Here is a 57671-nt window from a genome sequence, read left to right on the forward strand (position 1 = left end):
CATTTCTTGTAAAATGGATAATTTATATTTATTTTAATTTTGTAAAATTTTCTGCTACTATAATTATAGGATGTAGCATATTAGTTGTCTTTTCTATTGATTTATACATTTCATATCGGTATAATAGAAAATAAATTGGATTATTTTGGTATATAATTATTTATAAAAAATGCTTATTTTTCTTTAAATTATCTGAAAATTTTTATTTTTATATTATAATTTTATTATTTTCTTTTCAAAATTATCCATTTTACAAGAAATGGAAACTTTTAAGATATACTTGTTTGCTAATAAATTATAATTAAATAGAGGTGTTTTAATGGGAGGAAACTTTTATGAGGAATTTACAAAAAAAATTAATGTTTTTTTTATTTATTTGTATAATTTTACAAATTATATATACAACACCAGTCTATTCTTTACACGAACTTTATAAAAACAACTCTATAAATAACTTTGAATCTATTATATTTAATAATCATTTTATTAGCAAATATGCGTTACAGATAATATTTACTATGACTATAGTATGTATAATACTTATCGTATATATAATATATGACAAATTAAATTTTAGAATTAAATTGCAAAAGACAGCATATACGGATAGTCTTACAGGAGCAAATAATATAGATAAATTTTTGATTGATACTAACAAAATATTATGTAAAAATACTCAAGCAAAATATGCTTTACTGTATATAGATATTGACAAATTTAAATATATAAATGACTTATTTGGATATGAAGTTGGAAATGAAATTTTACGGAATTTAACGAAGATTATTAAGAATAATACATTTGAAGAAGAAATGTTTGCGAGAATATCAGCTGATAATTTTACTGTAATTATGAAATACATAGAAGAAGAAGATATAACAAATAGGTTAGAGATTATATTTAAAGAATTAGATTTATTTAATAATAGCCAAGAGGAAAAATATAAGCTTGTTTTAAGCTGTGGAATCTATTTTATACTTCCAGAAGATAGAGATGTCAACTCGATAATAGATAGAGCTAATATAGCTCATAAAATGGCAAAAGGAGGACATAAAAGTTCCTATGCATTTTATGATAATAAGATTCATGACCAAGAGATAAAAGAAAAAGAGATGGAAAACACAATGTTTTCAAGTTTAGAAAATAAAGAATTCATTGTATACTTGCAACCTAAGATAGAACTTAATACAGGAGAGATACAAGGCTCAGAAGCACTTGTTCGATGGAAAAGTCCTGATAAAGGATTAATACCTCCAAATGAATTTATCCCATTTTTTGAAAAAAACGGTTTTGTCATAAATTTAGATTTATATGTGCTTGAAGAAGTATGTATGCAGCTTAGAAGATGGATTAATACAGGCATAAATCCAGTGACCATTTCAGTTAATGTTTCAAGAATACATTTATATTGTAATAATTTCATAGAAACATATAAAAATATAATTGATAAATATGAAATACCCGCAAAGTATATAGAGCTTGAATTAACAGAGAATATTATATTTGATAATTTTGATATTTTAATTGATATAATGAATAATTTAAAAGAAATAGGATTTTTAATATCTATGGATGATTTTGGTTCAGGATACTCATCATTAAATATGCTAAAAGAAATTCCTATGGATATTTTAAAGCTTGACCAAAAATTTATTATGGAAACTTATAATAGTAATAGAAGTAAAATAATTGTTACTAAAGTAGTAGAAATGGCAAAAGAGTTAGGTATGAAAGTAATATCAGAAGGGGTTGAGACAGAAGAACAATTTGAACTTCTAAAGGAAGTAAAATGTGATATGGCACAGGGATATTTGTTTGGAAAACCAATGCCAATTGAAGAATTTGAAAAATTGATTGTGTCCAGTTCAACAAAAGAATAGTTAATTTATCTTATAAAAAATTTAATAAATTGCATAAAAAATGAACTCTAGTATAGTGTTCATTTTTTTATGAGCTTTTTTATAAATTTGCTCAAAAGTAGTTGACATATAAACTGTATTATTATATTATTGTATTAAGTTATTAATACAATAATATAATAAGGAGGTATGAACATGGAGTGGGAACTTGATAATAATAAACCTATATATATACAATTAGTAGAACATTTAAAACTAAAAATAATTTCAGGAGAAATTAAAGTAGGTTCTAAACTAGAAACAGTGAGAGCACTTGCAGAAGATGCAGAAGTCAATCCAAATACAATGCAAAAAGCTCTAACAGAACTTGAAAGACAAGGCTTAGTTTATAGTCAGAGAACTAAAGGAAGATTTGTAACAGATGACAATGAAAAAATAAAAGCAATGAAAGAGGAAATAGCTAATGTGGAGATAAATACATTAAAGGAAACTCTAGAAAAGCTTGGATATGATAAAGATGAAATGCTAAAACTTATTACAGAAAATCTGAAAGGGGAATTATAAGATGGATAAAAATATAAATAATATTTCTCAAGATGGAATAGTTGAATTTAAAAGTGTAAATAAAGGCTATGGAACTAAGAATGTTTTGAAGAATATCGAGTTGAAGATACCAAAGGGCAAAATAGTTGGATTGTTAGGACCTAATGGAAGTGGCAAAAGTACAATGATTAAGTTAATGAATGGATTATTACAGCCTGATAATGGTGAAATTATGATAAATGGAATGAAACCATCAATAGAAACTAAAAAAATAGTTTCATATTTACCAGAAAGAACTTATTTAAATGATTGGATGAAGGTATCAGATTTACTTAAGTTTTTCTATGATTTTTATAGTGATTTTGATGTTAGAAGAGCAAATGAGATGATTAAGAGTTTAGATATTAATGTAAATGAAAGGTTAAAGACAATGTCTAAAGGAACTAAAGAAAAAGTTCAACTTATCTTAGTAATGTCAAGAAATGCAAGCATATATATATTGGATGAACCTATTGGAGGTGTTGACCCAGCTGCAAGGTCATATATACTTAAGACTATATTAAAAAATTATTCTGAAGATAGTACTTTACTGATTGCTACTCACTTAATCAGTGAAATAGAAAATATATGTGACGAGGTAATATTCATATCAAAAGGAGAGATAGTATTACAAGGAGATGTTGAAGCAATAAGAGAAGAAAAAGGGAAATCTATAGATGCATTATTTAGGGAGGAATTCAAATGTTAGGTAAATTATTAAAATATGAGTTAAAAGCAAGTGGAAGAACATTCATACCATTATATATAGCCATATTGATAGTAGCTGTATTTAATGGAATATTTATAAATACAAATATATTTCAGATACAAGGAATAGGAATACTGATATTAACAAGTCTTTTTATGGCATTAGGAGTTTTAACTGTTGTAGTTACAATTCAAAGGTTTAGAAAAAATCTTTTGGGGGATGAAGGTTATTTAATGTTCACTCTTCCTGTTAGCACTAGTTCACTTATATTGTCTAAATGCATAACAGCACTTATATATGCTGTGCTTAGTTTTATAGTTGTAGTATTCACTTTTGGAGTACTTATGCTTTCTAGTGCTTCTGGAATTCTCTTACCTGAAATTTTAGAGTTGTTTAATACTGGTTTTAAATTGATTTCTGAAAACTTTTTAGATATTTTATTATTAGTAGTAGCAATGTTTATTTCATATTTATCATTTATTTTGTTATTATATACATCACTTTCAATGGGACAATTGCCAAAATTTAATAAGCATAGAAATATAGTTGCATTTGCTTCTTTTATAGCTATAAATATAGTAATATCAACTATTAGAGATGTAGTTGCAAGAGCTTTGCCAAATGAAAATACGACATATCATATTTATCAAAGTCCTCATTTTATGCTTGCAATACTTGGTAGTATTGCAGTTGTGGTAATACTATTTTTCGCTACAAAATTTATATTAGATAAAAAATTAAATTTAGAATAAATATTTTTATAGGGAGCCATCTTTTGAGTAATATTAAAAGATGGCTCTTATTATTTATATAGTTAATTCATATATAAAATATGAATAAATCTTTATTTCTAGTTAAATATGTACATATATTGTATAATGAGATTGTATGTTAAATTTGAAGTAAATAATTGTATACTTGATGTGAGTAATATCAAAAAAATTTAAAGATATATAGATTTGAGGGAGAAAATATGAAAAGTTATACAAAGGCTAAGTGGAGTGTTTGGGGTATAGTTACATTTTCATTTGTTTTAGTCTTATTTTTAAGGATGTCAACAGCTGTTGTTTCAGATAATTTAGCAAATGAATTAGATTTTAATTCTATACAAATTTCAAATATAGCATCCTTTTGCCTATATGCATATGCATTTATGCAAATACCTGCAGGAATTTTAATTGATAAATATGGACCAAGAAAGATTAGTAGTCTTGGAATAATAATGGCAAGTTTAGGAACAATTTTATTTGGATTGATTCAAAATATAGAATTAGCATATATTTCTCGTATAATTGTAGGGGCAGGAACATCAGTAATATTACTTTGTATTTTAAAAATTCAAGGGAGATGGTTTAATAAATCAGAATTTGCTTCTGCAACAGCTAAATTTTCATTTGTAGGGAATTTAGGAGGAGTTCTTGCAACTTTTCCACTTGTGTTTCTGTCTGAACTTGTTGGTTGGAGAAATTCATTTTTATTAATAGGTATAATTGGTGTTGTAATTGGATGTTTTATGTATATTATTGTTAGAGATACACCAAGAGAGTATGGATTTAATGTAGATATAGATTCTTATAAAGAGTCAGAAAAGATTAATGTTATTGATGGAATCAAGTCTGTTATAAAGAATAAATCAACGTGGTATAACTCAATGATAATGTTCTCTTTTGTAAGTCTGACAAGTGCATTTACAAGTCTATGGGGAGTAAGATATATAATGGATGTTTATGGAGTGAGTAAGAGTTTTTCTGCATTTATAGTATCATTTTTTACATATGGATTTATATTTGGTTCAATAATTATGGATTTTGTATTTGCTAAAATAAGGTCTAGTAAGTTTAATATAATAAAATATGGAGCAATAATAGATTTGTTTATATGGCTTGTAATTGTAGTTGTATACCAAGTAAAACCACCAATTGTGGTTTTACCAATATCATTTTTTATTATGGGATGTATAGTTATGTCACATCTACAGGTTTTTAACGATGCGAAGTATAAAAATAAAGAAATTTATTCTGGACTGGCAACTAGTGTTATTAATACTTTTGAATTTATAGGAAGTGGCATTATTAATTTGATTATAGCCATCTCTTTACAAGTAAATTCATACAATATAGTTGATGGATATAAAAGAGGCTTTGTAGTATTTATAGTACTAAGTATTATAACTATAGTGTCATCCCGTATAGGAGTAAAAAATGACGATTTCAAGACTCTATAGTATTTTATTAATTAGTTTAATTTAGCATTATATTTTGCATATAACAAAGAGCGTATATTTATTTTAGATGTATAATTGGAATATAAATCTTGTTTACTATGTTTAAATGGTATTGTATTATATTAAATAGAAAATAAGAACTTTAAACTATAATATTGGTTCTAAAATATAATGTAAGGAGCTTTTTATGGACACGACAAAAATAGATGATATAAGCAAGTTAGATTTAAATAATCTAGATATTAATAAGATGGATATGGGAGGTATAATGGAAAGCCTATTAGAATGGGCCACTACAAGTGGAGTAAAGCTTATAATAGGTGTACTTATACTTTCTATTGGATTTAAAATAATAAAAAAATTTGTAAACCATGTTATGTTATTGCTTGGGAAAAAAGACATTGATTTGACTTTAAGAAAGTTTTTGAAATCTCTTCTTTTGAGTGTACTTAAAGTTGCTGTCATAATAATTGTTCTAGAATATTGGGGAATGAGTTTATCTAGTTTTGCTGCAGTGATAGCATCAGCAGGGGTAGCAGTAGGTTTAGCATTACAAGGTAGTTTATCAAATTTTGCTGGAGGATTTATTATACTTTTGATTAGACCTTTTAAAGTAGGAGATTACATAGAAGCAGCAGGCCATGGAGGAACAGTTGAACAAATAGGACTTTTTTATACACAATTGGTTACTCCAGATAATAAGCAGATACTTATACCTAATGGTTCTGTATCAAATGATAGTCTAATAAACTATTCATCAAAGAATACTAGACGAGTTGATTTAACCTTTAGTGTAGGATATGAAGATGATATATTGCATGTTAGAAGAGTTCTTAAAGAGATTGTTAATAATCATAAATTAATAATAAATGAACCAGAACCATTTATAGGGATAGTAGAACATGGAGATAATGCTATTAAATTTGCAGTTAGAGTTTGGTGTAAGACAGAAGATTATTGGACAATTTATCTTGATTTACTAGAAGAAGTTAAAGTTAGATTTGATGAAGAAGAAATTACAATTCCTTATCCTAAAATGGATTTAACATTAAAAGAATTAAAGCGAATTTAATTATTTAATTATGGTGTTTAAATTGAAGAATATCATATAGATATATTTATAGAATTTATAAAAAATTAATAAGTATTGTTATTTTATAAGTAAAAATATAAAAAAATGGGAGTGCCTCAAAATGAACTTTTTAGTTCATGAGGCACTCTTTTTGCATGAAATCAAATATATTTTTATTATTTCAACAATGAAAAAGAGGCTTATCTCTATTTTGAGACAGTAGCATTTTTTACGTAACTTTGATTTTAATAAATATAAATTTTAAAGTTTTAAAATTACTAAAATAGGAGGAATTTTTAATATAAAAGGGTAAATAAAGGGTTTAGAGGGCATAATATAGAATAAATTAATTATTTAAGGAGGATTTTTATGTGTAAAAAAACGTATTTATTAGTGGTAGGTATACTTATAGCAGGTTTATTAACTGCATGTAGTGGGAGTCCAAATACAGATTCAGGACAATCACAAGATAATACAAAGAAAGAGACAAATGCTTCAAATAGTGCTTTAAAAGATGAAAAAAATAATGAAAATTTAATGGAACAAGATTTTAAAGTACCGTACACAGATGCAATAAACATATTTAAAGATAAATATAAGGATGCTGACATAGTAGATTTAAGTCTTGAAAGAGATTTAAATAAATTTGTTTATACTGTTGAAGGTGTAGACGATAATAATGAATATAAGATGAAAATAGACGCTAATACAAAAGATGTACTGCAAGATAAAACAGAAAAATTGGATTCAGAAGATTTAAATGGAGTTGCTAGAAAAGAAAAATTAGATTTAAATGACATAATAACACCTCAACAAGCTATGGAAATTGCATTAAAAGAACAAAATGGAATAGTGAAAGAATGGAGTTTAGATAAAGATTTAGATGTTACTTTTTATAAAGTAAGAATAGATAAAGATAAAAATGAATATGACATAAAGGTAGATTCTAAAAATGGAACTATATTAGAGGTAGAAAAAGAAGATTAGAAGTTTTAGATTACTTTTAAAATAATTTCTTTTTTGAATAAAATTTGTTTAAAATATAACAAGCAGGGTATAAAAAGATTAAATAACTATTTTAGGAGGAGTACGGTATGTCATTGAAATCACTAAAAATAAAAGAAAATTTATATTGGGTAGGTTCGCTTGACCCTGATTTAAGAGTATTTGACATAATTATGTATACACCTTATGGAACTACTTATAATTCATATGTATTAAAAGGGACAGAAAAAACAGTTTTATTTGAAACAGTTAAAGATAAGCATTTTGACAATTATATTGAAAGATTAAATGGTTTAAATATAGATTTTGAAAAAATAGACTATATTGTTATAAGTCATACTGAACCAGACCATGCAGGAAGTGTTGAAAAGCTTTTGGATTTAGCTAAAAATGCAAAAGTAGTAGCTTCAGAAACTGCAATTAAATATCTTAAGGAAATCGTAAACAAAGACTTTGAATATGTTGCAGTTACAGATGGAGATACATTATCACTTGGAGGTAAAACTTTAGAATTTTTCTCTGTACCTATGCTTCATTGGCCAGATACTATATACACATATATAAAAGAGGATAAAACCCTTGTAACATGTGATTCATTTGGTAGTCATTATAGTAATGATAAGATAGTAAATACACTTGATGAAAATGAAGAAAAGGATTACTTAGATGCTTTGAGATACTATTATGATTGTATAATGGGACCATTCAAACCATCTATGGTAACTGCTATAGAAAAGATAAAAGATTTAGATATAGATACTGTATGTCCAGGTCATGGTCCAGTATTAACTGAAAATCCTAAAAAAATTATAGACCTTTATTATAATTGGAGTGTAAATGAACAAATAAAGTTAGAAAAAGAAGTTACAATTTGTTATGTTTCTGCACATGGATATACAAAGATTATGGCAGAAGCTATAAAATCATATATTGAAAAAAATAGCAATTATAAAGTAAATTTATTTGATGTAATCGAGCATAAGCAAGAAGAGATTCTAGCAAAAATAGCAGTATCACAAGGTGTATTATTTGGAACACCAACAATATTAGGAGATGCATTAAAGCCTATTTGGGATATATTAGTGTCCTTAAATCCAGTTCTTCATGGTGGAAAAGTTGCTTCAGTATTTGGCTCATATGGATGGAGTGGAGAAGGTATCGAAAATGCTATGGAGAGAATAAATCAGCTTAGAATGACAGCGGTAAAACCTTTTGCTGTTAACTTTAAACCATCAAGTGAAGAGATTGATAAATTACATTCTTATACAGGTAAATTTTTAGATAAGTTAAATTCTACTTTTGGAAGTAAAAAGAAGACTAAGAAATTTAAGTGTGTAATTTGTAATGAAGTATTTGAAGGGGATAGTGCTCCTAGTGTATGCCCTGTGTGTGGAGCTAAGGAAGACCAATTTATAGAAATTGAAGAAGATGAAGTTACTTTTAGAAAAGATACTGATGAATACTTTGTGATAGTAGGAAATGGAGCAGCTGGTTTTTATGCAGCAGATGCCATAAGAAAAAGAAATAAAACTTGTAAGATAACTATGATTTCTAATGAAGAAGAGTTAACTTACTATAGACCTGCACTTTCTGATGGTATAAATGAAGAACTTGGTTCAGATTTCTATATGGAAGATAAAGCTTGGTATGACGAAAACAATATAGTAGTGATATTAGGAACAAATGTAGATAAATTAGATGAAGTAAATAAAACTATTATAGTGAATGATGGAGCTATTAAATTTGATAAGCTTGTAATAGCTACAGGAAGTAGAAACTTTATACCACCAATTAAAGGTCATGATTTAGAAAATGTGTTTACTCTTAGAAATATAAAAGATTTATATAGTGTGAAGGAAGCACTAGAAAAATCTAAGAAAGTTGTAGTAATTGGTGGAGGTTTATTAGGACTTGAAGCTGCATGGGAATTTAGATTGAAAGGTTTAGAAGTAGTAGTAGTTGAAGCAATGGATAGTATATTATCAAAACAGCTTGATAAAGAAGGCAGTAAAATATTAGAACAATGTGTAAGAGATACAGGAATAGATGTAAGACTAGGTGTAGCAGTTGATGGTATTGAAGGTGATGGAAAAGCTCAAAAAGTTATATTTAAAGACGGAGATAGTATCGATTGTGATATGGTAGTATTTTCAATTGGTGTAAGAGCAAACACTCAAATGGTTCAAGATACATCTGTAAAAGTTGACAGAGGTATTGTTGTAGATAAGACATTACAGACAACTATTAAAGATATATATGCTTGTGGAGATGTTGCACAAGTGGAAAATACTAGTTTAGCAATATGGCCATCTTCAGTAGAAATGGGAAAAATAGCAGGAGCAAATGCAAGTGGAGATAATTTGACATTTGAAAGTGATGTATATCCAGTTTCATTAGATGCAATGAATGTAAAAGTATTTAGTATTGGTAATATACAAAATTTTGATAAAGAAATTTCATCAAAAGATGAAGGAAAAAGAATATATAAAAAATTATTCATGAAAGAAGGCTCATTAGTAGGAGCTATACTTATAAATGATTTAAGTTGTACTGTTAAATTGATAAGATTAATATCTGAAAAAGGTGATTTTGAGGATATTATGAAGGCAGATATACTATAATTTAAATATACCAGAACAAAAAGTCTTAAAATATGACAATTCATATTTTAAGACTTTTTTGTTATAATATATAATAAAATAATTATACATTAACTGTAAATTTATATAGATTGTTTATTTTTTAATATTAGATTCATTTTTTTAGATTGGTATATAATAAAAACATGCAGTATATAATAATAGTTAAAGTTAAAAAAGGGGAAAAGCAGTATGCAGTATATACAAGAATTACTTGATTTGACTCAAAATTATTGGGCATTAGCCACAATAATTGGTTTGTTAAGTGCATTTATAGAAAGTTTTATACCAGCCCTACCGCTTGTGGCTATAGTTACAGCAAATGCTGCAATACAAGGATTATTGCTTGGATGTTTGTTATCTTGGATTGGCTCAGGTCTTGGGACAACTTCATTATTTTTATTAATAAGTAGGTTTAATGATAGCAAGCTTTTTAATAAGCTGAGAAATCGTAAAACTGAGAGAGCGATAAGTTGGATGGATAAACAGGGATTTAAGTTATTATTTATAGCGTATGCCTGTCCATTTATGCCTGGTTGTTTAGTTACTATCGCATCAGCTTTTGGCAAAAAAGATGTAAAAGATTTTGTACCAGCAATGTTGGCAGGGAAATTTGTAATGTTTATAGTGATAAGCTATGTAGCAAGTGATATAGAGGGCTTTATAACAAGTCCTTTAAAGATAGCATCATTTATATTATTGGTGTTTTTGTCATGGAAGATTGGAAATAGAGTAAATAAAAATCTTGAAAATCATAATTATGATTTTCATCATAAAAAACATCACAATGACAGAGATAATAAAAAGATTTAACTTGTTCAAAATAAAAAGTATCTTAGAATGATTTAGTACTCAATCATTCTAAGATACTTTTTATTTTTTTGTGTATTAAGATATAAAATTTTTTATGACTCCTGTAAGGTAAAATATACAAAACTTATTTGTACTTAGTTTGAAATATTGTTATTTGTTATTTATAGGACTATAATAAAATATAAAATTGATATCCAATCAAAAAAATAACTATGAAGTTTAATAGCTTAGATATGAATTTTTCTGTTTTTGAGTTAGTTTTTATAGGGAGTAAAGAAATGTTTATGGTAATGGGATAAAACAGTTCAATACCTTCTTTAGTAATAAGGTCAAGACACAGGTGAGATAGATATCCTATTACAAATCCACTGGACAAACATGAAAAAACTATATTGTTACTAGTGAAGATTGTCAAAGATTTAAAAAAACTATAAATAAGTAATAAGGCAATTAGACTATGAGTAAATCCTCTATGTCTAAACTTGTTTCCAAATAATTTGTAGATTAATATAAATTTTTTACTTATGTAAGAACCTCTCATATCTATATCTGGAAACAAAGAACCTAAATATGCAAAGTAAATATAAACTATAATCAATACTATTTTATATGCAATATCATATTTAACTAGATATATATTGTTTATTAAGGGGAGTATCAAAAGTGCAAATATATAGCCTCCCCTTTCATGTGTTTCTTTTATCATATAAAAATCCTCCTGAATCGTCACTATAAACATTATACTGGTAAATTTAGACTATCTTTTATTATATTATATAGCAAACATAAGTTTTTTTCAAAAGGATTTTAATATTTAATTAATCTTGAGATTTTAAATTTTTATAATTTTCTAAAGCGCCATTCCAATTTACTACATTGAACCAGTTGTCAATGTATTCATTTCTTCTATTTTGATACTTTAAATAGTAAGCATGCTCCCAAACATCAAGACCTATTATAGGAGTTAGGTTTTTACTTATAGGGCTATCTTGATTTGGAGTAGTCATAATAGATAATTTACCATCTTTAGTAGCTACAAGCCAAGCCCAACCAGAACCAAAAACATCTAAAGCAGCTTTTTGGAATTCTTTTTTAAAGTTTTCAAAAGAACCAAAATCTCTGTCAATAGCTTCTTTTAAAGATTCAGAAGGTATAGTTTTTTCAGGAGTCATTATATCAAAAAAGAATTTGTGATTATAAGCACCACCTGCATTATTTCTTACTGTTGTAGCAATATCTTTAGGCAAAGAGTCTAAATTTTGCAACAATTCACATAAAGAGTAATTATAAAGCTCAGGATATTTTTCAAGAGCAGCATTTAATTTATCAACATAAGCTTGATAGTGTTTATCATGATGCAATTTCATAGTTTCTTTATCTATATAAGGTTCAAGTGCATCATATGCATAAGGTAACGGTTTAACCTTAAATTTGTTATTTTCGGGTGTAAAAGCAAATGAAGTTATACACTGTGAAATTATAAATAAAGACATAATAACTGGTATTATCATTTTTTTCTTCATAAAAATCACCTCCTAATATAGTATTTCTAGAAATAAAAAAAATATGAAAGATTAACAGATAATTTATAAAAATTTAATAGTAATTTAGTTTTAAATTGAATAAGTTTTGAAGTCAAAGACAAAACTATGAAATATAGAATAAGACCAAAAGTCAGGAAGGAATTTTGATGATATGGATGGCAATATTTCAATTTATTATAAAGGAGATATATCTAAAAAAGAAAATATTAAATTTAAAATGAAAGAATCCGTAAATAATATAAATAATACAAGAATTTCTAGTAGGATAGAGTCTAAAGATGAGGAAAAGACTTTTAATTTTGAGAGATTTAATGTAATCAATGTTATTTATGGAAATAAACCGTTTGAAAAAGATGGAAAAGTTATTGTTTTTAATGGAAATATATATAATTGTCATGAAATAAAAGAAGAATTAATTAAAAAAGGACACAATTTTACTACAGATGATGATATTGAAATCTTATTAGCATCTTATATAGAATTTGGTAAAAATTGTGTACATAAGATTAAGGGAATGTTTAACTTTATAATCTATGATAGAGAAAATGAAAGTATATTTGGAGCAAGAGACTTATTTGGGATAAAACCACTTTATTATATAAATAAGGAAAAAGCAATAATTTTTTCTTCAGAGTATAAGTTTATACTTGAATATATGAAAAATTTAAATATAAATGAAAGAAGTTTACAAAGTTATTTTTCATTTCAGTATGTACTTCCTGAAGATACTATGATACAAGGAATAAGGCTGATACCAGCAGGTCACTATTTTAGGGTAGAAAATGGCATACTATCTTTAAAGAAATATAACAAACTTGAATTTAGAAGTAGTACTAAATTTTTTTATAATAAAAATCACTTAGGCAATAGAGATGTGAGTGAGGAAGATGTAAGAAATGTGGTAGTAGATTCAATAAGAAATCATATGGAAGATAACAAAGCAATTGGAACATTTCTGTCTGGTGGAATAGATTCATCTATTATAACCACTGTAGCTTCACAAATTAATCCAAATATAAAATCTTTTTCTGCAGGTTTTAATGTTAAGGGATATAGTGAGTTGGAAGTAGCAAAGAAAACAGCTGATAAGTTAGGTATAGAAAATATACAGATTAATATAACTCAAGATGAATATATAAAAGCATTACCAAATGTAATTTATTCCTTGGATGACCCCGTAGCAGACCCTTCAGAAGTAGGTCTTTATTTATTAATTAAAGAAGCCAGCAAACATGTTAAAGTAGCTCTGTCTGGAGAAGGTGCAGATGAATTATTTGGAGGATATAATATATATAAGGAATATAATAGTATGAAATCAGTTGTAAACTCACCCACTTATATTAAAGGTATGTTAGGAAGAGTTTCAGAATTTATGCCAAACATCAAAGGAAAAAATTATCTTTATAGAGCTACAACGCCATTAGAAAAAAGATATATAGGAAATGCAAAGATTTTTGAAAATAGCGAAGTAAAAAGATTCTTTTTTAAGTATAAAGAGAAGTATATATATGAATATTTGTTGTCTAATTTGTATAGAGAAGCACAAAAAAATAATTATGATTATATAAGTAAAATGCAACACATAGATATAAACACGTGGCTTCAGGGTGATATACTTCAAAAAGTGAGTAAACTTTCTACATCTGAGCAACTTGAAGTTAGGGTTCCATTTTTGTATAAAGATGTATTTGATGTCGCAAAAAATTTGAGAACGGAGCAAAAAACAACTAAGAATAATACAAAAATTTTACTTAGAGGGTCATTTAGGGATATAGTTCCAGAACACGTCATTCAAAGAAAAAAATTAGGGTTTCCAACACCAATAAGAGTTTGGTTAAAAGATTCTTTAGGAGATATTGTAAAGGAAACTATTTCTAATTCAAATGTAGATGAATTTATAGACAAAAAATATATAATAAAACTTTTAGATATGCATCTTAAGGGTCATAGAGATAATTCAAGAAAAATATGGACTATATTTACATTTTGTCTATGGCACCAATTATTTATTGAGCATAAAAATATCGAGTATTAATCTTGCTCTTAATATTAGATAGAGGGCGAAAACATACAGTGTTTTCGTCCTCTTGATTATTATAGAGTAGGGCAGGGAAGACTTTGCTTATTCAGTTTACTATTTCAATAAAATTATTGGCAAACATTTTGACAAGATTACTTTCTACTGCTAAATTTAAGTTTTGTCCATCATCATACCCAGCAGAAATCAATCCTAGTAAGTTTCCAAACATATCTAAAAGAGCTCCTCCAGAACTACCACTAGAGATTGGAGCTGTAAATTGTATCATTTGAACTGTTTCAAAATCACGAAAAGCTGAGATAATTCCATCTGAAACTGTATTAAAAAGACCTAAAGGGCTTCCAATTGCAACTATTTTTTGACCTCTTACAGGTTTTTTACTGACTTTAACAGGGATTGGCTTGCATTTTCTATCAACTTTTATCACAGCTAAATCATAATCTGAATGGTATTTTATGATTTGATAAGATGTATAAACTTTATCATCATTTTCAAATCTAACTAAAAATGAATAACCATCATTAACTACATGAAGATTTGTAAGTATATAACCTTCATTATTTATTACTACTCCAGAACCACTCTTAAATGGCTTATCTTCACTATTGCACACAACAATCATAACAACAGAAGCTGATAACTTTGCAAGTTCTTCATAGGAAAGTTCTGCTTCTTTACCCTGTATAGGCTTTTTAGATATCAGATTTATGTTAATAAGTGTGTTTTCGGAGTTAGGCCTATCTGTAGAGGTGTAAGTTTTATTGGTGTTTTTATCATAATTTATATTTGTAATAGGTCTTTCAAAAGGTATCTCTAACATATTTGAATTCTTCCTAGAAAGTTCAAATAGAGTAGAAAATTTTGAACATTCAGGATATAAATCAAGAATATCCTTATGTGGATTTATATATAAAATATCACACCCAAGCTGTGATAAAAAATATAAGAAAAAAAGTTCTTGTCTCTTGATATTTCCAAAGTACACTATTTTTGGTGAAATATTAGTTTTTACTTTATTATAAAATAATTTAGGTAGAAAGTATTCTATCCAGCACAAAAGTTTAACTGCAAAGTTTTTGACAATAGAAGGTGTTGAATTTGTCACACTTGTGGAAAATAAATCTAGTGTATTTTTAAATGCAATCTTTTTAGTCCAATCTAAAGTATCATTTTCTATCTTACATGGAAAGTCAATATTATATAAATCCCAACTATTAAATTTAGTTCTATCATAAATCTTAAAAATTTTAAGCATATTATCTGTTTGTGTTTTGTCAAAATTTATGTTTAAGTTGCTAAGTCTAATATAGGGAATTGTAGGATTATTAAAAAAATAAGTATCTATATTTTTAATTTTTTCTATGTACTCATCAATTGAATCGTCAACACCTATATATCGTGTAAAATAGACTTCTTTAATATATGAAGAACTTTTATTTGTATAGCTAGTATTAGACATGAATTCAATTAGAGGTTCATTTGACTTTTTTATTAAAATTTTTAATGGTTTAATAGTACAAAGCATATTTTTTCTCCTATAAAATAAGATGATATAATCTATTATAAAACAACTTAAAACAATATAGTACAATAATTTTGTAGTTTCAAAATAAAATGTGTACTTGTTCATATAAATGATATATAATTACATATTAAACATAGCTTTTACACATTTAATAAAGTATGTAAAATCTATGTAAAAAGTAAAAAATATAAACATATTTTTAATTATATTTTAAAGATATCAAGCAAGTTTTCTTCACAAATGAATAAAAAATGTTATAATATGATTAAAGAAAAAGATAAATAATTAGCAAGATTTGTTTAGCTAAAATTAACAAGGGAGCGATAAATTATGGGTATAACATTATCAAAAGGCCAAAAGGTTGATTTAACTAAAGGAAATCCAGGCCTTAAAAATATTTTAGTAGGTTTAGGATGGGACACTAACAAGTATGATGGTGGATTTGACTTTGATTTAGATACAGCAGCATTTTTAACAGGAGCAAGTGGAAGTGTCACTAATGATGGAGATTTTGTATTTTACAACAATTTAAAACATACTTCTGGAGCAGTTGAACATCTAGGTGATAACAGAACTGGTGAAGGTGATGGAGATGACGAACAAATAGTTGTTGATTTATCTAAGATTCCTGGAGAAATAAGCAAGATTTCTTTTACTGTTACAATTCATGATGCAGCAGAAAGAAGACAAAATTTTGGACAAGTAAGTAATTCCTATATAAGAATAGTAGATAAAGATACAAATGAAGAGTTAATAAAGTATGAATTAGGAGAAGATTTTAGTATAGAAACAGCTATAGTAGTAGCTGAAATATATAAGCACAATGGAGAATGGAAGTTTAATGCACTAGGTTCTGGTTTTGAAGGTGGTCTTGCTGCACTATGTGGAAATTTTGGAATAAACTTATAATTTCAAATATAATAATAAACTAGAGGGGGATATTTTCCATGGCTATAGTATTAAAAAAAGGACAAAAAATTGATTTAACTAAGGGAAATCCAGGTCTTAAAAATATAAAACTTGGACTAGGCTGGGATACAAATTCATTTGATAGTGGCTATGACTATGATTTAGATGTAAGTGTTTTCATGGTTGGAGAATCTCAAAGAGTTGAAAACGATGAAGATTTTATATTCTATAATAACTTAAAACATCCATCTGGAGCAGTTGAACATTTAGGTGATAATAGAACTGGTGAAGGTGATGGAGATGATGAGGAAATATTAGTGAATCTAGAGTCAATGCCAAAGCATATACAAAAGATAGCTGTAACAGTTACAATATATGAAGCTGCTGAAAGAAGACAAAATTTTGGACAAGTAAGCAACTCTTATGTAAGGGTTTTAAATTCTGAAAATGATGAAGAAATATTAAGATATGACTTAGGTGAAGAATTTAGTATAGAAACTGCAATTACAGTGTGTGAGATATATAAGTATAATGGTGAATGGAAGTTTAGTGCAGTTGGAGCAGGATTTGAAGGTGGTTTAGAGGCACTTTGTAGAAATTATGGCTTAAATGTTTAATTTAAGTAATATAATATATTAAATATAAATAACCTATACAAATAATGTATAGGTTATATTATATAAAATTTTGTGGAGGTTTAGTATGTCGATTAATTTATCAAAAGGTGATAAAATAGATTTAAAAAAATCTAACCCGGGACTGAGCAACATACTTGTAGGTCTAGGATGGGACCCTGTGCAACAGTCAGGTGGAGGATTTTTTAAATCGTTATTTGGTGGAGGACAAGCTGATATAGATTGTGATGCATCTGTATTTATGCTTAATCAAGAAGGTAAATTAAGTGGAATCAAAGATTTAATTTATTTTGGAAATCTAAAAAGTGCCTGTAAGTCAGTTTTGCATACAGGAGACAATCTAACTGGTGAAGGTGCAGGTGATGATGAACAAATCCTAGTTAATTTGGATAAAGTTCCATCAAATATTCATAAATTATTATTTGTAGTAAATATATACAATTGTGTGGATAGAAAACAACACTTTGGCATGATAGAAAACGCCTATATAAGAGTTGAGGACCAAAGTAATAAGAAAGAGATAGCAAAATATAATCTATCTGATAACTATTCTGAAAAAACTACTCTTATAGTAGGAGCTATATACAGAAAAGATGGAAGTTGGCAATTTAAAGCAATTGGCGAAGGAACAAAAGATGCGGGTCTTAAAGAAGTAATGCAAAATTTAGACAGGATTGAGTGTGCATATGGAATTTAACAATGATATCAAATATTATAATGTAAATAAAGAAGAAGTGACAACAGACTTATCTGTTAATCCTGAAAAAGGTTTATCAGAATCAGAAGTCAAGACTAGAAGAGAAAAGTATGGCTTAAATGAATTTACCCCAAAAGAAGAAGGAAGTTTTTGGGATGATTTAAAGGAAAGTTTAAGTGAGCCAATGATAGTTATCTTGATTATTGCGGCAGTAGTAAGTGCGGTAATTGGGGAAACTCATGATGCAATAGGGATTGTAGGTGCTATAGCAATAGGTATAGCAATAGGTATGATTACAGAAGGTCGCTCTAAGAAAGCGGCAGATGCCCTTTCTAAATTGACTGAAAACATAGAAGTTAAAGTATTGAGAGATGGGGAAGTACATCAAATTTCTAAGAGTGAATTGGTACCAGGTGATATAGTATATATTGAAACTGGTGACATGGTACCTGCTGATGGTAGACTTATAGAAACTATAAATCTTAAAGTCAGAGAAGATATGTTAACAGGAGAATCTGATGATGTATCTAAAAAGTGTGATGTAGTAGTTTCTATGGAAGAAATAGAATCTAAAGGAGCAGTAGTAGTACAAGAGCCAATACCTGCGAAACAAATAAATATGGTGTTTGGTGGTACACTTGTAGCTTATGGTAGAGGAACTCTAGTTGTAACTTCAATTGGAGATAGTAGTGAAATGGGTAAAATTGCTCAAAACTTATCAGAAACAGATGAGCAAACTCCACTTCAGATAAAACTTGGAAACTTAGGTGGTTTGATAGCCAAAGTTTCTAGTGCAGTAGCAGGATTGTTATTTATATTTATGGTTTTCCAAATGGTAAGTAAAAATGTATTAAATGTAGACATGTCTGGAATATTACCATTTTTAGAATCAATAGACCCTGTTAAAACAGCATTTACAGTATGTGTTGCATTGATAGTTGCAGCGGTACCAGAAGGTCTTCCAACTATGATAAATATGACACTTGCAATAACAATGCAAAAAATGGCTAAAATAAATGCATTGGTTACTAAAAAAGAAGCTTGTGAAACTATAGGTTCTGTTTCTGTGATATGTTCAGATAAAACTGGTACATTAACTGAAAATAGAATGACTGTAGAAGTTGCATATATTGATGGAAGATATATTGAAAATTCAGAAGAGGAAATAAATAGTTATTTTGAAGAAAACTGTATGATAAACTCTACAGCTGATGTAGAGCATAATGATGGTGATATTAAGTATTTAGGAAGTGCTACTGAATGTGCATTGCTTTTATACTACAAAAACGTAGACTATAGACAAGCTAGAAAGAATTCTAATATAGTAGCTCAAAATCCTTTTACTTCTGATTCAAAGAGAATGACTTCTGTTATAGGTCAAGATAATAATCATGTACTATTATCAAAAGGAGCACCAGAAGTCCTACTTGAGCTATGTTCACATATCCAAAGAGGAAAAGACGTAGTTCCATTAACTGAAAACATAAAACATGAGATTTTGGAAGAAATAAAGAAATTACAAATAAAATCAATGAGAACTTTAGGGTTTGCATATAAAGAAATCTCAGAAGCTGAAGAAGAAGCAGCAGTAACTGCTGAAAGTGATGCTATGAATGTAAGTGCAATGGAAAGTAATTTAGTATTCAGTGGATTTGTTGGTATAAGAGACCCGCTTAGAAAAGATGTTATAGAGTCTGTAAATACAGCAAACAAAGCGGGTGTTTCTGTAAAAATGCTTACAGGAGATAATATAAATACAGCAAGAGCTATAGGTGAAGAATTAGGTTTATTAAAAAATAATATGAGAGTAGTTGAAGCTTCATATATAGATACTTTAGATGATGAAGAGTTAAAGCAAGAGATGCAAACTATATCAATTGTTGCAAGAAGTAAGCCAGATAGTAAGATGAGAATAGTTTCAGCTCTACAAAAGAGTGGAGATGTTGTTGCAGTAACAGGTGATGGTATAAATGATGCTCCGGCGCTTTCAAAAGCAGATGTTGGTATAGCAATGGGTATATCTGGTACAGAGGTATCTAAAAACGCAGCAGATATAATTTTAACTGATGATAGTTTTAGTACTATTGTAAAAGGTATTAAATGGGGTAGAGGAATTTATGATAACTTCCAAAGATTCGTTCAGTTCCAATTAACTGTAAATGTAATTGCCTTTTTAGTGGCTATAATATCTCAGGTTATGGGACAAGAGATGCCATTTACTACAATACAATTATTATGGGTAAACATAATTATGGATGGTCCACCAGCACTAGCATTAGGTCTAGAGCCAGTTAGAGACCATGTATTAAATAGAAAACCTGTTGATAGAAAAGCCAATATAATTTCTAAATCAATGGTGTATACAATAGTATTAAATGCATTCTATATAACAGCAATACTAATGTTACAATCTACATTTAACTTCTTAGGAGTTGATGAAGCTCATAAGGGAACTGTAATGTTTGCATTATTTGCTTTTAGTGCATTATTTAATGCATTTAACTGTAGAGAATTTAATGCAGATAGTATTTTCCCTAACTTTACACACAATAAATTAGCACTACAAATAATATTATTAACAGGAATTGCACAAGTAATATTTACTCAGCTATTCCAAGATTTCTTTAACTCTGTAGCTATGGATATTATGACATGGGTAAAAGTTCTATGTGTAGCAGCAAGTGTAATTGTAGTTAATGAAGTTGTAAAATGTATAATAAGACTGGTAAAACCAAAAAAGACTGCTTAAAATAAATTTTTTAGAAGATAGAAGATAACAGACTGGCTCAAAATATGTATTTTGAGTCAGTTCTGAATAAACATTTAAATTGGGAGGATAATTATGGGTGACTCAAAGGTATTTGAAAAAATATTCTCCAGCCAATCAGATAGAGGAAATTACACTCCTTCAAAAGGATATCTAAGTTATTTTATTTCATATATTGGTTTAGAAGATGAAATTTTGTACAATCTCGAGATATTTAAGACAAAACAAAATATTGATAGTAAAAAAAATATTGCTTTATTTACTGATGCTATAGCAAATCCTAGTGATTTTGATATTATAAATTATTTTAAAAATGGACTTAAAAAATATAGAAGTAGCATGGAAGATGTAGATATAAATATTTTAGGATTTGAAGAACTTGATTATAAAATAAAGCAAGCAATAGATAGAGTGTTAAAAGATGAAGAAAAAGAATTTACTAATGATAGAGTGAAACAAAATTTTATAGTGAAAATAATGGCATGGATAAAGACATATATCGGTGCTTTAGATATAAATAAAAATGAGGCTCCAAAAATAATATTTTATGGAGATATAAAAAAGCATGAGGTTTATTTACTCTTGATATTGTACTTGGCAGGCTTTGATGTTTTATATCTTAATCCAAATTCAAAGAGTAATATAGAAATTTTAAACTTAAAAAAATACAATATAGAGTTTGAGGAAGCTAACATAATAGAAGCAAAAGTTTCTTTTGAAGAAAGGGTCATTTTAGGAGAAAAAATAGATAAAGGTTCTGTAAAAAAAGCTTTTACTGTTGGAGTAGAAGCATCAAAACGTATAAGTGAAGAATTGCTAAATGATGCAGGATTTATAAAACCTTGGCAACTTCAAGACAGAAAAATAAAAAATTTGCTTCTAAGTTCAACTGTTGATGAAATATCAATATACTGGAATCAGCCACTTAAATTAAGACCAGGATTTAAGTTTAATGATACTATCGTAGAAGCTCCCAATTTTCTTTCTAAGATTAATGGAATATATAATGATAAAAATGAATATATTAAGTTTTTAGACTTATTAAGAGATTCGGAAAGTTCAACATTTATTGAATTTAATGGAGATATAGATAGATTTTCAAAAGAGTTTACAAGAGAAGCTTTTAGTTTATCTTTTTTATTGGATTCAAAAGGTGTCATAGATAAAAGTTCTGTTTTAAATAATAAAGATTATTCCATATCGACACTAGCATTAAATCAACAAATTATGATTTTAGAAAAAGTGGAGGAATTATTAGAAGGAAGCATGTTCTTGAATGGTCTAAGTGGAGAGGACAAGATAAAAGGTCTATTTACAGTACTTCATATGGATAAGAAGTTTGTTCACATGATGAATAATTTTGATTATTCTCTTATAAATCCAAAATTGATTGTATATATGCACAAGAGTATTGTATTTGATAAAGAAATAGTTTTTCTTATGCTTTTACTTAGTAAAATTGGATTTGATATTATTATTCTATGTCCAGGAGGAGAAAATAATATAGAGAATGTTATAAATAACCAATTGATTGATATACACAGATTGGATAAAATGGTATATGACCTTAAATTAAGCTCAATTGAAAATGATATACCTTTACTTAAAAAAATTTTTGGAAAGAGGAGACGATTTTAGATGGGGATAAATATAAATAGTTTTTCAAAAGATAAGAATTCCGTAGAGGTTACTGATAATTTGCCTACAGCAGTTCAAGAAGAAAATTTCGATATAATGGAATATACAAATAATAAAAAAAATGAACTAAGAAAGTCTAAAGAAGTTGAGGCATTGACCTCTCTTATAGAAGTAGAAAATCCAGATACAATTTTACAGTTTGGTAGAAAAGCATCTGAAGGAGTAGCAAGAGTTTCTGATAGCCTTTTAAACACAATAAAATTGAATAGAAATGAAGAAAATTCTAAAATGTTGGTTCATTTAACTAAAATAATGGACAAGTTTGATTTAGACGATTTTCAAGAAACTAAGGAACCAAATTTCGTTCAAAAACTTTTCAAAAAAGCTAATAATGCAATTGAAATGATGTTTCAAAAGTATGAAACATTGGGGGGAGAAGTTGAGAAAATTCAAATTGAGCTTGAGCAATACGAAAGAGATATAGCACTTTCTAACAAGCAAATAGGAGCTATGTTAAATGAAAACTTTGAGTTTTATAATGAACTCCAAAAATATATTGTTGCTGGAGAGATGGCAATAGAAGAAATGAATAATGAAATACTACCTTTCTTTAAACAAAAATCAGAGACTAGTGGAGATCAAATGGATGTTGTTAACTATCAAGAGCTATTAAAAGTTTATGATATGTTAAATCAAAGAGTATATGATTTAAGAATAGCAGAAAATATAGCTATCCAGACAATACCTATGCTTAGAGGTATGCAACATAATAATTATGGTTTAATTAGAAAAATAAATAGTGCATTTGTTGTAACTTTACCAGTATTTAAACAATGTTTATCTCAAGCTATATTACTTAAAAAGCAAGAATTGCAAGCAAAATCTCTAAAGGCACTTGATGACAAAACTAATGAATTATTGCTTAGAAATGCACAAAATGTAAGTACTCAAAGTGCACAAATAGCTAGAATGGCTGGAACAAGTTCTGTTCAAATAGAGACATTGGAAAAAATGTATAATACTATTAAGTCTGGTATAGATGAAACTATGAGAATAGAAGAAAACAATAGAGCTTTAATTAAGGATAATACAAAGAGATTGGAAGAATTAAATACGACTATAATTTATAATAAGTAGTATTATATTAAGGGCTAATTTGTATAAAGTTGGCCCTTTCTATGTATATGAGGAGGCTATACATTGAAATATTTCGATTATATCTGCAAAGACGATTTGGAGAAAATTTTTTTGAAAGAGCCAGAAGACTTTAATGCTAAGACTGAAAAAGATGTGTTGAAATATGCACTTGGTGCTTTTTTATACGTTCCAGCTACTCAATATAATATGATTTATAAAAGTGTTATAGGGGATGTTAAGGGAGTTAGACCATTAGCTATCTGTTTAGAAGATGCTGTTGGTGCAAGTGGAGAGTTAGAGGCTATAGAAAATCTTAAATTAATTTTGAAAAATATTAATAATGAGAGTATAACAAATAAAGATGGAATACCATTAATTTTTGTAAGAATAAAAGATGTGGGGCAATTGTTGAGGATTAAAGAGATTATAATTAAAAATAGTCATACTGTAACAGGAATATTAATTCCTAAAGCAAATTCGGAGTTGATTGAAAACTGCATAGAAGTTTTGGATTCTATGAATCTTAAAGATATGTATGTTATTCCAATAATAGAGACAAGCGAATTTATATATAATGAAAAAAAAGAACTGAGTTTTACTAATTTATACAATGCTATTTTAAGACATAAGTTAAGAATACTCAGCATTAGAGTAGGTCTAACTGATATATTAGGGATGTATGGTATAAGAAGGGATAAGAACTTCTCTATATATAATAATTTGATTTGTTCTTCGTTTATACTAGACATAATTACATATCTTCAAAGACCAGAATTAGATATACCTATCAGTGGGGGAGTATCAGAGTTTTTTGATATGACAAATGAAGATATAAGAAGTAAGTATATAGAAGAAATATTACTAGATAAATATCATGGATTAATTGGAAAAACTGTAATTCATCCAATGCAAATTCAAATTGTACAAGCATTATCTACAGTATCATATGAAGATTTCACTGATGCCTTGGATATATTGGATAGTACAAATAGCAAATATGGTGTGAGTAAGGGTGTGTTAGGAGAGAGAATGAATGAAACAAATCCACATTTTTTATGGGCTAAAAAAACATTGATTCTATCTAAAATATATGGTGTATTAAATAAAGGAGTAGACTATGAAGAATTGCTTAAATTTTAATTGTGAAATTGACATTACTGATAATCCATTAAATTTAGAACTAAATGATTTTTTAGACATAGGAATAAGAAATAATAGTAAAAGACGTTTTCTGTTTATATCAAAAAAACTTGGTAAGCATTTAGCATGTAAGCCAAGTGAGATGGATAACTTAGGAAAGTTAATAGCTACAATTTATAATGAAAAAAATAAATTAACGTCAAATGGAACTGTTATAGCTTTTGCTGAGACTGGAACAGCTGTTGGGCATAGCTTTTTTGATTACTTATGTGGAGATTATGAGTTCATTCATACTACTAGAGAAAAGTTTGATGAGTTAGAAAATCTGGAATTTTTAGAGGAACATTCCCATGCAACAGACCAAAATTTATACTTTGAGATGCTTAACAACTTTAAATTTGGGGACGAGATAATATTGGTTGATGATGAGATTACCACAGCTAATACATGTATGAATATAATTAGGAAGATTCAAAGTATTTATCCTAAAAAGAAATATACTATATGCTCCATACTTAATTGGGTAAGTGATGAGAATTTAAGGAAAGTTACTTACTTAGAAAGAGAACTGGGTTGTAAGATAGAATTTGTATATTTATTTAAAGGAAATTTTAAATTTAATGTAGATGAAGATGTTATCTCAAATTACAATGATAATTATACTATTAATAAATCAGAAGCTATTTTAAGTGATAAAGTAAATTTAGTAGTAAATCATATTTATGTTGACTTAGAAGATTATATTGGAAATAAGAAATATGTAAAATATACAGGTAGATTTGGAATTAATAGAAGAGAACAATCTAGATTAAAAGAAATCGTTAAGAGAGAAAGTAAAAAAATAACTATGGTCAGTAAAGAATCTTTAAAAAATGAAAAAGAAAAGATTCTATTTTTGGGTACTGAAGAATTCATGTATATACCTATGTTGTTTGCAAAGGAAAAAGAAAATCAATGTGATGTATACTATCATTCAACAACAAGAAGTCCAATTATTAATATTGATAAAGATAATTATCCTATTAGGAGTAAGTTTATGTTAAAGAGCTTTTATAATATAGATGTTCAAAATTATATTTACAATATAGATAAACATAAATTTTCTAAGTGTTATTTATTTGTAGAGTTGAATAAAAGTGAAAATTCTTATCTAGAATTTATTGATATAATTAAAGAGACAAGTATAAAAGAATTGACTATAGTATGTTGTAGCTAAAGTATTTTGGATAATATATCACAATTTTAAGATAGGAGTTGAGTCATATGGGAGATTTTAGCACATATTCTAAAGATGATGTTATTTTTTTATTAAAAGATATATCAAATTTAATTGAGGAAGAAGGAAATAAAGAGAGAGAATTAAAAATACAAAATGGCAGACATTATTCAGAAATGATACCAATAGAGTATGAAGTTAGTGAAGATTATCTGAATTTATATCATGAGAAACTGAGAGAAAATAAAGATAAGCTTGCATTTTCTATAGGCGTTATGTGTGAAAAAATAATAAAAAAAAATGGTAATGATGTAGTGTTAGTTTCACTTGCTAGAGCAGGAACACCTATTGGTATTTTGGCAAAAAGATACTTAAGAAATAAGTATAATGTAAATTTACCTCACTATACAATCTCTATAATAAGAGATAAAGGAATAGATATGAATGCAATTGAATATATAGTAAAGAATCATCCAAGTTCAAAAATTCAATTTTTAGATGGGTGGACTGGCAAGGGAACTATATCAAAAGAACTTGAAAAAGCATGTGATGAGCTTAATGTTAAATTTAAAAAACACTTTGACTCAACTCTTGCTGTATTAGCTGACCCTGCTGGATATTCAGGACTTTATGGAATTAGAGAAGACTTCTTGATACCAAGTGCATGTTTAAACTCAACTGTTTCTGGATTAGTAAGTAGAACTGTATTAAGAGAAGATTTAATTGGTAAAGATGACTTTCATGGTGCTAAGTTCTATAGACATTTAAAAGATAAAGATGAATCTATAAATTATATAGAAACTATAGAAGAATGTTTTAAAAATCAATTTAAAAATATATCTGATGAAGTCGAAAAATGGGAAAGTGATATTATAACAAGAGATGGATATTTTGATGTTTTAAATATAAAGGAAAAGTACAGTATAACAGACATTAACCTTATCAAACCAGGTGTTGGGGAAACAACAAGAGTTTTACTTAGAAGAGTTCCATATAAGATTCTTGTTAAAGATTTGAATGACAAATCTTTAGAGCATATATTCGTATTAGCTAAAGAAAAAAATGTTGAGGTTGAACAAATGGATTTAAAAGCCTATAAATGTTGTGGAATAATAAAAAATATGAAAGATGTTTAGAAAATATATTAGACAGGAGAAGACTGAATGATTGTTTTTTCAGATTTAGACAGGAGTATTATCTACTCTGATAAATTTTTAGATACTGATAAGGAATATACTAATATAGAAATTTATAGAGAAAAAGAAATATCTTATATATCTTTAGATACTATAAATTTAATAAAGCAAATACAATATTATGGTATGTTTATACCGACAACTACTAGAACAGTAGAGCAATTTAAGCGTATAGAATTTAATAAATATGGAATTTACTTTCCTTGGAGTATAACTTCAAATGGAGGAATTATACTTAAAGATAATGAAATATTGAAATCATGGAGTGAAAAAATAGATAAATTAAAATCTGGCTATGAACCGATTGAAAGTATGATTGATAACTTTAGAGATTATTTGAATATAGATGGAATAACTAATTTTAAAGTTGCAGAAGATACATTTTTTTATATAGTTGTTGATTTCTCAAAATTTAATTTGGACTCAATCAAAGAGTACATAAATATATTGGAGTCAAAAAATTGGAGGTTCTATGTGAGTGGCAGAAAAATCTATTTTATACCAAAAGAAATTTCAAAAGAAAATGCTATAAAATACTTGACCGAAGAATTAGGAATAGAATTTTTTTATGCAATTGGAGATTCTATTATGGACCAGGGTATGCTTAATATCTCAAATAAAGCTTATGTGTTAAAACATGGTGACATAAACAAAAATGAAATAAGAAATTCATTTATATCAAGTTCTTGTAATGGAATGAGTGGAACTGAAGAGATACTATCTAGCATTTTAGATGAAAGTTGCCTGCTTAATATATAATTACTGACATATATAAATAACGAATTAGAAAAATCTGAAATAAATTATAATAAAGTTTATCATACTAATTTATTTCAGATTTTTATCAATTTATATTTAAGTAAGAATTCAATATATTAAAATGAAGGTGGAGTCATTGCCCAGACTGAGATACATACATTATCATCGTAATTTTCATATACATGTGGGATAGTACTGTTAAAATAAAAACTATCTCCTTCCTCCAATATATATTCCTTATTTCCAAGTGTTATCTTCATTTTTCCTTTTATTATATATCCACATTCTTCTCCTTCATGTGTCACAAATTCACTATTTTTTTGTGTATGACCATCTAGTGTAACAAGTATAAATTCTATTTTTTTACCAGATAAATTAGGAACAAGAAGTTCATAAAATTTTGTAGAATCATTAGTTACTATTTTTTTTCGATTGTTTTTCTTTACTACTATATCAGAGTCATCTCTTCCAATCTCATCAAAGAAATAACCTATATTTATATCAAGAGCTTTTGATATTTTCCACATTGCTACAATTGATGGAACAACCATATTGCGCTCAATTTGACTTATTAAGCCCGTACTTAAATCTGAGTTTTTTGCTAAAGTAGAGATACTGATATTTTTAGATTTTCTAAGAGCTCTAATTTTACTTCCTACGTCTATATTCATTAGATACAAACCCCCTCAGAAATGATTATAACATATAATTTCTAAAGATTAATAAAATAAAAAAAGTTTTGCAATACATGTATTTTTTCTGCTATATTGAATTTTCTGAAAAAATGCATTATAATAGTATTAATATTCAATATATTGAATATTAATATCGATATTTTAATTTAATGAAATGGAGGTAGTTAAGATGAAGAGTTTTGTAAGTCCTGATAATATTTGGGTGTTATGGGCAGTTATAACTGGCTGGGCAGCATTTAGTATTTATTTGGAACAAAAGTACAGTTGGGCATCAAAGGTGTCAGGAGCAATAATAGCTCTTGTAGGGGCAATGTTATTATCGAATCTAAATATCATACCAGTAGAGTCTGTTGTATATGACCAAGTATGGGGATATGTTGTTCCTTTAGCCATAGCTTTATTGTTATATCAATGTAACATTAAAAAGATATGGAAAGAAAGTGGAAGATTACTCGTAATATTTCTTGTAGGTTCTGTAGGAACTGTGCTTGGATCTATGATTGGATTTTTAACATTAAAAAATGTAGTACCAGATTTAAATATTGTTGCAGCTATGATGACAGGTTCTTATATAGGTGGAAATGTAAACTTTGCAGCTATGTCAGGAGCATTTGATGTACCAGGAGAATTAGTATCAGCAACAGTTGTAGCAGATAATCTTTTAATGGCATTATATTTTTTTGTTTTAATAGCTATACCATCAATTGGATTTTTTAGAAAACATTTTAAACATCCACATGTAGATGAGATGGAAAGTATAGGTGTAACTGAAGGAGAAACAATAGCAGCAAATTACTGGGGAAGAAAAGAAATATCCTTAAAAGATATAGCAATAGCTATTGGTAGTGCCTTTATAATTGTTGCAGTATCTGTAGAACTATCCACTTGGTTCAAAGCCATAATACCAACATCAAATCCTTTTTTAGCAATGTTAAATACTTTATTTGGCAATCAATATCTAATAATAACTACTTTGACTATGTTATTTGCTACATCTATGCCTAATTTCTTTAGTGATATAAAAGGAGCACAGGAGTTAGGTACATTTTTAATATACATTTTCTTTGTTGTAGTAGGTGTTCCTGCTTCAATACCATTAATAATTCAAAAATCACCATTACTACTTTTATTCTGTGGAATAATGGTACTAATAAACATGTTAGTTACATTTATAGTTGCTAAAATATTTAAGTTTAGCTTAGAAGAAGCTATTCTTGCATCTAATGCAAATATTGGTGGACCTACAACAGCAGCAGCTATGGCAATATCAAAAGGATGGTCTAAACTAGTAGGGCCAATACTTATAGTAGGGACATTTGGATACATAGTAGGAAATTATTTTGGTCTTTTAGTAGGAAATATTTTGATATAATTTTACGTGAATAAAAAAAGTTGTTTTTTTAAAAGATTTTTATATAATTGGAGGTTGTTATGATTTTCGATGGACATTCAGATACTTGGGCAGATGTAACAATAAGAAGGCTTAACGGGGAGAAAGATGTATTTAGAAGAATACATCTTGATAACTTTAAAAGAGCGAATATAGAGGGAGCTATTTTTGTAATATGGATAGACCCTCCATATGATAAAGAACCTGAAAAAAGAGTTAAACAAATTATAAGCTGTATAAAAGATGAAATTGAAGATATGAAAGATGTTGTAAATATAGTAAAAAAGTATTCAGATATAGATAAAGGTTTAACTAAGAATAAAATAAATATTTTAATAGGACTTGAAGGGTTAAGTCATATTGGAAAAAATATAGATTTAATAGATTATTTTTATAAGGAAGTTGGTGCAAGACATGCATCATTAACTTGGAATGAGCAAAATGAACTTGCTACAGGATGTTCAGGAGATGAAAATCGTGGTCTAACTGAAATAGGGAAAAAAGCAGTAAATAAGATGGAAGAATTGGGCATGATAGTAGATGTATCACACTTGAATGAAAAGTCATTTTGGGATTTAATGTCTATTGTAAGTAAGCCAGTTATAGCTTCTCATTCTAATGCTAGGAGTTTATGTGATGCTAAAAGGAACCTTACAGATAATCAATTAAAAGAAATTTCAAATACAGGTGGATTAGTAGGAATAAATAGTTTTAGAGGATTTACTAATAGTAATCCCAATAAGCAAGATTTGATACACTTAGTTGACCATATAGACTACATAGTAAATCTTATAGGTATAGAACATGTATCTTTTGGCTTTGATTTTAGTGATTACTTAGGAAAAGAGACTATAGGTTCTTTTACTGAAAATGCTAGTGTTCCAAGTGTAGATGGTCTTGAAAGTACACATACAGCACATAATATAGTAGTAGAACTTGAAAATAGAGGTTATAAAAAAAGCGATATAGATTTAATTTCTAGTGGCAATTTTTATAGACTCTTTAAAGATATACTAAAATAATATAATAAATAAATTAAATTAACAAAACATTATCTTTAAACAACAACATCTACATATTCAAATTAGTGTTTATAGTTTATTTTATAAAATTAGATTTTTAATGTTACTAGAAATTTCAATTCTAGTAACATTTTTTTGAAAAAAACAAATATATATACGTATTGACAATGATAATTATTATTGATAGACTATAAAAGTGAAAATGATAATAATTTTCATTTTAATTAAACAAAGATTTTCAAGGAGGGAGAATGAAAAAAAGGTATTTAGTCATAGGAATAATAATTTTGTCTTATTTTTCTTTATTTATAGGAGCTGAAGATATAAATATAATGCATATATTTGCAAAAAATCAGCATAAACTTATGATATTTGTCATGAGCAGAGTACCAAGGTTAATAAGTATATTGATTGCAGGTATAGGGATGAGTGTAGCAGGTCTTATAATGCAACAGATAAGTAAAAATAAATTTGTATCACCTACGACAGGAGCTACAATAGATGCAGCTCAATTTGGTATAGTAATATGTATGCTTTTAGTGCCAACTGCATCTATTTTTACAAAGACTATAATAGCGTTTATATTTTCTCTTGCAGGGACTTTTATGTTTATAAAAATAATAAGGAAGTTGCAATTTAAAAATATAATCTTTGTACCATTAGTAGGTATAATGTTTGGAAATATAATAGGGTCTATGACAGATTTTATTGCATACAAATACGATTTGAGTCAAAATGTAAGTTCTTGGATGCAAGGTGACTTTTCTATGATACTTAAAGGAAATTATGAGATATTATATATCACGATACCTCTTATAATATTAGCATATATTTATGCAAATAAATTTACTGTTGTTGGTATGGGTATGGATTTTGCAACAAACTTAGGTCTGAGTTACAAAAAAATTGTTAATATAGGTCTGATAATAGTAGCACTTGTTACAGTATGTGTAGTCGTTACAGCTGGCAATATCCCTTTTATAGGTTTAATAGTTCCAAATATTGTATCCTTATATATGGGCGATAATATAAGAGCAAGTATATGGTATACTGGTCTATTTGGAGCGATATTTGTACTTATATGTGATATTTTTGGAAGGATTATCATTTATCCATATGAAATATCTATAGGGCTTACAGTTGGTGTTATAGGAAGTATACTATTCCTTTATTTAGTGTTAAGGAGGAATGTAAATGAAGCTTAGTCTCAATCAAAAAATTTATTTTGTGAGTACATTGCTATTAATATCAATGGCACTTTTTGTAATCTATGGAATAGACATGAATCATTTAGAATATGCATTATCACAAAGAATACCAAAAATACTTGCTATGGTATTAGGTGGAGGATGTATAGCGTTTACTACTGTAGTGTTTCAAACAATTACAAATAATGAAATATTAACACCAAGTGTACTAGGATTGGATTCATTATATGTAATGATTCAAACTATAATAGTATTTATATTTGGCTCAACTAGTAGTCTGATTATAAATGAGAATTATAACTTTATCATTAATGTAACTATGATGATTGGAGCCTCAATGCTATTGTATAAAACATTATTTGAAAAGAATAAAAATAATATTTTCTTTTTAATCCTAGTAGGGATGATATTTGGAACATTATTTAAAAGTGCAACAACATTTATTCAAGTAATGATAGACCCAAATGAATTTTTAGCTTTGCAAACTAGCATAATGGCCAGTTTAAATAATATAAATACGAATGTACTGTTAATAGCATCTATAATAATTATTGCCATAATACCTTTTATATATGATGAAATAAAATATTTAGATGTATTATCATTGGGTAAAGAGCAAGCAATTAATTTAGGTGTAGATTTTGATAAAGTAGTTAAAAAAATGATAATACTGATAGCAGTTTTAGTCTCAATATCAACAGCACTTATTGGGCCTATGACATTTCTAGGGCTTTTACTTGCCAATATAACTAGAGAAATTTTTAAAACATATAAGCATAAATATTTAATTTTTGGTTCTATGTTGATAGGAATGATTACATTAATAATAGGTCAATTTTTCATACAACATATATTTAAGTTTGATACAACTTTAAGTGTAGTAATAAATTTCATAGGAGGAATTTACTTTATTCAATTACTACTAAAGGGGGCAAATAGATGATAGAGATAAAAAATATATTTAAAAAATATAAGAATAAAAATGTTGTAGATGATGTCTCTTTTAATATAGAAAAGGGAAAGATAACATCTTTTATAGGTCCAAATGGAGCTGGGAAAAGTACAGTGTTATCAATAGTTACAAGGCTTATAGGAGGTGATAGTGGAGAAGTAATAATAGAAGGAAAAAGCTTGATTAATTACAGTAATAAAGAATTGGCCAAAAAAATAGCCATTCTTAAGCAATCTAATAATATAACTTTAAAGCTTACGATAAGAGAATTAGTTGGATTTGGAAGATTCCCATATAGTGAAGGTAATCTAACTAAAGAGGATGAAAATCATATTGATGAAGCAATAGAATATATGAAGTTGACTGATATACAACATAAGTATTTAGATGAGTTGAGTGGAGGTCAAAGGCAAAGAGCTTATATAGCAATGGTAATAGCTCAAGATACAGAGTACATATTGCTTGATGAACCACTAAATAATTTAGATATGAATCATTCAGTTCAAATGATGAAGGTACTTAGAGGTCTTTGTGATGAGTTAGATAAGACTATAGTATTAGTAATGCATGATATAAATTTTGCATCATGTTATTCAGATAATATAGTTGCATTAAAAAATGGAAAAGTTGAAAAAGTAGGTCGTACAGATGAGATAGTCAATGAAAAAGTTTTAGAAGATATTTACGAAATGAGCTTTAATATTAAACATATAAATGGAAATCGAATTTGTATCTATTTCTAAAATATTATATATAGAATAAACATATCTTATAAAAAATTTTAAATCAGAATAAAGATTAACAAGAAAGAGGGAGAGATTAGTATGAATAAAAAAGCAGCAATAGTAGCAGCAGTAGCTATAGTAGGATTAGTGGCAGTATTTGCATTGGGTGGAAGTAAAAAAAATGAATCAAAAACATCAGAAAATTCAAATGATACTATAAAAATAACTCATAGTTTGGGAGAAACAGATGTAAAGTTGAAACCTAAAAAGGTAGTAGTATTTGATTATTCAGCTCTAGATACAATGGATACATTGGGTGTAGCTGATAGTCTAGTAGGACTGCCAAAGTCGAGTTTGCCAGCATCTTTAGAGAAATATAAGGATGAAAAGTATGCAGATTTAGGTGGATTAAAAGAACCAGATTTAGAAGGTATAAAGTCAGCAAATCCAGATTTAATTATAATAAATGGAAGACAGGAAGATTTTTATGAGCAATTATCAAAAATAGCACCAACAATAAGTACAAGCAAAGACAATAAGAAGTACTTAGATTCTGTTAAAAATAATATAAATAAAATAGCAAAAATATTTGGAGTAGAAGAAAAGGCCAATCAAGAGCTTAGTAAAATTGAAAAGAAAATAGAGACTCTAAATAAAAAAGTAACAGAAAGAAATTTAAATGCTTTAACTTTAATGGTGAATGAGGGTAATTTAAGTGTATTTGGTGAAGAATCAAGATTTAGCATATTATACAATAGTTTTGGATTTGAAAATAAAGATAAAAATATAAAAGAATCAAGTCATGGACAAAATATTACCTTTGAGTATATAGCTAAACAAAATCCAGAAGTTGTATTCGTGATAGATAGAGGAATAGCTACTGGTAGTGATGTAAAGGATAGTTCAACAGCAAAATCTGTTTTAAATAATGATATAATAAAATCTATGGATGCATATGAAAATGATAATATAATATATTTAGATTCGCCAACATGGTATGTAAATGATGGAGGTCTAGCATCTTTAAATAAAATGATAGATGATGCTTCAAAAGCAGTCAATAAATAAATCAACCATTTGTAGTAAACATATTTTGTTTATTACTTATTTGGGGGTGTCTCAAAATGAACTTTTTAGTTCATGAGGCACTTTTTTTTATGAAATCAAATATATTTTAATCATTTAAACAAGAAAAAGAGGCTTATCTTTTATTTTGAAACAGCTACTTTTTTATAGACTAAGCAATAATTTTAATTATAATGATAGAAATGTATTCAAAATCTAATAAAATATAAAAATATACTAGACAAAAAGAATAACTTTTAAATATAATTAAGGTGTACAGATGTATATCTATATAGTCATAAATGTATGATTTTAATAAGTATTTTGTAATTAGAAATATTATAAATTGTACTAAGAAGTAATAATCTATAAGAACTCATATGTTAGAGAAAAGCTTTTATATGTAGAGCTAATTCTAAAAATGAACTATGAAGAATAAGGTTTTATATATTCTAATTGTATAGAAAATTTTATTGGAGATTCATGTATATTATTTGAAAAAATAATATACATGAATCTCCAATAAGCGTGAAAAAAGACATAGAGAATAGAGGTATTTTATGAAGAGATTTTTGAGGGTAACTATCTTAGTTTTATTTATTTTATTGATTTCTATAAGTTTCATTTCTATTAAATTGATTCATAATATTGGTGATTATGGGAAACTGATTAATTATGTTGGTATTGTTCGTGGAGCTAGTCAACGATTGACTAAATTAGAGATGAACCATAAACCAAATGATGAATTAATAGAATATATTGATGGAATCTTAGATGAATTGATTACAGGAGATGGAAAATATGGTCTAGTAATCACTGATAGTAATAAATATAATAAGGATTTGTTTTTACTAGAAAAAAAGTGGGAAGATTTAAATATTGAAATAAAAAAAGTAAGAATGAAAGAAGATACTAGTCAGTTATTAAGTATAAGTGAAGAGTTTTTTTCTCTTGCAAATGATACAGTATTTGAAATAGAAAACTTTTCTAGAGAAAAAAGTGATTATTTAATGACTTTAATAATAATTATATCTATTATAGGCATATTAGCATGGACAATATTGATTATACAGTATAATAAAAAAATGATTAAATTGGAAAAATTAAATGTAGATTTAAAAAACATTGCATATAAAGATGAACTCACAGGGGCAAATACTATAGAAAAATTTAAATTGGATGCAAATCAAAATATCTATAGGCATAAGGATAAGAAGTTTGCTATATTCTATATTGATTTTGAAAATTTTAAATACATTAATGATATATTTGGGTATGATTATGGTGATATGATACTGAAACGATATGCTAATCTTATGATGGGTGATATTGGAAAATACGAAATATTTGCTAGAGAAATTGCAGATAGATTTGTTGCTTTAAGATGCTATGTAGATAAGGAGGATTTAGTAATAAGGCAACAAGTTGTAGATAATGAACTGATTAATATCACAAATGAAATTAAAAACAAATATAGCATTACTATTGTTAGTGGAATCTGTTGTATTGAAGATGTAAATGAAAAACTAAACATAGATGACTTAATAAATCGAGCAAATTTTGCACAAAAAACTGTTAAGAATAAACCAGGTACTAATTATGCTTTTTACAATGAAAATATTCGTAAAAAAATGATTGAAGAAAATACAATCAAGAGTAGAATACATGAAGCTATTGAAAAAAGAGAATTTATAGTTTATTTTCAGCCTAAAGTTAATTTACATAATCAAAAAATAAATTGTGCAGAAGCTTTAGTACGTTGGCTGACTCCAGATAAAGGTATTATATCTCCAGCAATATTTATTCCAGTGCTTGAAAAGGATTTTTTTATTGCTTTAGTAGATAAGTATGTTTTTGAGGAAGTTTGTAAATGGATTAGAAAGAGGTTAGATGAAAACAGACTTTTTGTTCCGATATCAGTCAATGTTTCCAGAATACAATTCTACAATACTAAATTTGTAGAAACTTACTCCAATATAAAAAATAAATACAATATACCTAAAAATACTATAGAAATTGAATTTACAGAGAGTGTAGCTTTCGAGAATCAAGAACATCTTTTGGAAATTATACATGACTTGCACGACAATGGATTTACTTGTTCTTTAGATGATTTTGGAAAAGGTTATTCATCTTTGAGTGTTTTAAAAGATTTACCATTTGACGTTTTGAAGCTTGACTCCATGTTTTTCAAGGCTAGTTTAGATAAAGATAAAGAAAAAATAGTAATAAAAAATATTGTACATATGCTAAAAGAACTGAATATCACAACTGTTGCTGAGGGTATTGAATGTAAGGAGCAAGTTGAATTTCTTAAAGATATTGGGTGTGATTTAGTTCAAGGATTTGTATTTTATAAACCAATGCCAATATTAGAATTTGAAGAAATATTGGATAAAGAATTTGTTTATAATAGCTAAAATATATTTTATAAAATATGTGTTAATTAAATAAAATTATTGTATACTGAATAAAGTTTTGCTTTATTTACTATTTAAAAATGTACAAATATATAAGTATTTGAAAAATCACCATTATATAAAAATTAAAAAGAAAATAAATAGTTGTTAGATAAAAAAGAGACCATGAGGAAATTTACTCATAGTCTCTTAAATAATATACTTATTTTCTTCCTGCAACCCATTTTAAGCCCCAATGGAACTCAGTATCCATTTCTCTGTGACCTTTAAAGTATTTAACTACCTTTTCAACACTGAATGTCTCATCATTTACATTTTCTATCAGTGCTATTGAACACATATTATAGCCATTTTTATGTTCATCAAGTTTAACAACTAAGTCTGAATCTTGTTTTTGTTTTATTGTTACAATTCCATCAGCTTCAGACCAATTGGCTACACCTTCATAGATAAAAGCATAAATAAGTATTCTTTTTATTTCTTTTATTTTATTACCATTTATTCTTAAATTTTCTCCTTGTGTATTACTTCCTGTTCGGTCATCTCCATCTAATTGAGCAAAAGGTGGATTATCTAAGCTACCAAAAGAATTGCCTAATGCCTGAACAGCACCTTTTACACCGTTTTTCATTTCAAATAGGCAACCCAAATCTAAATCTATATTGCTGCTTCTTAAAGAGCCAAAAAAACCCTTTTTTTGTACTTTTTGATTCCAATTTAAATTAACTAAAATTTCACCTAAATCGCTATTTTCCTTCTTTGTAAGATTTATTTTTTGTCCCTTTTTTAATTCTATAGCCATAGTAATTTTCCTCCACAAACATAGATTTATTTAAATGGTAGCATTTAATAAGTCAATATTCAACAATATTAGAATAATAATATTAAAATTATATTAAATATACTAAAAAATAGGAATTACAATGCCTTTGTATTTTTCTTCAATTAAGCTTCTTGCCTTATCTGATGTAAGAACATCTTGTAGAACTTTAATCTTTTCGCTATCTTTATCCTCAGTTCTAAATGCTAAAAGATTTGCATACTCATCATTTATAGGAGCTGTATAAATTCCATTTTTCTTGGCATCAAGACCAGCAGGTACTGCATAAGTAGTATCTATAAATGCAGCAGTTACATCTGGAAGCGAAGATGGAATTTGAGCAATATCTAACTCTTTGAATTGTATTCCTTTTGGATTTTCTATTATATCTTTCGGACTAACTAATCCATCACCTTTAGGCAAAGTTAAAAGTCCAATACTTTCAAGGTATCTAAGGTTCTTAGAACAAGAAGAAGGGTTATTGCTTATTGCAATTGTATCTCCTTTTTTAAAGTCATCAACAGATTTTATCTTATAAGAGTAAAGTATTGCTGGGCATACATATAGTTTTTTACCAGCCATTATTTTGTAACCTTTAGCTTTAACTGCTTCTTTTAGATAAGGTTCATGTTGGAATAGATTTGCATCAATTTCTCCATTATTTAAAGCTTCGTTTGGAAGTATGTAATCATCAAAGTTTTTAATTTCTAAAGTATATCCCTTTTCTTTAATAAGTGGTTTTAATTCTTCTAATAACTCTCCACCTGGAACTAAAGTAGCACCAACAACAATTTTTTTATCATCTTTAGGTTTAGAACATCCAACTATAGATAAAGTGAATACTAGACATAACAACAAACATAATAATTTTTTGAATTTCATATAAATTCCCTCCTGAATATAATTGATTAGTTAAAAATAAAATACTTTCTTTTATCACACTGCGAATAAAATAAGCCTGAGTTTAAACTCAGGCTTTAAAAGCTAATTTAGACTCATCTTTCAGTATAATACTGCAGGATTTAGCACCAATGTATATAAAAATATACTGGTTGCTGGGTTTCATAGGGCCAGTCCCTTCACCACTCTGGATAAGAAGTATCAATTTTTAATTATGTTATAAATATTATCATGATTTTTTATATCTGTAAACATAATTTTGTAAATATTTTAAAATCTTTAATATCCTCTATTTAACACCTAAGATTCCAGAAACTAGAATATCAGTATCAGCACCTAAGAAATAATCATTTATTTCAATAGAATCTAAAGTATTTCTTAAAGCATTTTCTTCATGTCTTGTACCAATAAGTATATCTTCAACAAATGAAACATCACGTTTTCCAAAAAAATCTCCAAAAAATTTTATAGTGGTTATTATGCCTTTATCAACATTTAAATTGAATTCAACATTTCCACCAGAATATTTTAATTCATTTGAAAGAGTATATTTTGGTGAATTACCAAAATTCCAATCCCAAGTTTCATATTTTGATTTAGTAAGTTTTTCTATTTGTTCTATATCATACTCACTTAAACAATAATTAGTATTATCAGTATTTGTTTTAGAAAGATAATTCATTATTGCATCTTTAAATTCTATTATGTTCATTTTATCTTGTAGGTGTTCACTTATATTAGTTACACGAGATTTTACAGATTTTATTCCCTTTCCTTCGAATTTTATAGGTTTAACTTTTAATGCTTTTGAAAGGTCATTTATCTCAGATGAAAATAAAAGTGTACCATGATGCATCACTTTATTTTTGTAGTTATATTGAGCATTTCCAGAAAATTTCTTACCATCTATAAGAAGGTCATTTCTTCCAGAAAATTCAGCATTGACATCTAATGTTTTAAGTAAGTCTATTATTGGTTGAGTAAATCTTTTGAAATCACTAAAACTATTATTATTACAAGCTATGAATGTAAAGTTTATATTTCCTAAATCATGAAATACAGCTCCACCACCAGATTGTCTTCTAACAACAGGTATAGAATGCTCTTTTATATATTCTAAGTTTATTTCAGAGAGTGTGTTTTGATTTTTTCCAACAATTATAGAAGGTTCATTCCTCCATAAAATAAATAAGTCTTCATCAAAGTTTTTTAGAAGATATTCTTCCATTGCTAAATTGAAATAGGGGTTTGTTTTTTCATTGTAAATTAATAACATTAAAGTAAGTCCTCCATAGAATTGATAAAATTTTTTTGATAGCATTAGTACAATTAATTTTATAATTCGACAATAATATAAAAAGTCCTTTAAATTAGAAATTTCAAACAATAAGATTATTTTTAATTGATTGTAATGTGTTTTAAACATAATTAAAAAAAATATGGTGTTTTTTGTAAAAAATAAGTAGAAATTTTTAAAACTAACTTGCAAAGTTTAAATAAATAATATATACTCAAAATATATTTAATAAAAGTGAATAGAAGGGTAGAGGCGCAATAATCTATCAGTACTAATAAGGAGTTAAGCACAAAGAATTATTAGGAAAGGAGATATTGCCGAAGTTTTATAATCGATGCTTTAAGATTATATTGCTGGGGGTACATAGAAAATGTGTACAACTGTCACAGGTTTATTTGTGGTGAGCTATCATTTAAGGAATTATATTATATTTATTTTAATATTGTTGATGTATTGTAATGTTTAAGCCTTGAGTGTTTATCACTCAAGGCTTTTTTAGTTTTATCATAACATAATACCCTGCATAGTTCACAAAATTAAAAAGAGAGGGAGATTTATATGAGAAATAAAACAAATTAATATTATTTTTCTGACGACAATTATGTTCATAATGTCAACAGTAATGGTTTTTGCAGAAGAGGATATAGACACTATTGCACTAGCTAATGCAGAAAAATTTGGAATCTTAACTTTAATAATTTGGTTTAGGAGCGATAATATCTTTTGCTACTGGAACAGCTTATGGTACAATGGGTATACTTATGCCACTGGCAATACCACTAGCATACTCATTAAATCCTGACATGTCTTATGTAATAGCAAGTACTAGTGCAGTTTTAACAGGTGCAATATTTGGAGACCATTGTTCTCCAATTTCAGATACAACAATACTTTCTTCTTTCACCTTTTATTATGATTATTTTGTTAGTTTTTAGATGATTTTAAAAAGTTATTGAAAATAATAGCGAAATATAGTAAAATAAAAGAGTGATAAGCGGATGTGGCGGAATTGGCAGACGCACTAGACTTAGGATCTAGCGCCATTGGCGTGGGGGTTCGACTCCCTTCATCCGCACTTTACAGTACTTAATTGTGCTGAAAAAAACTGGGGTTGCTGGCTTTCGGAGTGGGCTATCCCGTTTTTATTTTTTGATAAATAAATCAAATACTATATAATATCTTCTTAAGAGTATTTTTATAATAAATATACAAAAGCACGTTAAGTGCTTTTTTTGTTGTATAAAAATATATTTAAGTATAAAGTTCTATATGTTTATTAGCAATATAAAATCTTATAGTAACTTATTTTAAAAATCTTATTTTTCACAAAGATAAAATTGCAAACGATTCTATCACATGTATGAATATACTTTTAACATAATATAGTAAATTACAATATAACTTTACTTTTAGTATTTTGTATGGCATGCTAATAATAAATTAAACAAATATATTATTTCGCATTAATATATAACATACAGGTGTAAAAGTTAATAATATAAAAGTAATATAATTGATAATAAAAACTTAACAAAAAAATTAATACATAAAAAAAAATAAATATAATTTGTTGACATTTAATTGAAATATTCATACAATAAAATTGAAAATAAATATTTCCAAACGAGATTAGCGAGAGAGACCTTTTTACAAAAAGGCGCCGAAGAAGAAATTTAAGAAATGCCAATTCTTAGAGAAGCTTTCAGGCAAAAATATCGCTAATTGATGGGACTCTGGAGAGACTTAAGTTAAGATACTATAAGTCACCGAAGAAGCAAAATAATATTAAATTATTAAATCTTTCAGGTATACAAACAGGGATATATAGGCTAGGATTATTTTCCATGTTAATATATCTTTTTTTTATGAAAAAGTACAGGAAATAATGTCAAAGTTACTTAAATATAGTAGGTCTAATTTTGTAGGGAGGGTTATATATGAATGAATTGAAAAGAGTATCTTTGTATAATATACACAAAGAGCTTGGAGCAAAACTTGTTGAATTTGCTGGCTGGGAAATGCCTTTAGAATATGAAGGTATAAATAAAGAGCATGAGATGGTCAGAAAAAGCGCAGGTATATTTGATGTATCTCATATGGGAGAGGTACAAGTAAAGGGAGTAGAGTCAGAAAAATTTATACAAAATCTAGTTACAAATGATATAAGCACATTAAAGATAAATGACATTATATATACACCTATGTGTTATGAAAATGGTGGAGTAGTTGATGATTTATTAATATATAAATTTAGTGAAGAAGATTATTTATTAGTAATAAATGCAGGAAATATAGATAAAGATGTAACATGGATAATAAAACAAAGTGAAGGATACAATGTAGATATAAAAAATGTATCTAATGAAGTGAGTCAATTAGCAGTTCAAGGACCTAAAGCAGAAGCAATTCTTCAAAAAATTACAGACATAGACTTAAAATCAATAAAATTTTATAAGTCAATGCCATCAACAAAAGTATGTGGTTTACCTTGTTTAGTTTCAAGAACAGGATATACGGGAGAAGATGGATTTGAGATATATTGTAAAAATGAACATGTAGAAATAATTTGGAATGAAGTTTTAAAGGTTGGACAAGAAAATATATGCCCAGCTGGACTAGGTTGTAGAGACACTTTAAGGTTTGAAGCAGCACTACCTTTATATGGTCATGAAATAAATGAACGCATATCTCCACTTGAAGGTGGTTTATCTATTTTTGTGAAGACAAATAAAGAATCATTTATTGGAAAATCAGTTTTAACAGAAGAAAAAGAAAATGGAGCTAAAAGAAAATTAGTAGGATTTGAAATGCAAGGCAAAGGGATGCCTAGAAATGGATATGATATAAAGGTTGGTGATAAAACAGTTGGTTTTGTAACAACAGGATGTGCATCTCCAACAACAGGAAAAATATTAGGCATGGGAATTATAGATTCTGAGTATGCAAAAGTAGGAAATGAAATAGGTATAGCAATCAGAAAAAAAGTTGTTCCTGCAATGATAGTTAAGAAACCTTTTTATAAAAAACAATATAAGAAAGATAATATTACATTAAATGAAGAAAATAAGTTTTCATATATACCTGCCACAAGTGAAGATAAATCAAAAATGTTAAAAGTAGTTGGATTAAATTCAGTTGATGAATTATTTTCAGATATACCAGATGAAATAAAATTAAAAAGAGATTTAAATTTGGAAAGTGGAAAATCTGAATTAGAGGTAAGTAAAATAGTAAAGAGATTGTCAGAAGAAAATTTAAGTTTAGAAGATTTAACTTGTTTTCTTGGAGCTGGTGCATATGACCATTATATACCATCAATTATAAAACATATAACTTCAAGGTCTGAATTTTATACAGCATATACTCCATATCAAGCTGAAATAAGTCAAGGAACTTTGCAAGTAGTATTTGAGTTTCAATCTATGATTGCAGAAATTACAGGTATGGAAATTGCAAATGCATCAATGTATGATGGAGCAACTGCTGCAATAGAAGCCTGCATAATGGCAATGAATCAAACTAGAAAAAGTAAAATAGTGGTGTCAAAAACTACACACCCTGAAACTTTGTCAGTATTAAGAACTTACTTACAATATAAAGATTGTGAGATAGTAGAAGTTGACTTTTGTAATGAATATGGAACTACAAATATAGAAAAATTAAGAACTTCTGTAGATAAAGATACAGCATGTGTTCTTATACAGACTCCTAATTTCTTTGGAATTATTGAAGAAATGGAAGAAATAGAAAAGATAACTCATGAAAATAAAGCTATGTTAATTATGAGTGTAGACCCAATATCATTAGGAGTTTTAAAAACACCAGGTGAGATAGGAGCAGATATTGTTGTTGGAGAGGCTCAATCACTGGGAAATCCTCTTAATTTTGGAGGTCCTTATGTAGGATTTTTAGCTAGCAAATCTAAGTATACTAGAAAAATGCCAGGGAGAATAGTTGGTCAAAGTTTAGATACAGAAGGGAAAACTGCATATGTTTTAACTTTACAAACTAGAGAGCAACATGTAAGAAGAGAAAAAGCAACTTCTAATATATGTTCAAATCAGGCTTTAAATGCTCTTGTAGCTTCAATATATATGGCTACTATGGGTAAAGAAGGATTTAAAGAGGTTGGTATGCAATCTATGAAAAAAGCACATTATGCTTATAATAAACTTATACAAACTGGAAAATATAAGCCAATGTTTAAAGGTAAGTTTTTCAAAGAATTTGCTGTACAAGGAAATCTTAATATAGAAACTATAAATAATAAACTCTTAGAAGAAAATATATTAGGTGGTTATAATTTAGAATACAATTATCCAGAGTTAAAAAATTCAACTTTACTTTGTGTGACTGAGAAAAGAAGCAAAGAGGAAATAGATAAGTTAGTTGGAATAATGGAGGGATTATAATGAAAGAATATAATAGTTTGTTGATAGATATATCTAAAAAAGGTAGAAAAGCATATTCGCTTCCAAAGTTAGATATAGATGATATAAAAATAGAAGATATGATTGACCAAAGTATGGTAAGAAAAAGCGAATTAAATTTACCAGAAGTTGGTGAATTAGAATTAATTAGGCATTATACTCTATTATCAAATAAAAACTTTGGAGTTGATACAGGTTTTTATCCTTTAGGTTCTTGTACTATGAAATATAACCCTAAAATAAATGAAGATATGGCAGCACTTCCAAATTTTACTGGAATACATCCATATCAACATTCAGATACAGCACAAGGTTCTCTTTCTTTAATGTATGATTTATCAAATAGACTTGCAGAAATCACAGGTATGGATGAGGTTACACTACAACCTTCAGCAGGTTCACATGGTGAATTTACAGGGCTTATGATTATAAAAGCATATCATGAAAATAGAGGTGACCATAAGAGAACCAAAGTTATAATTCCAGATTCTGCCCATGGAACAAATCCAGCAAGTGCAGCTATGGCAAACTTTGATGTTATTCAAATTGTATCTGATAAAAATGGAGCTGTAGATATAGATGCTTTAAAAGAAGTTTTAAATGATGAAGTAGCAGCTCTTATGCTTACTAATCCAAGTACTCTTGGTTTGTTTGAAAAAAATATAAAAGAAATAGCCACTCTTGTACATGAAGCAGGAGGACTTTTGTATTATGATGGTGCGAATATGAATGCTATTATGGGGATAACAAGACCTGGAGATATGGGATTTGATGTAGTTCATCTTAATCTTCATAAGACTTTTTCCACTCCTCATGGAGGAGGAGGGCCAGGAGCTGGTCCTGTTGGAGTTAAAAAAGAGTTGGTACCTTTTTTACCAATACCAGTAATTGAAAGAAAAGAAGATAAGTATGTATTAAATTATGATAGAGAAAAGTCTATTGGAAAAATTAAAAACTTCTATGGTAATTTTGGAGTGCTTGTAAGAGCTTACACATATATATTAACTATGGGAAGAGATGGGCTTAAAGAAGCTAGTGAAATGGCCGTTTTAAATGCTAATTATATAAAGGAAAGTATAAAAGATGATTATATTTTGCCAATAGATACCTTATGTAAGCATGAGTTTGTATTAGGTGGATTACCAAGAGGAGAGGCAAATATAAAAACTATTGATATAGCAAAAAGACTACTAGATTATGGATACCATCCTCCAACAATGTACTTCCCTCTTATTATAAATGAGGCACTTATGATAGAGCCTACAGAAAGTGAGAGCATAGAAACATTAGATAGTTTTATAGAAGCTATGAAAAATGTTGCAAAAGAGGCAAAGGAAAAGCCAGAACTATTGAAAAATGCTCCACATAATACTATAGTCAAAAGAGTGGATGATGCAAGGGCAGTAAAAAAACCTATATTAACATGGTCACAAAGGTAAATAATTAAAAAAATAGAAATTTAAAATATAAAGAAAGTTACATTTGTAAGAAAAAGCTATCTAACTTAATCTAGTTTAGATAGCTTTTTCTATGTATTGATATGTATGATATTTACTATTAAAGTTTTAAATTATGTGAGTATCTATATAGAATATTGTTATGATGATTATAATAACAAAAGTCATAAGAATGAGGGAAATTTATTTTGGCATAATTTTACTTAATCTTTTAGCTTAAGAGAAACTTAACTAAAATATATCGAAATTCATAAAAATTTAGGAAATCTTAAGAATTATAATGCTTAAATCTTTAGATTTATATTTTATTATATAAATTATAGAATAATAAACTAAAAAATTTAGAATTTTATAATATATTTGTAGCTTTGAGTATAAAAAAGCATTAAGTTGAAAGGAGTAGAACATGGATAGTGTTAATTTAAAAAGATATAATTGTGATATAAATATTGGATTAAATGACAAGCAACTTCAAAGTAGAATAGATGATAATTTAATTAATGTATTTGATAGTGGAAAAACTAAAACATATAAACAAATTTTTAAAGATAATATATTTACACTTTTTAATCTCATAAATATTGTCTTAGTCTGTCTATTAGTTTCAGTTGGTTCTTTTAAAAACACCTTATTTATATTTATTGCTGTAATTAATACTATTATAGGAGTAATTCAAGAAATAAGAGCTAAAAGATTATTGGACAATCTATCTGTTATAGTTTCAAATAAGGTATCTGTTATAAGGGAAAAAGAGAAAAAAGAGATTGATGTGCAAGACTTAGTATTAGATGATATTATGATTTTAAAAACAGGCAATCAAATTTGTGCAGATTCAAAAGTTCTAGATGGAAAATTAGAGGTAAATGAATCTCTGATTACAGGAGAATCTAATATTATTGTAAAAAATAAGGGTGACTTCTTATATTCTGGTAGTTTTGTAGTTTCTGGAGAAGCTTTTGTAAGAGTTGAAAATATAGGAAAAGATAATTATGCAAATAAGATAGCTAATGATGCCAAGACTTCTAAAAAACATAATTCTCAGCTTAGAAATTCACTAAATGCAATATTAAAAGTTGTTGGTATAATAATTATTCCTCTAGGGATTATATTATTTGCAAAGCAACATTTTGGAAATGGAGATTCTATAGCTACGTCTGTAGTAGGTACTGTGGCAGCTGTAAATGGTATGATACCAGAAGGTCTAACTCTACTTACAAGTATTGCTCTAGCTGTAGGAACTATAAAGCTTGCTAGTCATAAAACTTTAGTGCAAGAATTATACTGTGTAGAGACTCTTGCTAGAGTTGATACATTATGCCTTGATAAAACAGGCACAATTACAGAAGGTAAAATGCAAGTTGATGATGTGGTAATGTTGGAAGAAGTAGATATTAATGAAATAATGGGGAATATATGTAATTCTCTTAAAGATGATAATGCAACACTAAATGCAATAAGAGATAAATATAATATTTCAGATACATATAAAGTTAAGAATCTAATACCATTTTCGTCAGAAAGAAAATACAGTGGAGTTACCTTTGAAAACAGAGGTATATATTTACTAGGAGCATTTGAGTTTATATTTAGAGAAAAATACAAACAACTTAGAGCAGAGGTTGAAAGATATTCTAAAAAAGGAAATAGAGTAATAGTTTTAGCTCATAGTGATTCTTATATGGAAGATAACAATATACCCAAAGATATAAAACCACTAGCTTTTATATTGATATTGGACAAAATTAGAGATGAAGCTAAGGAGACTTTAGAATTCTTTTATAATGAAGGTGTAGATATAAAAATTATATCTGGGGACAATCCAATAACAGTAAGTGAGGTGGCTAGAAAAGCAGGTCTTAAAACAGCTAGTAATTTTATTGATGCAACAACACTTAAAGATGATAAAGATATATATGAGGCGGTTGATAAGTACAGCGTTTTTGGTAGAGTAAGTCCACAACAGAAAAAACAAATGATTTTAGCATTAAAAAAACAAAATCATACAGTAGCTATGACTGGAGATGGTGTAAATGATGTGTTAGCACTTAAAGAAGCTGATTGTAGTATCGCCATGGCATCTGGAAGTGACGTTACTAAAAATATTTCTAATTTAGTTTTGTTGGATTCAAACTTTGCATCAATGCCAAAAGTTGTTATGGAAGGAAGAAGGGTAATCAATAATATTCAAAGAGCATCTTCTTTGTTCTTAGTAAAGACAATTTTTTCATTCTTCTTGTCGCTGTTAACATTATTCTTCTTCAGTAGACAGTATCCATTTGTGCCTATACAATTGTCACTGATTGGTGCTGTAACAGTGGGTATACCATCATTCTTCTTAGCCCTTGAAGCAAATAAAAGTAGAATTTCAGGAAACTTTTTACTCAATATATTAAAAAATGCTTTACCAGGAGCACTATGTGTGACAGTAAATGTAATTATTGTTTACAATATAGTTGAATATTTAGGTTATAGTTCAAGTGTATTTTCTACAATGTGTGCTATATTAACTGGTATATGTGGTCTTTTGATATTAAGACAACAATGTCTACCATTTAATAAAGAAAGATTATTTTTAATTGTAAGTATGACTATTGTATTTGTTGTTGGAATTCTATTTTTAGGTGGATTATTCTCATTTGTAGCATTGAATAGAGAATTAATTCTCATAACTATGGCACTAGCAGTATTAATGCCAATTATGATAAAAGTTATGTTATTCGTGTTGGATGAGATATTAGAGACAATAGTTCCAGATTTAAATTAACTTTAAATTGATAATAAAAAAGAGCGGTTTTTATTGAACTGCTCTTTTTAGATATGTTTAATTTTATGTAAGAATATGTATTTTTATTAATCAGCTATATATGAGCAACAGTAGTCAACAACTTCATTAACTTTTAAATCAAAACTTGAATCACTAGGAACATTAAATTTTTGACCTTCTTTATAAGTTATAAACTCATTGCTTCCAGGTAGTTTTACATCCATACTTCCAGCAAGCATTTCCATTATTTCTTCTTCTCTAGTAGAAAAAGTATATTCTCCTGGTAACATCAATCCTAAAGTTTTTCTTTCTCCATTAGGCAGTATTATTACTCTACTACTTACTTTACCATCAAAATAAACATTTGCCTTTTTTACTGCAGTAACATTCTTAAATTCACTCATTAGATAAAACCTCCAAAATTATTTGTACATATATATTATATAAAAATAATGTAAAAATTGCTATATATTTACAAATAAAATTTAGTATTTCTTAAAAAAATTAATGAAAATAAAAATAAGGAAATGTTTTTAGAATAATAAATGGTAAAAATTTCATAGAAATATTATATTGAATTGATAATTTTAGCAATATATAATAGGAGAGGAGTTTATGAGAATTGCCTTATGCTACACATTAAAAACATAAAGATAATGTATAATCTAAATGTATATTATACAACCTAAAGTTTATAGTTATAGAAAGAGGGGATAAAATTGTCAAAGAGAATATTGGTCATAGAAGACGATATAGATATCCAAAATATAATAAAAACATTTTTAGAAAATGCAGGTTATACTATTATAACAGCAAATGATGGTCTTGATGGGATTGAGAAGTTTAAAAAACAACAATTTGATTTGATTTTATTGGATATCTTGATGCCAAAGATAGATGGTTTTGTAGTTTGTGAAATGATAAGAAATGAATCTAATATTCCAATTATTATACTTACAGCGTTGGATGAAGAAACAGACCAAGTAAAAGGATTTGAATTAAAAGTGGATGATTATATTACAAAGCCCTTTTCTACAATTGTTCTTCTAAAAAGAGTAGAGGCAGTATTAAGAAGAATCGGTGACAAAGAAGAAAATCATGAGGATAGGAAATTTTTATTATATAGAGATATCAATATTGATGTTGAAGGATATAAAGTTTTTGTTAATGGTAAAAAGATTGAATTGACTGCTAGAGAATTTGAAGTTCTAAAGGAATTAATAGAACACAAGGGTCGTGTACTTACTAGAGAAAATTTAATAAATAGCCTGTGGAAATATGATTTTTTAGGAGATGAAAGGGTTGTAGATACACATATAAAAAATCTTAGAAAAAAACTTGATGTGGATTACATAGAAACAATAAGAGGGGTAGGATATAGGATTGATGTATTGGATTAAGAAAAGTCTAAATAGAAAAGTTTTTTTAAGTACAACCTTGATACTTATTTTGTCCTGTACGCTAATTTATATATTTATCATGATGTCAATGCCCAAAACATATAAATCACACATAACCGATGATATCAAAAAAAATCTTGATGAATTTGTTAAAGTTATTAAGAATACTAAATATGAGGATTCAGCACCTAAATTTTATGATTTTATAATTGAAAATAATGTGTCTATTGATTTAGTGAAAAATGGAAAATCAGTAAAAATACCATCTGATATAAAGTATGGTAAATTAGATGATGAAAATATTATATCAAATAAGAAGCAAAAAGCTATATTCAATGAAGATAATTTTTTATCTAAGTACTTAAATAATCAAATTTCGGGAAGTAGCTATGTAAATGCTATATCCACTGAGATTACATTTAAAGATAGTTCAGATATATATATTCTCTCTATCGTACCAAAATTGATGGTAGTTGATGAAGCTTCTATAATTTTATTAAAATTGATACCAGTAGTCGCAATAATGATTTTGATAATATCACTAGTTACTGCATTTATTTATTCCAGAGTAATTACAAAACCTGTTGTCAAGATAAGTAACACCTCAAAAAAAATTGCACAGATGAATTTAGATGTTAGATGTGATATAGAAAGTAATGATGAAATAGGTTCTCTTGCTTTAAGTTTAAATGAACTTGCACATAATTTATCAATTACACTTAATAATCTTGAACATGCAAATTCAAAGCTTCAAGAAGATATTAAAAAGGAAAGAAAGAATGAAATAAGTAGAAGAGCTTTTTTTGTAGCGGTATCTCATGAGCTAAAAACACCAATTACGATTATAAAAGGTCAACTTGAAGGCATGATATATAATATTGGCATGTATAAAGATAGAGATACTTATTTAAGACATTCACTTAAGGTAATGGAAAGCATGGAAGAAATGGTACGTGAAATTCTTGATATTTCTCGTATGGAATCATCTGGATTTAAATTAAATACAGTAGAAATCAATATGAGTTCATTAATACAAAAATCAATACAAAACTACTTAATATTAGCAGAAAATAAGAATATACATATTATTAGTGATATAGAAAAAAATTTATACTCTTTTGTAGATATAAAATTGATGAAAAAAGCTATTTCTAATATTATTAACAACTCAATTAAGCACTCAAAAAACGGTGCTTTGGTAAATATAAAATTGTACAAGAATAATGAATGTGGAGTTTTTGAAGTTGAAAATTCAGATACATTTATAGAAGAATCTGAGATAGAAAATATTTTTAATCCTTTTTATCGTGTAGATAAGTCACGAAGTAGACAATCTGGTGGAAGTGGTTTAGGATTGTATATTATTAAAATTATATTTGATATGCACAAGGTCAAATATAAAATTGAAAATACATCAGTGGGTGTAAAATTTACAGCTATATTTCCTATCGCATTAAAAAATATATTGAAGTAAATATTTTATAAATAAAATAACCCTATACTAAAATTTTAAAGTTAAATTTTAGTATAGGGTTATTTTGAGTATAAACATGTATTTAAAAAGTATTTAGGTACCATATAAAAAACAAGGCAAGAACATATTAACTACATACTTCATTTATATAATAAAAAATGTAATAAGAAACTAAAAATATGAAAGGTGAGTGAAATATGAAAATCGATGTTAAAAATTTAAATATGACTTATAAAGCAGGAAAGGAAGCACTAAAAAATATAAATATAAGCCTTGAAAGTCCAAATTTTATAGGTTTATTGGGTCCAAATGGAGCAGGAAAAAGCACTTTAATGAAGCTACTAACTTCAAGAATATTACAAACATCAGGTCAGATTTTAGTAAATGGTAAATCTCTTCAGCAGTGTGAGACAGAGTTAAAAAGTAAATTGGGATATTTACCACAAGAATTTGGTTTATATGATGAACTAACAGTATATCAATTTCTTGAATATATGTCAGTTTTAAAAGGTATTAATAAAAACACAAAAAAGATAATAGAAGAAGTTATTAATCAGACCAATTTATCAGAAAAAAGAAACTCAAAAATTAAAACCCTTTCAGGAGGACAAAAACAGAGAGTAGGTATAGCCCAAGCAATAATGGGAAATCCAGGACTATTAATACTGGATGAACCTACAGTTGGATTAGACCCTGAGGAGAGAATAAACTTCCGTAACTTATTTTCAAAAAATTCAAGAGATAAAATTGTAATATTGTCAACACATATTATAGAGGATGTCCAGTCAGTATGTAATAGACTAATCGTGATAAATAAAGGAAATGTATTGTTTGATGGAAGCTCAGAACAGTTAATTAAAAAAGCACAAGGACATGTTGGTATTTATGAAGATAAAAATGGAAAAATACATAGTGATAAAAAAAGTAAATTTAAAGTTACATCAAGTATTCTTACCACAACAGGAACTTCATATCGTATTGTAAGTCATAAACTTCCAGATTTTGCAATATCTGTAGAACCATCCCTAGAGGATGCATATATGTTTTTAATATCTGAGGAGGAGATAAAGTAATGCAATCAATTAAATTTATCAAAGATGAGATAAAGAGGCTTTTTAGTTCAAAGATTACATGGACTTTCATATTAGTAATAGCATTGGTACCAGGTTTATCAATAATAATGTATGAAATGCCTGAATTATTACTACAAAGTAATTTAGGACAAGAGCTTAGTTTGAGTGTACCTGTTTTACTTAATCCAGCAAAACTAGGGGCTTTAATAGGCACAGTCTTATTTTCGATGTTTACAATATATGAGATGGATAATGTCTACAGAAACAAAACTAATGGGATTATAGAAACTATCATGGATGCCAAAAGTTTAAATCTAGCTAGGGTAATTTCTATTTTTGTATCAGCTATAGTATCTGTAATAATTTCAATGATTATCTGTCTACCATACTCTATCATTAAGATGAGTGAGGATTTTAGTTTAAATATTTATCTGATAAATTACTTAGTTTTAATGTTACCAGCTATATTATTTGGTATTTTACTTTCAGCTGGATTTTACTCTATAACAAGACGTATTGATTTAAGTATAATTATGTTACTTATACTAATATTTTTATCTATAAATGTAAAAGGTAGTTATCTTATTGATTGGGTACAGACAAAGGTCACTATTTACTCTTCTAGCTTTGGAAATGCTTTGCAATTAAGAGCTTTATATTGGAATAGACTGCTTTGGAGTTTCGTGTCAATATCAACTTATTTAATGGGTATAATATGTACAAGAAAATATGAAAAAAATATCTTTTCATCTATGATGTTTAATATTAAGAAAATATCAATATCAATTTTAACTGTAGTATTAATTGCTAGTTCTTATAGTATATATGCATTAGAACCGTATTATGATGATAGCCCTCCAACTAAAATGGAGAATGTAGTAGATAAGAAATCTGGTTCAGGTGTAGTTATGGCTACTAAAGAAGATGGAAAATTAAATAAGGATATAAAATTAATTGATTCAAGTCTTGATATAAAAATAAATCCTAAGAAGGCAAGCTTGGATGGGAAAATAGAATATACTATGGAAAATAATAGTGGTAAAGAACAAAATTTGAAATTTGATTTAAATCCTGGATACAATGTTAAAGATATCAAGATAAATGGCAAAAAAGCTAAATTTGATATCTCTAAAAAGAAGCAACCAGAAGGGCGAATTAGTTTAGATACGACTAAAGAAAAAAATCTTAAAATTGAAATTGAGTATGGAGGTAAATTAATAAATAATCAATTGCTCGAAGAAATTCTTTCAGGAGATATAATAAGTGAAGAGAATATTAAGATAGTTGGTAGCTCAATATACCCAGAGCCTAAAATTGATGTTATGAATACAATGGAATCAATGATTCACGGTAACATCACTTTACCTACAGGTATAACACCTGTAATAAGTGGAATCAGTACAGAAAAGCTAAAAGTTGATAAAAAGAATAATGAATGTACATGGAAATTCAATACACAAGGAACTAGATTAACTATAATAGCTGCAGACTATGTAAAAAAAGATATACAAGCAGGTGGGATTAAGGTACAGTTTTATTATAATAGAAAGAATGAAGATAAGATAAACAAAATGAATGCAGAGAAAATTATAAAAGATTCTATTGCTTTTTATACGAAGCAATATGGAGAATTAGAGCCTTATAAAGTTATTCCACTTAAGTTAGTAGAAGGGGGAGCTACATCAAGCATTGGGACTGGAGGAAAAGCATATGAGAATATAAGTTATATGGATGAAAGTATTTTCAACCCAGGTGTATTTGAAAATAGTATAGGAGAAGGTGGTAATGGGGTTGAAGTTTTGGCACATGAAATATGTCATCAATGGTGGGGAATTATAGTACAAGTTGACCCAATGATATCACCTTGGTCATCAGAAGGTATAACAAATTATGCGACTAATAAGTTTATGGAGTATGAATATGGAAAAGAGTATAGTAAAAAAACCATAGACAATTGGAAAAAAGAAAATGATAAACTTAAGAGAAATTTCTATATGAATAATCCACAGTATCTAGAAAAGTTACCTGAGAACTATGTATTCAATATTTTATCACCTAATTCTATGAGACTTCTTTACAACAAAATGCCACTACAACTTTTAAAGGCGGAGGAGATTTTAGGTCAAGATAAATTTGAAACTATTCTCAAAAGTTTATATGATAAATACAAGTACAATGTATTAAAATATGATGATTTCTTAAAAGCTTGTAATCTTACAGGGGAGGAATTGAATCTTGAATAATTTAAAAATAATGAAATATGAAATGAAGAGACTATTATTTTCTAAGGTATATTTAGTTTTACTATTAATAACAGGATGGTTCTCCTACAATGTTCTTAAGACAAAAACAATCTATGGTTTAAATGATACAGCACCATTTTCAGAGTGGAGCTATTCAAGTTTTTTACTTGATGTAAATCCATTTTTACTAGTTATAGTTCTTATGTTTTGTACATATATATTTTCAAAAAAAGAAGAAGCAGTAAGGACAATTACTATGACAACTAAGATAAAGCCTACAACATATTTTTGCTTAAAAAGTATTACAATAACAGTTGCATATCTTCTAACAGTTGCAATTGTAATTGCGATAAGTTTTATTTTTTACAATAGAGTATTTCAATTCAATAACTTTGGTCAGTTTGTACAGCCTATATTTCTTATTTTAATACCATCTGTATTATTTGTATTAGGGATTGGCATGTTTATTGGTAATATAAATGGAAATTTACTATATATTTTTATTCCAATAATATTCATTATAACAAATTCTGGTGCACTATCTATTATATCTGGTAAGAGTCTAGTAAACTCTATACTGGAGAGTAAAGTTGCAGATATGATGGGGAATCTTGCATTTAATATTCCACAGGGATTTGTAATCAGTAGAATATCCCTTGGAGTGATAGGTATACTCTTAATAGTTAGTGTATGTAAAGCATACAGCAAAAGTAAAAATAAAGTTTAAAAATGCTTACAAAGAAAAAATTGATTAGTTCTATAAAATCATAATTATTTTTTTAATATTTGGATGTATATAGATAATCTAAGATGTGAACAGGGGATTATATTAAGGGAAATATGATATAATTACTAAAGTTATAAATAGACTAAAGGAAAAGAGTATATTTTAACCTATAGTTTTTTAGGTTTAAAATATACTCTTTTACTAATTATAGTTATGTAAATTAAACAGATTATATAAACAAATTCTATATAATCAAAATTTTTATTATAATTCTATATTAGGTTCTTCAATTAATTTTCCACATACATATCTATGAATGATATTCCTATCATCACCAACATATATAAATCTTTCAAGTCTTTCAAGTATAGAATAATTGGCATGATTTAAATCTGAATCATCAATAATCAATGCATCAAAATCATACTCTTCTTCAAAGCTACCAACTTTTCCAAAGAAACTTCCACCACTTTTGGTTGCAATATAAAAAGCTTCAGACAAAGATAGGAAATTACACTTCTTACCAGAATTCACCCAATATAATTTAGATAATTGTATTGCAGATACCATTGCTTTAAATATTGATAATGTATGTCCACCACTTATATCTGAACCAAGCGCTAATCTAATATTATTATCAATTAATTTTCTGATAGGCATAGCACCACTACCAACATTAAAGTTAGAAGCTGGGCAGTGAACTGCCATAACATTATTTTCTCTCATTAAATCTATTTCTTCTTGAGAACAATGAACACAATGAGCCATTAGAGTAGGAGTTTGACCAAATAAATTATATCTATTATAGGCATCTCCATAAAATTTAGATTCGGGTTCTAAAGTTTTAACCCATTCAATTTCATCATGATTTTCAGATAAGTGTGATTGTATAGGAATATTATATTTTAAACATAAATCTCCTAAACCTTTTAAAAGTTCACTTGTACAACTTGGGATAAATCTAGGAGTTATGATTGGTTTTACAATAGAATCTGTATCACTATATTTGTTTATAATTTCTTCTGTATCAGTAATAGAATCATAAGTGTTTTCCAACAAAGTGTCAGGGCAATTCATATTCATATTTACTTTACCAACATATGCTCCAAGACCAACTTCTTTGAATATATCCACAAGTTTCATAGAAGCTTCTTTATGTACTGTTGCAAATACTGCTATTCTTGTAGTTCCAGATTTCCAAACTTCTTTTACAAATTTTTTATACATTTTCGTTGCATATTCTATATCTTCATAATTTGACTCTTCTGGAAATGTATAAGTTTCAAGCCATGGCAAAAGTTCTTTATCCATAGCCATTCCAAGATTTTTAAATTGAGAGGCGTGGCAATGAAGGTCATTCATACCAGGTATTATAAGTTTATCAGTGTAATTTACTATTTCTAGATTTTTATATTCTTTAGGTATTTCTTTAAAGATTCCTTTTACCTTGCCTTTTTCCAGTATAATGTAACTATTTTCAAATACTGTGAAAGTGTCTGAAGTTT

The 57671-nt window shown here is 27.5% G+C and carries 44 protein-coding genes, 1 tRNA gene, 1 pseudogene and 3 riboswitches (1 of these 49 running past the window's edge); of the genes and pseudogenes, 37 read left to right on the forward strand and 9 right to left on the reverse strand.

What is annotated here, in order from left to right:
- Positions 1 to 335 precede the first annotated feature (335 nt).
- From KGF39_RS07000 to KGF39_RS07040, 9 genes are all read left to right on the forward strand, one after another.
- Entirely contained in the window at positions 336 to 1880 is a 1545-nt protein-coding gene (locus tag KGF39_RS07000) for a bifunctional diguanylate cyclase/phosphodiesterase (protein ID WP_227821731.1), read from the forward strand.
- Positions 1881 to 2054: 174 nt separating this feature from the next.
- Entirely contained in the window at positions 2055 to 2423 is a 369-nt protein-coding gene (locus tag KGF39_RS07005) for a GntR family transcriptional regulator (protein ID WP_107595370.1), read from the forward strand.
- Position 2424: 1 nt separating this feature from the next.
- Entirely contained in the window at positions 2425 to 3150 is a 726-nt protein-coding gene (locus KGF39_RS07010) for an ABC transporter ATP-binding protein (RefSeq protein WP_227821732.1), read from the forward strand.
- Positions 3144 to 3902, forward strand: coding sequence for an ABC transporter permease (locus tag KGF39_RS07015; RefSeq protein ID WP_227821733.1), 759 nt, complete (start codon positions 3144 to 3146; stop codon positions 3900 to 3902). Before KGF39_RS07010 ends, KGF39_RS07015 begins: the two co-directional genes overlap by 7 nt.
- Before the next feature lie 221 nt (positions 3903 to 4123).
- A complete protein-coding gene (locus KGF39_RS07020; protein ID WP_227821734.1) occupies positions 4124 to 5374 on the forward strand; it encodes an MFS transporter in 1251 nt (416 codons plus the stop codon).
- A 187-nt stretch (positions 5375 to 5561) separates the two neighbouring features.
- On the forward strand, positions 5562 to 6446 hold the full coding sequence (locus KGF39_RS07025; protein WP_227821735.1) for a mechanosensitive ion channel domain-containing protein: 885 nt from the start codon (positions 5562 to 5564) through the stop codon (positions 6444 to 6446).
- A 369-nt stretch (positions 6447 to 6815) separates the two neighbouring features.
- A complete protein-coding gene (locus KGF39_RS07030) occupies positions 6816 to 7433 on the forward strand; it encodes a PepSY domain-containing protein (RefSeq protein ID WP_227821736.1) in 618 nt (205 codons plus the stop codon).
- A gap of 107 nt (positions 7434 to 7540) precedes the next feature.
- Complete coding sequence (locus KGF39_RS07035; RefSeq protein WP_227821737.1) at positions 7541 to 10072, forward strand: FAD-dependent oxidoreductase; 2532 nt, start codon at positions 7541 to 7543, stop codon at positions 10070 to 10072.
- 210 nt (positions 10073 to 10282) lie between these two features.
- On the forward strand, positions 10283 to 10903 hold the full coding sequence (locus KGF39_RS07040; protein ID WP_227821738.1) for a VTT domain-containing protein: 621 nt from the start codon (positions 10283 to 10285) through the stop codon (positions 10901 to 10903).
- Positions 10904 to 11072: 169 nt separating this feature from the next.
- Here KGF39_RS07040 and KGF39_RS07045 read toward each other — a convergent pair whose 3' ends face one another.
- Together KGF39_RS07045 and KGF39_RS07050 are read right to left on the reverse strand one after the other, a co-directional pair.
- The gene (locus tag KGF39_RS07045; protein WP_227821739.1) at positions 11073 to 11609 is read right to left on the reverse strand and encodes a metal-dependent hydrolase; all 537 of its coding nucleotides are present in this window, start codon (positions 11607 to 11609) and stop codon (positions 11073 to 11075) included.
- A 112-nt stretch (positions 11610 to 11721) separates the two neighbouring features.
- Positions 11722 to 12426 carry a superoxide dismutase gene (locus KGF39_RS07050; RefSeq protein ID WP_054273630.1) on the reverse strand — a complete coding sequence of 235 codons (705 nt, stop codon included), beginning with the start codon at positions 12424 to 12426 and terminating at the stop codon, positions 11722 to 11724.
- A 238-nt stretch (positions 12427 to 12664) separates the two neighbouring features.
- Here KGF39_RS07050 and asnB point away from each other — a divergent pair, with 238 nt between their 5' ends.
- Positions 12665 to 14482: an asparagine synthase (glutamine-hydrolyzing) gene (gene asnB, locus KGF39_RS07055; RefSeq protein WP_227821740.1), complete on the forward strand. Its 1818-nt coding sequence runs from the start codon at positions 12665 to 12667 to the stop codon at positions 14480 to 14482.
- A 91-nt stretch (positions 14483 to 14573) separates the two neighbouring features.
- Here the strand turns inward: asnB and KGF39_RS07060 are convergent, their stop codons facing one another.
- Positions 14574 to 16010, reverse strand: a complete 1437-nt coding sequence (locus tag KGF39_RS07060; protein WP_227821741.1) for a trypsin-like peptidase domain-containing protein — start codon at positions 16008 to 16010, stop codon at positions 14574 to 14576.
- Between the two features lie 330 nt (positions 16011 to 16340).
- On the opposite strand from KGF39_RS07060, the gene KGF39_RS07065 reads away from it, so the two are divergent.
- The 10 genes from KGF39_RS07065 to KGF39_RS07110 all read left to right on the forward strand — a co-directional run bounded on the left by KGF39_RS07065 (position 16341) and on the right by KGF39_RS07110 (position 28104).
- The gene (locus KGF39_RS07065; protein WP_054273633.1) at positions 16341 to 16919 is read left to right on the forward strand and encodes a TerD family protein; all 579 of its coding nucleotides are present in this window, start codon (positions 16341 to 16343) and stop codon (positions 16917 to 16919) included.
- Between the two features lie 38 nt (positions 16920 to 16957).
- Entirely contained in the window at positions 16958 to 17536 is a 579-nt protein-coding gene (locus KGF39_RS07070; RefSeq protein ID WP_054273634.1) for a TerD family protein, read from the forward strand.
- Positions 17537 to 17621: 85 nt separating this feature from the next.
- Positions 17622 to 18251 (forward strand): TerD family protein, encoded by a 630-nt coding sequence (locus KGF39_RS07075; RefSeq protein WP_227453321.1) that lies wholly within the window; start codon positions 17622 to 17624, stop codon positions 18249 to 18251.
- Positions 18241 to 21000 (forward strand): calcium-translocating P-type ATPase, PMCA-type, encoded by a 2760-nt coding sequence (locus KGF39_RS07080; protein WP_227821742.1) that lies wholly within the window; start codon positions 18241 to 18243, stop codon positions 20998 to 21000. Before KGF39_RS07075 ends, KGF39_RS07080 begins: the two co-directional genes overlap by 11 nt.
- 93 nt (positions 21001 to 21093) lie before the next feature.
- Positions 21094 to 22656, forward strand: coding sequence for a YceG family protein (locus tag KGF39_RS07085; RefSeq protein ID WP_227821743.1), 1563 nt, complete (start codon positions 21094 to 21096; stop codon positions 22654 to 22656).
- A complete protein-coding gene (locus KGF39_RS07090) occupies positions 22657 to 23793 on the forward strand; it encodes a toxic anion resistance protein (RefSeq protein WP_227821744.1) in 1137 nt (378 codons plus the stop codon).
- 63 nt (positions 23794 to 23856) lie between these two features.
- Positions 23857 to 24933, forward strand: a complete 1077-nt coding sequence (locus tag KGF39_RS07095; protein WP_227821745.1) for an HpcH/HpaI aldolase/citrate lyase family protein — start codon at positions 23857 to 23859, stop codon at positions 24931 to 24933.
- The gene (locus KGF39_RS07100) at positions 24911 to 26149 is read left to right on the forward strand and encodes a phosphoribosyltransferase family protein (RefSeq protein ID WP_227821746.1); all 1239 of its coding nucleotides are present in this window, start codon (positions 24911 to 24913) and stop codon (positions 26147 to 26149) included. The genes KGF39_RS07095 and KGF39_RS07100 overlap by 23 nt, the downstream gene beginning before the upstream one ends.
- Before the next feature lie 47 nt (positions 26150 to 26196).
- The gene (locus KGF39_RS07105; protein WP_227821747.1) at positions 26197 to 27285 is read left to right on the forward strand and encodes a cysteine protease StiP family protein; all 1089 of its coding nucleotides are present in this window, start codon (positions 26197 to 26199) and stop codon (positions 27283 to 27285) included.
- Positions 27286 to 27312: 27 nt separating this feature from the next.
- Positions 27313 to 28104, forward strand: a complete 792-nt coding sequence (locus KGF39_RS07110; RefSeq protein WP_227821748.1) for an HAD hydrolase family protein — start codon at positions 27313 to 27315, stop codon at positions 28102 to 28104.
- 116 nt (positions 28105 to 28220) lie between these two features.
- On the opposite strand, the gene KGF39_RS07115 is transcribed toward KGF39_RS07110, so the two are convergent.
- Complete coding sequence (locus KGF39_RS07115; protein ID WP_065388303.1) at positions 28221 to 28775, reverse strand: cupin domain-containing protein; 555 nt, start codon at positions 28773 to 28775, stop codon at positions 28221 to 28223.
- Between the two features lie 193 nt (positions 28776 to 28968).
- Here KGF39_RS07115 and KGF39_RS07120 point away from each other — a divergent pair, with 193 nt between their 5' ends.
- From KGF39_RS07120 to KGF39_RS07150, 7 genes are all read left to right on the forward strand, one after another.
- Positions 28969 to 30171: a DUF819 family protein gene (locus tag KGF39_RS07120; protein ID WP_227821749.1), complete on the forward strand. Its 1203-nt coding sequence runs from the start codon at positions 28969 to 28971 to the stop codon at positions 30169 to 30171.
- A 59-nt stretch (positions 30172 to 30230) separates the two neighbouring features.
- Positions 30231 to 31211 (forward strand): membrane dipeptidase, encoded by a 981-nt coding sequence (locus tag KGF39_RS07125; RefSeq protein ID WP_227821750.1) that lies wholly within the window; start codon positions 30231 to 30233, stop codon positions 31209 to 31211.
- Between the two features lie 251 nt (positions 31212 to 31462).
- The gene (locus KGF39_RS07130; RefSeq protein ID WP_227821751.1) at positions 31463 to 32416 is read left to right on the forward strand and encodes an iron chelate uptake ABC transporter family permease subunit; all 954 of its coding nucleotides are present in this window, start codon (positions 31463 to 31465) and stop codon (positions 32414 to 32416) included.
- Entirely contained in the window at positions 32406 to 33362 is a 957-nt protein-coding gene (locus KGF39_RS07135) for an iron chelate uptake ABC transporter family permease subunit (protein WP_227821752.1), read from the forward strand. Before KGF39_RS07130 ends, KGF39_RS07135 begins: the two co-directional genes overlap by 11 nt.
- Complete coding sequence (locus KGF39_RS07140; protein ID WP_054273646.1) at positions 33359 to 34114, forward strand: ABC transporter ATP-binding protein; 756 nt, start codon at positions 33359 to 33361, stop codon at positions 34112 to 34114. Before KGF39_RS07135 ends, KGF39_RS07140 begins: the two co-directional genes overlap by 4 nt.
- Positions 34115 to 34195: 81 nt before the next feature.
- Positions 34196 to 35164: an ABC transporter substrate-binding protein gene (locus tag KGF39_RS07145; RefSeq protein ID WP_227821753.1), complete on the forward strand. Its 969-nt coding sequence runs from the start codon at positions 34196 to 34198 to the stop codon at positions 35162 to 35164.
- A gap of 557 nt (positions 35165 to 35721) precedes the next feature.
- Positions 35722 to 37581, forward strand: a complete 1860-nt coding sequence (locus KGF39_RS07150; protein WP_054273648.1) for a putative bifunctional diguanylate cyclase/phosphodiesterase — start codon at positions 35722 to 35724, stop codon at positions 37579 to 37581.
- Between the two features lie 202 nt (positions 37582 to 37783).
- Here KGF39_RS07150 and KGF39_RS07155 read toward each other — a convergent pair whose 3' ends face one another.
- The 3 genes from KGF39_RS07155 to KGF39_RS07165 all read right to left on the reverse strand — a co-directional run bounded on the left by KGF39_RS07155 (position 37784) and on the right by KGF39_RS07165 (position 40577).
- Positions 37784 to 38383 (reverse strand): TerD family protein, encoded by a 600-nt coding sequence (locus KGF39_RS07155; RefSeq protein ID WP_054273649.1) that lies wholly within the window; start codon positions 38381 to 38383, stop codon positions 37784 to 37786.
- 102 nt (positions 38384 to 38485) lie between these two features.
- Complete coding sequence (locus KGF39_RS07160; RefSeq protein ID WP_227821754.1) at positions 38486 to 39283, reverse strand: MetQ/NlpA family ABC transporter substrate-binding protein; 798 nt, start codon at positions 39281 to 39283, stop codon at positions 38486 to 38488.
- Positions 39284 to 39393: 110 nt separating this feature from the next.
- A riboswitch (SAM riboswitch) is annotated at positions 39394 to 39499 on the reverse strand.
- 91 nt (positions 39500 to 39590) lie between these two features.
- Positions 39591 to 40577 carry a lipoate--protein ligase gene (locus KGF39_RS07165; RefSeq protein ID WP_227821755.1) on the reverse strand — a complete coding sequence of 329 codons (987 nt, stop codon included), beginning with the start codon at positions 40575 to 40577 and terminating at the stop codon, positions 39591 to 39593.
- Between the two features lie 260 nt (positions 40578 to 40837).
- A riboswitch (Lysine riboswitch) is annotated at positions 40838 to 41014 on the forward strand.
- 282 nt (positions 41015 to 41296) lie between these two features.
- Here KGF39_RS07165 and KGF39_RS07170 point away from each other — a divergent pair.
- The 5 genes and pseudogenes from KGF39_RS07170 to KGF39_RS07195 all read left to right on the forward strand — a co-directional run.
- Positions 41297 to 41497: pseudogene (locus KGF39_RS07170) on the forward strand (Na+/H+ antiporter NhaC family protein); the annotation flags it as partial.
- A 95-nt stretch (positions 41498 to 41592) separates the two neighbouring features.
- Positions 41593 to 41673: transfer RNA gene (locus tag KGF39_RS07175), tRNA-Leu, on the forward strand.
- Between the two features lie 548 nt (positions 41674 to 42221).
- Positions 42222 to 42326, forward strand: a riboswitch (glycine riboswitch).
- Positions 42327 to 42535: 209 nt separating this feature from the next.
- A complete protein-coding gene (gene gcvPA / locus KGF39_RS20200) occupies positions 42536 to 45010 on the forward strand; it encodes an aminomethyl-transferring glycine dehydrogenase subunit GcvPA (protein ID WP_255643260.1) in 2475 nt (824 codons plus the stop codon).
- Positions 45010 to 46467, forward strand: coding sequence for an aminomethyl-transferring glycine dehydrogenase subunit GcvPB (gene gcvPB / locus KGF39_RS07190; protein WP_054273653.1), 1458 nt, complete (start codon positions 45010 to 45012; stop codon positions 46465 to 46467). Before gcvPA ends, gcvPB begins: the two co-directional genes overlap by 1 nt.
- A 424-nt stretch (positions 46468 to 46891) precedes the next feature.
- The gene (locus tag KGF39_RS07195) at positions 46892 to 49249 is read left to right on the forward strand and encodes an HAD-IC family P-type ATPase (RefSeq protein WP_227821756.1); all 2358 of its coding nucleotides are present in this window, start codon (positions 46892 to 46894) and stop codon (positions 49247 to 49249) included.
- An 86-nt stretch (positions 49250 to 49335) separates the two neighbouring features.
- On the opposite strand, the gene KGF39_RS07200 is transcribed toward KGF39_RS07195, so the two are convergent.
- Positions 49336 to 49653, reverse strand: coding sequence for a pyrimidine/purine nucleoside phosphorylase (locus KGF39_RS07200; RefSeq protein WP_074134082.1), 318 nt, complete (start codon positions 49651 to 49653; stop codon positions 49336 to 49338).
- 315 nt (positions 49654 to 49968) lie between these two features.
- On the opposite strand from KGF39_RS07200, the gene KGF39_RS07205 reads away from it, so the two are divergent.
- The 5 genes from KGF39_RS07205 to KGF39_RS07225 all read left to right on the forward strand — a co-directional run bounded on the left by KGF39_RS07205 (position 49969) and on the right by KGF39_RS07225 (position 56166).
- A complete protein-coding gene (locus KGF39_RS07205) occupies positions 49969 to 50649 on the forward strand; it encodes a response regulator transcription factor (protein WP_227821757.1) in 681 nt (226 codons plus the stop codon).
- A 79-nt stretch (positions 50650 to 50728) separates the two neighbouring features.
- Entirely contained in the window at positions 50729 to 52123 is a 1395-nt protein-coding gene (locus KGF39_RS07210; protein ID WP_227821758.1) for a sensor histidine kinase, read from the forward strand.
- A 197-nt stretch (positions 52124 to 52320) separates the two neighbouring features.
- Positions 52321 to 53196 (forward strand): ATP-binding cassette domain-containing protein, encoded by an 876-nt coding sequence (locus KGF39_RS07215; protein ID WP_227821759.1) that lies wholly within the window; start codon positions 52321 to 52323, stop codon positions 53194 to 53196.
- The gene (locus KGF39_RS07220; protein WP_227821760.1) at positions 53196 to 55439 is read left to right on the forward strand and encodes a M1 family aminopeptidase; all 2244 of its coding nucleotides are present in this window, start codon (positions 53196 to 53198) and stop codon (positions 55437 to 55439) included. The genes KGF39_RS07215 and KGF39_RS07220 overlap by 1 nt, the downstream gene beginning before the upstream one ends.
- A complete protein-coding gene (locus tag KGF39_RS07225) occupies positions 55432 to 56166 on the forward strand; it encodes a hypothetical protein (protein WP_227821761.1) in 735 nt (244 codons plus the stop codon). Before KGF39_RS07220 ends, KGF39_RS07225 begins: the two co-directional genes overlap by 8 nt.
- Before the next feature lie 264 nt (positions 56167 to 56430).
- Here the strand turns inward: KGF39_RS07225 and KGF39_RS07230 are convergent, their stop codons facing one another.
- Positions 56431 to 57671: the 3' portion of an amidohydrolase family protein gene (locus KGF39_RS07230; RefSeq protein WP_227821762.1), read on the reverse strand. Its footprint extends 37 nt past the window's final position; 1241 of the gene's 1278 nt are visible here — the last part of the coding sequence; its start codon lies beyond the right edge, outside the window; it ends in the stop codon at positions 56431 to 56433.

Source organism: Clostridioides sp. ZZV14-6345 (genome assembly GCF_020657775.1).
Taxonomy (GTDB): Bacteria; Bacillota; Clostridia; order Peptostreptococcales; family Peptostreptococcaceae; genus Clostridioides; species Clostridioides difficile_D.

What these genes read in the sequence shown, in the direction of transcription:
- KGF39_RS07000 (WP_227821731.1), top strand. Translation starts at nt 336, where the DNA reads ATGAGGAATTTACAAAAAAAATTAATGTTTTTTTTATTTATTTGTATA.
- KGF39_RS07005 (WP_107595370.1), top strand. Translation starts at nt 2,055, where the DNA reads ATGGAGTGGGAACTTGATAATAATAAACCTATATATATACAATTAGTA.
- KGF39_RS07010 (WP_227821732.1), top strand. Translation starts at nt 2,425, where the DNA reads ATGGATAAAAATATAAATAATATTTCTCAAGATGGAATAGTTGAATTT.
- KGF39_RS07015 (WP_227821733.1), top strand. Translation starts at nt 3,144, where the DNA reads ATGTTAGGTAAATTATTAAAATATGAGTTAAAAGCAAGTGGAAGAACA.
- KGF39_RS07020 (WP_227821734.1), top strand. Translation starts at nt 4,124, where the DNA reads ATGAAAAGTTATACAAAGGCTAAGTGGAGTGTTTGGGGTATAGTTACA.
- KGF39_RS07025 (WP_227821735.1), top strand. Translation starts at nt 5,562, where the DNA reads ATGGACACGACAAAAATAGATGATATAAGCAAGTTAGATTTAAATAAT.
- KGF39_RS07030 (WP_227821736.1), top strand. Translation starts at nt 6,816, where the DNA reads ATGTGTAAAAAAACGTATTTATTAGTGGTAGGTATACTTATAGCAGGT.
- KGF39_RS07035 (WP_227821737.1), top strand. Translation starts at nt 7,541, where the DNA reads ATGTCATTGAAATCACTAAAAATAAAAGAAAATTTATATTGGGTAGGT.
- KGF39_RS07040 (WP_227821738.1), top strand. Translation starts at nt 10,283, where the DNA reads ATGCAGTATATACAAGAATTACTTGATTTGACTCAAAATTATTGGGCA.
- KGF39_RS07045 (WP_227821739.1), bottom strand. Translation starts at nt 11,609, where the DNA reads ATGATAAAAGAAACACATGAAAGGGGAGGCTATATATTTGCACTTTTG.
- KGF39_RS07050 (WP_054273630.1), bottom strand. Translation starts at nt 12,426, where the DNA reads ATGAAGAAAAAAATGATAATACCAGTTATTATGTCTTTATTTATAATT.
- asnB (WP_227821740.1), top strand. Translation starts at nt 12,665, where the DNA reads ATGAAAGAATCCGTAAATAATATAAATAATACAAGAATTTCTAGTAGG.
- KGF39_RS07060 (WP_227821741.1), bottom strand. Translation starts at nt 16,010, where the DNA reads ATGCTTTGTACTATTAAACCATTAAAAATTTTAATAAAAAAGTCAAAT.
- KGF39_RS07065 (WP_054273633.1), top strand. Translation starts at nt 16,341, where the DNA reads ATGGGTATAACATTATCAAAAGGCCAAAAGGTTGATTTAACTAAAGGA.
- KGF39_RS07070 (WP_054273634.1), top strand. Translation starts at nt 16,958, where the DNA reads ATGGCTATAGTATTAAAAAAAGGACAAAAAATTGATTTAACTAAGGGA.
- KGF39_RS07075 (WP_227453321.1), top strand. Translation starts at nt 17,622, where the DNA reads ATGTCGATTAATTTATCAAAAGGTGATAAAATAGATTTAAAAAAATCT.
- KGF39_RS07080 (WP_227821742.1), top strand. Translation starts at nt 18,241, where the DNA reads ATGGAATTTAACAATGATATCAAATATTATAATGTAAATAAAGAAGAA.
- KGF39_RS07085 (WP_227821743.1), top strand. Translation starts at nt 21,094, where the DNA reads ATGGGTGACTCAAAGGTATTTGAAAAAATATTCTCCAGCCAATCAGAT.
- KGF39_RS07090 (WP_227821744.1), top strand. Translation starts at nt 22,657, where the DNA reads ATGGGGATAAATATAAATAGTTTTTCAAAAGATAAGAATTCCGTAGAG.
- KGF39_RS07100 (WP_227821746.1), top strand. Translation starts at nt 24,911, where the DNA reads ATGAAGAATTGCTTAAATTTTAATTGTGAAATTGACATTACTGATAAT.
- KGF39_RS07105 (WP_227821747.1), top strand. Translation starts at nt 26,197, where the DNA reads ATGGGAGATTTTAGCACATATTCTAAAGATGATGTTATTTTTTTATTA.
- KGF39_RS07110 (WP_227821748.1), top strand. Translation starts at nt 27,313, where the DNA reads ATGATTGTTTTTTCAGATTTAGACAGGAGTATTATCTACTCTGATAAA.
- KGF39_RS07115 (WP_065388303.1), bottom strand. Translation starts at nt 28,775, where the DNA reads ATGAATATAGACGTAGGAAGTAAAATTAGAGCTCTTAGAAAATCTAAA.
- KGF39_RS07120 (WP_227821749.1), top strand. Translation starts at nt 28,969, where the DNA reads ATGAAGAGTTTTGTAAGTCCTGATAATATTTGGGTGTTATGGGCAGTT.
- KGF39_RS07125 (WP_227821750.1), top strand. Translation starts at nt 30,231, where the DNA reads ATGATTTTCGATGGACATTCAGATACTTGGGCAGATGTAACAATAAGA.
- KGF39_RS07130 (WP_227821751.1), top strand. Translation starts at nt 31,463, where the DNA reads ATGAAAAAAAGGTATTTAGTCATAGGAATAATAATTTTGTCTTATTTT.
- KGF39_RS07135 (WP_227821752.1), top strand. Translation starts at nt 32,406, where the DNA reads ATGAAGCTTAGTCTCAATCAAAAAATTTATTTTGTGAGTACATTGCTA.
- KGF39_RS07140 (WP_054273646.1), top strand. Translation starts at nt 33,359, where the DNA reads ATGATAGAGATAAAAAATATATTTAAAAAATATAAGAATAAAAATGTT.
- KGF39_RS07145 (WP_227821753.1), top strand. Translation starts at nt 34,196, where the DNA reads ATGAATAAAAAAGCAGCAATAGTAGCAGCAGTAGCTATAGTAGGATTA.
- KGF39_RS07150 (WP_054273648.1), top strand. Translation starts at nt 35,722, where the DNA reads ATGAAGAGATTTTTGAGGGTAACTATCTTAGTTTTATTTATTTTATTG.
- KGF39_RS07155 (WP_054273649.1), bottom strand. Translation starts at nt 38,383, where the DNA reads ATGGCTATAGAATTAAAAAAGGGACAAAAAATAAATCTTACAAAGAAG.
- KGF39_RS07160 (WP_227821754.1), bottom strand. Translation starts at nt 39,283, where the DNA reads ATGAAATTCAAAAAATTATTATGTTTGTTGTTATGTCTAGTATTCACT.
- KGF39_RS07165 (WP_227821755.1), bottom strand. Translation starts at nt 40,577, where the DNA reads ATGTTATTAATTTACAATGAAAAAACAAACCCCTATTTCAATTTAGCA.
- gcvPA (WP_255643260.1), top strand. Translation starts at nt 42,536, where the DNA reads ATGAATGAATTGAAAAGAGTATCTTTGTATAATATACACAAAGAGCTT.
- gcvPB (WP_054273653.1), top strand. Translation starts at nt 45,010, where the DNA reads ATGAAAGAATATAATAGTTTGTTGATAGATATATCTAAAAAAGGTAGA.
- KGF39_RS07195 (WP_227821756.1), top strand. Translation starts at nt 46,892, where the DNA reads ATGGATAGTGTTAATTTAAAAAGATATAATTGTGATATAAATATTGGA.
- KGF39_RS07200 (WP_074134082.1), bottom strand. Translation starts at nt 49,653, where the DNA reads ATGAGTGAATTTAAGAATGTTACTGCAGTAAAAAAGGCAAATGTTTAT.
- KGF39_RS07210 (WP_227821758.1), top strand. Translation starts at nt 50,729, where the DNA reads ATGATGTCAATGCCCAAAACATATAAATCACACATAACCGATGATATC.
- KGF39_RS07215 (WP_227821759.1), top strand. Translation starts at nt 52,321, where the DNA reads ATGAAAATCGATGTTAAAAATTTAAATATGACTTATAAAGCAGGAAAG.
- KGF39_RS07220 (WP_227821760.1), top strand. Translation starts at nt 53,196, where the DNA reads ATGCAATCAATTAAATTTATCAAAGATGAGATAAAGAGGCTTTTTAGT.